This is a genomic window from Anabaena sp. FACHB-83 (assembly GCF_014697485.1).
In the GTDB taxonomy this organism is placed as follows: domain Bacteria; phylum Cyanobacteriota; class Cyanobacteriia; order Cyanobacteriales; family Nostocaceae; genus Nostoc_B.
Map to the genome: position 1 here is coordinate 229,806 of NZ_JACJRY010000005.1, position 57,671 is coordinate 287,476.

General features: G+C 39.9%; 54 protein-coding genes (2 of these 54 cut by a window edge). 24 read left to right on the plus strand and 30 right to left on the minus strand.

Annotation, left to right across the window (positions count from 1 at the left end; translation table 11 throughout):
• The 4 genes from H6G79_RS08890 to H6G79_RS08905 form a co-directional block, all read left to right on the plus strand.
• Positions 1-1,412, plus strand: the 3' portion of a protein-coding gene (locus H6G79_RS08890) for an APC family permease (RefSeq protein WP_190588400.1). It extends 46 nt beyond the left edge of the window; the window shows 1,412 of its 1,458 coding nt (coding positions 47-1,458); its start codon lies off the left edge, out of view; the stop codon is at positions 1,410-1,412.
• 48 nt (positions 1,413-1,460) lie between these two features.
• On the plus strand, positions 1,461-2,096 hold the full coding sequence (locus H6G79_RS08895) for a cadmium resistance transporter (RefSeq protein ID WP_190588399.1): 636 nt from the start codon (positions 1,461-1,463) through the stop codon (positions 2,094-2,096).
• A gap of 73 nt (positions 2,097-2,169) precedes the next feature.
• A complete protein-coding gene (locus H6G79_RS08900; protein WP_190588398.1) occupies positions 2,170-3,006 on the plus strand; it encodes a sulfite exporter TauE/SafE family protein in 837 nt (278 codons plus the stop codon).
• Between the two features lies 1 nt (position 3,007).
• Positions 3,008-3,541: a DUF1634 domain-containing protein gene (locus tag H6G79_RS08905; protein ID WP_190588397.1), complete on the plus strand. Its 534-nt coding sequence runs from the start codon at positions 3,008-3,010 to the stop codon at positions 3,539-3,541.
• A 378-nt stretch (positions 3,542-3,919) separates the two neighbouring features.
• Here H6G79_RS08905 and H6G79_RS08910 read toward each other — a convergent pair whose 3' ends face one another.
• From H6G79_RS08910 to H6G79_RS08930, 5 genes are all read right to left on the minus strand, one after another.
• Positions 3,920-4,189, minus strand: coding sequence for a hypothetical protein (locus tag H6G79_RS08910; RefSeq protein WP_190588396.1), 270 nt, complete (start codon positions 4,187-4,189; stop codon positions 3,920-3,922).
• A 93-nt stretch (positions 4,190-4,282) separates the two neighbouring features.
• Positions 4,283-8,047: a caspase family protein gene (locus tag H6G79_RS08915; protein ID WP_190588395.1), complete on the minus strand. Its 3,765-nt coding sequence runs from the start codon at positions 8,045-8,047 to the stop codon at positions 4,283-4,285.
• Between the two features lie 133 nt (positions 8,048-8,180).
• Positions 8,181-9,353, minus strand: coding sequence for a DUF1822 family protein (locus H6G79_RS08920; protein WP_190588394.1), 1,173 nt, complete (start codon positions 9,351-9,353; stop codon positions 8,181-8,183).
• A gap of 7 nt (positions 9,354-9,360) precedes the next feature.
• Positions 9,361-9,522, minus strand: a complete 162-nt coding sequence (locus H6G79_RS08925; protein ID WP_190588601.1) for a hypothetical protein — start codon at positions 9,520-9,522, stop codon at positions 9,361-9,363.
• Positions 9,523-9,604: 82 nt separating this feature from the next.
• On the minus strand, positions 9,605-10,792 hold the full coding sequence (locus H6G79_RS08930; protein WP_191049348.1) for a sigma-70 family RNA polymerase sigma factor: 1,188 nt from the start codon (positions 10,790-10,792) through the stop codon (positions 9,605-9,607).
• Between the two features lie 138 nt (positions 10,793-10,930).
• On the opposite strand from H6G79_RS08930, the gene H6G79_RS08935 reads away from it, so the two are divergent.
• On the plus strand, positions 10,931-12,319 hold the full coding sequence (locus tag H6G79_RS08935; RefSeq protein ID WP_190588392.1) for a hypothetical protein: 1,389 nt from the start codon (positions 10,931-10,933) through the stop codon (positions 12,317-12,319).
• A gap of 176 nt (positions 12,320-12,495) precedes the next feature.
• On the opposite strand, the gene H6G79_RS08940 is transcribed toward H6G79_RS08935, so the two are convergent.
• The gene (locus H6G79_RS08940) at positions 12,496-14,442 is read right to left on the minus strand and encodes a M48 family metallopeptidase (RefSeq protein WP_190588391.1); all 1,947 of its coding nucleotides are present in this window, start codon (positions 14,440-14,442) and stop codon (positions 12,496-12,498) included.
• Positions 14,443-15,083: 641 nt separating this feature from the next.
• On the opposite strand from H6G79_RS08940, the gene H6G79_RS08945 reads away from it, so the two are divergent.
• Positions 15,084-15,716 (plus strand): HupE/UreJ family protein, encoded by a 633-nt coding sequence (locus H6G79_RS08945; protein WP_190588390.1) that lies wholly within the window; start codon positions 15,084-15,086, stop codon positions 15,714-15,716.
• A gap of 6 nt (positions 15,717-15,722) precedes the next feature.
• Here the strand turns inward: H6G79_RS08945 and H6G79_RS08950 are convergent, their stop codons facing one another.
• A complete protein-coding gene (locus tag H6G79_RS08950) occupies positions 15,723-16,397 on the minus strand; it encodes a sugar transferase (protein WP_190588389.1) in 675 nt (224 codons plus the stop codon).
• A 454-nt stretch (positions 16,398-16,851) separates the two neighbouring features.
• On the opposite strand from H6G79_RS08950, the gene H6G79_RS08955 reads away from it, so the two are divergent.
• Positions 16,852-17,172: a hypothetical protein gene (locus tag H6G79_RS08955; protein WP_190588388.1), complete on the plus strand. Its 321-nt coding sequence runs from the start codon at positions 16,852-16,854 to the stop codon at positions 17,170-17,172.
• Positions 17,173-17,296: 124 nt separating this feature from the next.
• On the opposite strand, the gene surE is transcribed toward H6G79_RS08955, so the two are convergent.
• From surE to H6G79_RS08975, 4 genes are all read right to left on the minus strand, one after another.
• Positions 17,297-17,977 carry a 5'/3'-nucleotidase SurE gene (surE, locus tag H6G79_RS08960; RefSeq protein ID WP_190588387.1) on the minus strand — a complete coding sequence of 227 codons (681 nt, stop codon included), beginning with the start codon at positions 17,975-17,977 and terminating at the stop codon, positions 17,297-17,299.
• Positions 17,978-17,985: 8 nt separating this feature from the next.
• Positions 17,986-19,284 carry a response regulator gene (locus tag H6G79_RS08965; protein ID WP_190588386.1) on the minus strand — a complete coding sequence of 433 codons (1,299 nt, stop codon included), beginning with the start codon at positions 19,282-19,284 and terminating at the stop codon, positions 17,986-17,988.
• Between the two features lie 273 nt (positions 19,285-19,557).
• Positions 19,558-20,787: a response regulator gene (locus H6G79_RS08970; RefSeq protein WP_190588385.1), complete on the minus strand. Its 1,230-nt coding sequence runs from the start codon at positions 20,785-20,787 to the stop codon at positions 19,558-19,560.
• A 26-nt stretch (positions 20,788-20,813) separates the two neighbouring features.
• Complete coding sequence (locus H6G79_RS08975; protein ID WP_190588384.1) at positions 20,814-23,570, minus strand: hybrid sensor histidine kinase/response regulator; 2,757 nt, start codon at positions 23,568-23,570, stop codon at positions 20,814-20,816.
• A gap of 665 nt (positions 23,571-24,235) precedes the next feature.
• Here H6G79_RS08975 and H6G79_RS08980 point away from each other — a divergent pair.
• Positions 24,236-24,964, plus strand: coding sequence for a hypothetical protein (locus H6G79_RS08980; RefSeq protein WP_190588383.1), 729 nt, complete (start codon positions 24,236-24,238; stop codon positions 24,962-24,964).
• 52 nt (positions 24,965-25,016) lie between these two features.
• Here the strand turns inward: H6G79_RS08980 and H6G79_RS08985 are convergent, their stop codons facing one another.
• The 6 genes from H6G79_RS08985 to H6G79_RS09010 form a co-directional block, all read right to left on the minus strand.
• A complete protein-coding gene (locus tag H6G79_RS08985) occupies positions 25,017-26,480 on the minus strand; it encodes a YcjF family protein (RefSeq protein WP_190588382.1) in 1,464 nt (487 codons plus the stop codon).
• Between the two features lie 59 nt (positions 26,481-26,539).
• Entirely contained in the window at positions 26,540-27,001 is a 462-nt protein-coding gene (locus H6G79_RS08990) for a group I intron-associated PD-(D/E)XK endonuclease (protein WP_190588381.1), read from the minus strand.
• A 438-nt stretch (positions 27,002-27,439) separates the two neighbouring features.
• A complete protein-coding gene (locus H6G79_RS08995) occupies positions 27,440-28,393 on the minus strand; it encodes an asparaginase (protein ID WP_190588380.1) in 954 nt (317 codons plus the stop codon).
• A 152-nt stretch (positions 28,394-28,545) separates the two neighbouring features.
• Complete coding sequence (locus H6G79_RS09000; RefSeq protein ID WP_190588379.1) at positions 28,546-29,046, minus strand: CGLD27 family protein; 501 nt, start codon at positions 29,044-29,046, stop codon at positions 28,546-28,548.
• Entirely contained in the window at positions 29,043-29,504 is a 462-nt protein-coding gene (gene rsfS / locus H6G79_RS09005; RefSeq protein WP_190588378.1) for a ribosome silencing factor, read from the minus strand. The genes H6G79_RS09000 and rsfS overlap by 4 nt, the downstream gene beginning before the upstream one ends.
• 370 nt (positions 29,505-29,874) lie before the next feature.
• A complete protein-coding gene (locus H6G79_RS09010; protein WP_313933903.1) occupies positions 29,875-30,870 on the minus strand; it encodes an RNA-guided endonuclease TnpB family protein in 996 nt (331 codons plus the stop codon).
• Here H6G79_RS09010 and tnpA point away from each other — a divergent pair.
• Positions 30,869-31,222: an IS200/IS605 family transposase gene (tnpA, locus tag H6G79_RS09015; protein ID WP_190588589.1), complete on the plus strand. Its 354-nt coding sequence runs from the start codon at positions 30,869-30,871 to the stop codon at positions 31,220-31,222. The genes H6G79_RS09010 and tnpA overlap by 2 nt on opposite strands.
• Positions 31,223-31,398: 176 nt before the next feature.
• On the opposite strand, the gene H6G79_RS09020 is transcribed toward tnpA, so the two are convergent.
• From H6G79_RS09020 to H6G79_RS09060, 9 genes are all read right to left on the minus strand, one after another.
• Entirely contained in the window at positions 31,399-32,670 is a 1,272-nt protein-coding gene (locus tag H6G79_RS09020) for a glycosyltransferase family 4 protein (protein WP_190588377.1), read from the minus strand.
• Positions 32,671-33,231: 561 nt separating this feature from the next.
• On the minus strand, positions 33,232-34,044 hold the full coding sequence (locus H6G79_RS09025) for a carbonic anhydrase (protein ID WP_190588376.1): 813 nt from the start codon (positions 34,042-34,044) through the stop codon (positions 33,232-33,234).
• 758 nt (positions 34,045-34,802) lie between these two features.
• Positions 34,803-35,372, minus strand: coding sequence for a hypothetical protein (locus tag H6G79_RS09030; protein WP_190588375.1), 570 nt, complete (start codon positions 35,370-35,372; stop codon positions 34,803-34,805).
• Between the two features lie 588 nt (positions 35,373-35,960).
• Positions 35,961-37,355 (minus strand): transposase, encoded by a 1,395-nt coding sequence (locus tag H6G79_RS09035; protein WP_190586850.1) that lies wholly within the window; start codon positions 37,353-37,355, stop codon positions 35,961-35,963.
• A 303-nt stretch (positions 37,356-37,658) separates the two neighbouring features.
• Positions 37,659-38,069, minus strand: coding sequence for a hypothetical protein (locus H6G79_RS09040; RefSeq protein WP_190586852.1), 411 nt, complete (start codon positions 38,067-38,069; stop codon positions 37,659-37,661).
• Positions 38,066-38,320: a hypothetical protein gene (locus tag H6G79_RS09045; protein ID WP_190586854.1), complete on the minus strand. Its 255-nt coding sequence runs from the start codon at positions 38,318-38,320 to the stop codon at positions 38,066-38,068. The genes H6G79_RS09040 and H6G79_RS09045 overlap by 4 nt, the downstream gene beginning before the upstream one ends.
• Before the next feature lie 85 nt (positions 38,321-38,405).
• A complete protein-coding gene (locus H6G79_RS09050) occupies positions 38,406-38,645 on the minus strand; it encodes a hypothetical protein (protein ID WP_190586856.1) in 240 nt (79 codons plus the stop codon).
• 85 nt (positions 38,646-38,730) lie between these two features.
• Positions 38,731-38,913 carry a hypothetical protein gene (locus tag H6G79_RS09055; RefSeq protein WP_190586857.1) on the minus strand — a complete coding sequence of 61 codons (183 nt, stop codon included), beginning with the start codon at positions 38,911-38,913 and terminating at the stop codon, positions 38,731-38,733.
• Positions 38,914-39,182: 269 nt separating this feature from the next.
• On the minus strand, positions 39,183-39,440 hold the full coding sequence (locus H6G79_RS09060; RefSeq protein WP_190586859.1) for a hypothetical protein: 258 nt from the start codon (positions 39,438-39,440) through the stop codon (positions 39,183-39,185).
• Between the two features lie 551 nt (positions 39,441-39,991).
• On the opposite strand from H6G79_RS09060, the gene H6G79_RS09065 reads away from it, so the two are divergent.
• From H6G79_RS09065 to H6G79_RS09075, 3 genes are all read left to right on the plus strand, one after another.
• Entirely contained in the window at positions 39,992-40,258 is a 267-nt protein-coding gene (locus tag H6G79_RS09065; protein ID WP_190588374.1) for a helix-turn-helix transcriptional regulator, read from the plus strand.
• A gap of 231 nt (positions 40,259-40,489) precedes the next feature.
• The gene (locus tag H6G79_RS09070; RefSeq protein ID WP_190588373.1) at positions 40,490-40,828 is read left to right on the plus strand and encodes a hypothetical protein; all 339 of its coding nucleotides are present in this window, start codon (positions 40,490-40,492) and stop codon (positions 40,826-40,828) included.
• A 143-nt stretch (positions 40,829-40,971) separates the two neighbouring features.
• Positions 40,972-41,511, plus strand: coding sequence for a DUF4102 domain-containing protein (locus tag H6G79_RS09075; RefSeq protein WP_190588372.1), 540 nt, complete (start codon positions 40,972-40,974; stop codon positions 41,509-41,511).
• Positions 41,512-41,521: 10 nt separating this feature from the next.
• Here H6G79_RS09075 and H6G79_RS09080 read toward each other — a convergent pair whose 3' ends face one another.
• Together H6G79_RS09080 and H6G79_RS09085 are read right to left on the minus strand one after the other, a co-directional pair.
• Positions 41,522-41,668, minus strand: coding sequence for a hypothetical protein (locus H6G79_RS09080; RefSeq protein ID WP_191049349.1), 147 nt, complete (start codon positions 41,666-41,668; stop codon positions 41,522-41,524).
• A complete protein-coding gene (locus H6G79_RS09085) occupies positions 41,631-42,203 on the minus strand; it encodes a site-specific integrase (RefSeq protein ID WP_190588371.1) in 573 nt (190 codons plus the stop codon). The genes H6G79_RS09080 and H6G79_RS09085 overlap by 38 nt, the downstream gene beginning before the upstream one ends.
• Before the next feature lie 192 nt (positions 42,204-42,395).
• On the opposite strand from H6G79_RS09085, the gene H6G79_RS09090 reads away from it, so the two are divergent.
• From H6G79_RS09090 to H6G79_RS09135, 10 genes are all read left to right on the plus strand, one after another.
• Positions 42,396-42,725 carry a hypothetical protein gene (locus H6G79_RS09090; protein WP_190588370.1) on the plus strand — a complete coding sequence of 110 codons (330 nt, stop codon included), beginning with the start codon at positions 42,396-42,398 and terminating at the stop codon, positions 42,723-42,725.
• A complete protein-coding gene (locus H6G79_RS09095; protein WP_190588369.1) occupies positions 42,725-43,066 on the plus strand; it encodes a hypothetical protein in 342 nt (113 codons plus the stop codon). Before H6G79_RS09090 ends, H6G79_RS09095 begins: the two co-directional genes overlap by 1 nt.
• Complete coding sequence (locus tag H6G79_RS09100; protein WP_190588368.1) at positions 43,066-45,339, plus strand: collagen-like protein; 2,274 nt, start codon at positions 43,066-43,068, stop codon at positions 45,337-45,339. Before H6G79_RS09095 ends, H6G79_RS09100 begins: the two co-directional genes overlap by 1 nt.
• Positions 45,336-46,382 (plus strand): hypothetical protein, encoded by a 1,047-nt coding sequence (locus H6G79_RS09105; RefSeq protein WP_190586838.1) that lies wholly within the window; start codon positions 45,336-45,338, stop codon positions 46,380-46,382. Before H6G79_RS09100 ends, H6G79_RS09105 begins: the two co-directional genes overlap by 4 nt.
• A gap of 40 nt (positions 46,383-46,422) precedes the next feature.
• Complete coding sequence (locus H6G79_RS09110; RefSeq protein WP_190586840.1) at positions 46,423-46,836, plus strand: hypothetical protein; 414 nt, start codon at positions 46,423-46,425, stop codon at positions 46,834-46,836.
• A complete protein-coding gene (locus H6G79_RS09115; RefSeq protein ID WP_190586842.1) occupies positions 46,837-47,451 on the plus strand; it encodes a hypothetical protein in 615 nt (204 codons plus the stop codon).
• On the plus strand, positions 47,451-47,762 hold the full coding sequence (locus tag H6G79_RS09120; protein WP_190586844.1) for a hypothetical protein: 312 nt from the start codon (positions 47,451-47,453) through the stop codon (positions 47,760-47,762). Before H6G79_RS09115 ends, H6G79_RS09120 begins: the two co-directional genes overlap by 1 nt.
• Positions 47,762-48,253 (plus strand): hypothetical protein, encoded by a 492-nt coding sequence (locus tag H6G79_RS09125; protein WP_190586846.1) that lies wholly within the window; start codon positions 47,762-47,764, stop codon positions 48,251-48,253. Before H6G79_RS09120 ends, H6G79_RS09125 begins: the two co-directional genes overlap by 1 nt.
• Before the next feature lie 14 nt (positions 48,254-48,267).
• Complete coding sequence (locus tag H6G79_RS09130; protein ID WP_190586848.1) at positions 48,268-48,504, plus strand: hypothetical protein; 237 nt, start codon at positions 48,268-48,270, stop codon at positions 48,502-48,504.
• 65 nt (positions 48,505-48,569) lie between these two features.
• Positions 48,570-49,772: an anion transporter gene (locus H6G79_RS09135; RefSeq protein ID WP_190588366.1), complete on the plus strand. Its 1,203-nt coding sequence runs from the start codon at positions 48,570-48,572 to the stop codon at positions 49,770-49,772.
• Positions 49,773-49,967: 195 nt separating this feature from the next.
• Here the strand turns inward: H6G79_RS09135 and H6G79_RS09140 are convergent, their stop codons facing one another.
• Positions 49,968-50,636 (minus strand): pyridoxamine 5'-phosphate oxidase family protein, encoded by a 669-nt coding sequence (locus H6G79_RS09140; protein WP_190588365.1) that lies wholly within the window; start codon positions 50,634-50,636, stop codon positions 49,968-49,970.
• Positions 50,637-50,853: 217 nt separating this feature from the next.
• On the opposite strand from H6G79_RS09140, the gene H6G79_RS09145 reads away from it, so the two are divergent.
• Complete coding sequence (locus H6G79_RS09145; RefSeq protein ID WP_190588364.1) at positions 50,854-52,320, plus strand: PLP-dependent aminotransferase family protein; 1,467 nt, start codon at positions 50,854-50,856, stop codon at positions 52,318-52,320.
• 153 nt (positions 52,321-52,473) lie between these two features.
• Here the strand turns inward: H6G79_RS09145 and H6G79_RS09150 are convergent, their stop codons facing one another.
• Positions 52,474-53,115 (minus strand): DUF938 domain-containing protein, encoded by a 642-nt coding sequence (locus H6G79_RS09150; RefSeq protein ID WP_190588363.1) that lies wholly within the window; start codon positions 53,113-53,115, stop codon positions 52,474-52,476.
• 126 nt (positions 53,116-53,241) lie between these two features.
• On the opposite strand from H6G79_RS09150, the gene H6G79_RS09155 reads away from it, so the two are divergent.
• On the plus strand, positions 53,242-57,671 hold the 5' portion of the coding sequence (locus H6G79_RS09155; RefSeq protein ID WP_190588588.1) for an ATP-binding sensor histidine kinase. Its footprint extends 976 nt past the window's final position; only the first 4,430 of its 5,406 coding nucleotides appear in the window; it begins with the start codon at positions 53,242-53,244; its stop codon lies off the right edge, out of view.

Genomic DNA, 57,671 nt, shown 5'->3' on the forward strand with positions numbered 1-57,671 from the left:
CAGAATGTCTGTCTTTCACGGAAGTGTTAGCGCAATCTTTTGCGGTAATTGCACCAACAACAATACCCGCATCTAACATTGGTTTAATCGTTGCACTTTCGGGTAACGGTACTTGGCTAAGTTTTTTGATTGGCTTAGTGGGACTATTATTTGTCAGTATTAATATCAATCAATTTGCTAGTCGTTCGGCATCTCCAGGTTCACTTTATTCCTACATTACCAAAGGTTTAGGTGCAACAGCCGGAGTGATTTGTGGCTGGAGTTTAGTACTAGCTTATTTATTTACAGGGATGTCTGTGCTTTGCGGTTTTGCCAATTTTAGTGGTGTTTTAATTGGGCATTTAGGCATTCATCCTTCAAGTATTACATTACTGGCGATCGGTGCTGGAATTTCTTGGTATGCAGCTTACAAAGATATCCAACTTTCTGCTGTCGCTATGTTGTGGATGGAAGGAATATCAATTTTTTTAATTGCTATCTTGTGCTTGATTATCTGGGCGCACCAAGGTTTTGCCTTGGATATGTCTCAACTGACCTTGGCTGATACCACTCCGGGTAGTATAGCGACGGGATTGGTGTTAGTGATGTTTGCATTTTCTGGCTTTGAAAGTGCCACATCTTTGGGTGATGAAGCGAAAAATCCCTTGCGAACCATACCAAAATCAGTCATGGGTAGTGTAATTTTGGCTGGGTTGTTTTATGTTTGCACAACTTATATAGAAGTCTTGGGTTTTAGCCATGCTGGCGTATCTATTACCAACACAGAGGAACCGTTAGGATTGTTATCCCGACAGGCAGGAGTCGGCCTTTTGGGTGAATTAGTGGGTTTGGGTGCTTTGTTTAGCTTCTTTGCTTGCATTCTAGGTAGTATCAACCCCGCCTCTAGAGTTTTCTTTTTGATGGCGCGTCATGGTTTATTTCATTCATCGTTAGGTACAGCCCACGCAGCTAATAAAACACCTCATGTTGCAGTCACAATGTGTTCTTTGATTATGTTCCTTGTGCCGGCGGGGATGTCTTTTTTGAATATCAAGCTGTTTGATTGTATGGGCTATTTGGGGGCTATTTGTAGCTATGGATTTTTGACTGTCTATATTTTGATTTCCATTGCTGCACCTGTTTATCTGTATAAAATCAACAAGCTACGCCGCCGAGATATCGCGTTTTCTATCCTTGGGGTTGGTTTTATGATGATTCCGGTTTTGGGTAGTATTGGCATCCCTGGTAGTAGCCTATTTCCAGTTCCGGAAGCGCCTTATGATGCCTTTCCCTACTTATTCTTGATGTACATAGTTGCAACTAGCGGCTGGTTCATTGTCAAAAGAAGACGTTCTCCCCAGTTAGTTGCAGGAATGCGCCAAGGAATTGAAGAGATCCACGCCAGATTTAGCGATCGCAGCAAAATTCCTTAAATTTTTGCATCTTTTGATTACAAAAATTCTGATTTGAACTAAATTGATATGAACGGGTTAGTTACAGCAATTAGTACCGGGGCATTTGCCTTTAGCGCCACAAATATCGACGATTTAGTGATACTGACGCTATTTTTCTCCCAGATTAACGCCAAGTTTCGCCGTTGGCATATCATTGTCGGGCAGTATCTTGGTTTTACAGCACTGGTAATGGCAAGTCTGCCGGGTTTTTTTGGTGGCTTAATCCTACCACGTCCGTGGATTGGGCTGTTTGGTTTAGTTCCCATTGCTATTGGGATCAAGTGCTTATTGAGTCAAGAAGAAGATGAATCAGCCACAGTAGAACCACAAACAGAAGCATCACCAGACACTTTGTTAGCCAAATTATTCAATTTGCAGACTTACAGTGTAGCAGCCGTGACATTTGCCAATGGTACTGACAATATTAGTATTTATGTGCCTTTGTTCGCCAGCGCCACTTGGGAAAGTTTATTAGTAATTTTGGGTGTGTTTTTTACGTTGGTGGGATGTTTGTGTTACGTAGCTAATCAATTAACTAACCAAACTGCGATCGCTAACCTCTTAACTCGTTATGGGAATAATTTTATGCCTTTTGTACTCATGGGGCTAGGCGCTTTTATTGTTATTGACAGTGGCAGCTTAACTTTACTCAATTTATCTTGAAGACAGCAGGGTAGTTAGTAGATTCATCTGCAAAATCTCTGGGAATTTCCCTATATCAAAAGAGGTATGAGGTTTGAACATACTAGAATTTTCTTTACTAGTTTGGCTTGGTTCATTTAGTGCTGGCTTTGTCGGTGCGTTAACGGGTTTGGGTGGTGGAGTTGTCATTGTCCCCCTATTAACTTCCGTCTTTGGCGTAGATATTCGCTATGCTGTCGGTGCTTCCTTGGTCTCTGTGATTGCGACTTCCTTGGGTGCAGCCTCCACATATATCAAAAAAGGCTACACCAATTTACGCCTAGGCATGTTTTTAGAAGTTGCTACGACAATTGGGGCAATTATTGGGGCGATGATTGCGGTATTTGTCTCTGTTAAAATGTTGACGATTGTCTTAGCGATCGTTTTGATTTATTCAGCATATCTTTCGCAACGACCCAGAATAGAAATTGATCAAGATCAACCCGCAGATCCTTTAGCCAATTATTTCAACCTCAATGGTACTTATCCCACTCCCGATGGCTTGATGTCTTATCAAGTTAATGCTGTACCAGCAGGGTTTAGTGTGATGTTCGTTGCTGGAATTTTATCAGGATTACTTGGCATTGGTTCAGGTGCATTCAAGGTACTAGCAATGGATCAAGCCATGCGTATACCTTTTAAAGTTTCTACTACCACTAGCAATTTTATGATTGGTGTCACCGCCGCCGCATCCGCCGGGGTTTATTTAGCCAGAGGTTACATCGATCCGGGATTATCAATGCCGGTGATGTTAGGAGTATTACCTGGCGCTTTTTTAGGAGCCAAAGTGCTTATAGGTGCTAAAACACAAATTTTGCGAATTATTTTCAGTCTTGTGCTAGTAGTAATGGCTTTTAAAATGGTCTATAACAGTCTAATAGGGGGGCTGTAATATGTATGAGTTTAATTCTATTTTTCGTTGGCAATCATCAACATCAGCAGAGACTGAAGTCGCAACAATTACCTTGCCAGCAGAAGAACCAGACTCAGATATTCAACAATTAGAAGAACAACGCCATAACAGTGAGATTAATAGTAGTCAGATAGTCAGCAAAACAGCCAGCGAACAGCAATTAGAATACATACTCAGTAATCTTTTAAAGTATGGTGTGTTAATAGCTAGTGCTGTGGTGTTGTTGGGTGGCATATTATATTTAATTAACCACGGTTCTGAACCTGCTACATATCAAGTTTTTCACGGTGAACCCTCAGAGTTTCGTTCCCCTGCTGGTGTCTTCAATGCAGTTTTAGCAGGTAGCCGTCGAGGGATTATTCAATTAGGTTTATTACTATTAATTGCCACACCTGTTTTACGTGTAATTATTTCTTTATTGGCTTTTATCTTCAAGCGCGAATTAACTTATATTGTTGTAACTCTGTTGGTATTAGCTAGTTTAACTTATAGTTTAGTAGGAGCTTATTTTTAATCGTAATTATGGAATGGGTGTAAGTGTTTAAGGGTGTTGGGGTGTAAGGGTTTTGAATACCTACACCCTTACGAGCATTGCATAATTCCTATGAGTATTATGACAATTTAATACCAAGATGTTGTATGTAACGTCTCTACGGGTGCATCCCAGTTTTTATTTAGCAACTAAAGAATAAAAGTCATTGCGTTCGCGTAGCGTCTCGCAGAGAGGAGGCACGACGAAGCAATCGCATGGTTTTGTTCTTAGTGCGAGACTTTGCGATTGCTTCACTTCACTTCGTTGCGTACCCTTTGGGAAGGCTAACGCCTACGCAATGACATACAAAAAGTGGGATGCTCCCCGTCTCTACAGCATCTCATAAATTAATAAGTGATATTAAGAGTGTAAAATTTCGTTAAGCTGCGGGATATTTTGTTGAATAGCCTTTGCTAAATAGTTTCTAATTAAGTCAACAGTTTCTACTGAGAAATTACCGCCTAAAAATACAAAGGCTAAACTAGCAACTCCAAGAAATAAGGCTAACACTCTACCAAAACAGCCTGGATTAATTTCAATAAAACCTAACTTTGATTGTCCCAAGACAGAAATTACTAAGAAAATAATTCCTAGGGTTAAAAATATATTTGAGATAGTAAAATTTGCCATTTTAATTTAGTCAAATATGCTTGATACAACTATATTTAGTATAGCCATAATTAATGGAGATTGATGTTATAAATACTGACATAAGTTAGAATTTTACTGGCTGTATAATATACCCCAAGATTGACTATAGGTAGCGTCCTGCCTCCGGTTGGTGAGCGCAGCCGAACCACTGCCTCCTACTATCACTTGACACTCATCCCAGCGCCTTTTTAAAAGATAAGCACTGGGAGGAAATGATAACTTAATTGTGAGGTTTTGTCCTTGCAATTCTCTACAAGTAGATTCATCTGTCCAATTACACCGATTTTCTGTATATTTGCGCCACAATGCTTCAATATCTTTGAGAGTTTCACAAGGTAGAAGTTTTTCTTCTCCTTCGGTGAGATAACCATCATTATTTACATCAGCTTTGGCACCTTGTTCACGCATCAAAATTGCATAAGATGTTTTGAGTGCGCCTGTATATTGGTTTTCTAACTTGGCAAAATCAGTATCCACTAAATCGCCAAATTTACCTTGTTGGAGTTCAGCTTCTAAAGTAGACAGTCTAGTTTTTTTAATGATTTCTGCTAAGGATTTTTCAGCTTGTTGTGATGCTTGTTGCAATGTATTTTGGTGCTTGAGAATATCAGCAAATTTTTGTGGTTCTTGACTAATTTTGTCTTGTAAATTCAAAGTGATCCGCCAAATCTGCCGATAATCATCCAATGCTTGATTAATATCTCCAGCTTGTTGATGTTTATTAGCGTTAGTCAACAATGCAGATAGACTATTTAATGTTGTTTTAGCAATATCAGGTGTAATAATATTAAATGAACTATAGCGGATGAGTTGAGCTAACTGATTTTGCTGTTGTTGTTGCCAAGCAACTATCCCAGAAGCTGCAATTAATAATAAAGTAATGGTACTAGTACTACCTAGTAAAAAACGATTTTTTAGCCGCGCTTTTCTACTGGCTTGGATATATTCTTTTTCTGGGGGGGTGAGGTAATCTTTGTATTTTTGATAATATGCTTCTGCTTCTGTGAGTTGAGTTTTTTGCAAAAGAAAATCGGGGTGTTTTTGCTTTTGTTCCCATTCTTTGCGTTTCTTTTCTAAACGCTCTTGTTGATATAAGCGATCGCGGTTTTCATCCAACCACCAACGTAAACTCGACCAATGACGAATTAAGATTTCGTGAGCTACTTCTATAGTTACTTCGCTTTTGAGTATTTCTAATTCCTGAGAAATAGAATCAGCAGTGCGACTCTGCCCGATATTTGCGTCATTTTCTGGTAAATTAACAACAATTAATTTGGCATCAATAAACTTTTGTAGAATTTTCTCAACTGAATATGGTGAATATTTACCTTGCAATAGTTGGGATTTTTGGACTTGTTTTTTAGTATCTTCTGTACCCTGTCCCAGACGAGTTAAAGATAGAAAAATCCATTGGGCTATTTTCTGTTCTTCTGGTGACAAACTATCATAAATGGCTTGAGCTTTGAGTTCTAAAGCTACTTTAATTCCACCAATTTTATCGCGGTAAGCTGAAACTGTTAATTCACCTGTATTTTGGTCGCGGTGTTCCCATAACTGTTCTAAAACAAATTGCAGTAAAGGTAAATCTCCCGCCGATTGTTGTAAATCATTTAACAGTAACTCAACTAAACCTGGCTCAACTGTTAATTCTACTTGTTCGGCTGGTTTTTCGATAATCTGACGATAATTTTCTGCACTTAACCGGGGTGGAACTAAAACATGAGATGCTTGTAATTTTTGCGATAGTTTGGGTAATTCGAGACAAGGTGAAATAAAGTCAGCGCGGAGAGTAATGATTAATTTAAATCGGTCGGATGCGTAGTCTAAAGCTTCTAAAATAATATCAAGAAAAACTTGGCGATCGCCTGTAGCCGCCAGCGTAAAAATTTCTTCAAATTGGTCAATTACTAAAACTACCATTGGCTCGTTTCTGGTGCGTAACCAATGGACAAAACCCTCACCACCTAAATGTAATAACCCTTCAGTTTGTAAGGGATTTTCTTCACTATCTGCCATAATTTTGGCTAATTCTTGCAGGGGTTTTTCTCCAGGACGCAAATATTTAGTTAGCCAAGTTTCACTTCCCGGAAGTTGTTTTCCCAGCCTTAACTGTGCCATTAATCCCGCTTGGACTACGGAAGATTTACCACTCCCAGAAGCACCAACTACTGCTAAAAAAGATTGATGATTAACTTCATTAATGATTCTTTGGGTGAGAACTTCTTGACCGAAGAAATATTTTGCATCTTTCTCACTAAAAGCTCTTAATCCCATATAAGGACAAATCCCTAAATCTACCCGTTGGGATTTTTGTTGTGAAGTTGCAGGTAAAATTTCAATTACTCCCTGCATTCCCCCTAGCCAATAATTACGCCAAATTTGACTTTCTGCAAGTTCGCGCTGTACACCCATAATCCAGCCAGCCACAGATAAACCTGTTTGTAAGTTGGATGTTTGCAAAGTTGTCAGTAAAGCTGTAGCAAATTCTTCGGCATTTTCAATAGTAGCTGCACCAATAATTAAACACTGGCTAATTTCTGATTCTTGTTGCAAATCTTCTAGCCAATTCTGGAGAGATGCAGTATTTTGTGCATCTACAAGACAATCTAAAACTACAATTTGTTGAGCAATATTTGACTGACGTAGACTTTGGCGCAACCAATTACGACTAAGTTTAATTTCATCACTAATAACTAAAAAAGCTTCACCTGTAGTTGTTTCTTCAATTCTTCCCCGCAGATAAAGTAAAGATGTTGCATCTTCTAAACTGGCTGACGATGCTTGATTGAGTAAGCAATTTTGAATCGCTTGGCGGACATCCGGCAAATCTCGTGCTTGGGAATGCCAATATTTCAAGTCAAAACCACCCGCACCAGCCAACATTTTACTAATCTCAGGAGTGATTTCGCCATCTGATAGCCCATTTACTATTAAAGCTTGCCTGTGCGATCGCAGTTCGATTTCTGTGGCTTTATACCCAAGAACTAATTCCCCCACCGCTTCTACAATCAATTTGGGAGTTTGCTGTGGTTGTTCTTTTTTTAACCCATCAGTATCACCACGGCTACGTTTTTGTTGATTAATTAACCGCAGTCCTTGGTTAAGCTTATCAATATACTGGAGGGTATGATGATAAATATATTTGTAGAGCGATTTAACTTCAATTTCTCCCCGCACATCAGCCGCTTCACCTAATAAGCCGCGAATTAAAAAATAGGTAAACACACCATGACCTAAATCGGGAAACTCCCACGATAACTGTTCTTTATCGCAAGAAAGTAAGGCATAAAATCCTTGACTATATCCTGTTTGTTTTTTCTGAACAGCAACTTTTTGCAGTTGTTCTAACATCTGAGGTGTGGGTGAATTTCTCAGAGTAAAACTGCCACTATGACAAGCATCTAAAATTACTATTTGTTGAGCAGCTTGGCAATTACCCAACAATGTCAACAGTTCTTGCATCGTCAAACCAGTGTTGAGTAAATCATCTGTTTGAGTATGAGTTAAACACAACACAGCCTGTTGACTTTCTGACTCCAGCATTCCATGTCCACAAAAGTAGAATAAAACTGTATCTTGGGGATTAGCAGATTTAACTATATGCTGAAAACTAGCGCGAATTTCAGCTAATGAAGGTGCTGGTGATGATTGGGAATGATGCTCAATGATTTCTGTGTGGATAAATTTGTGATTGGCTTGTTTTACAGCCTGAGCAAAACCTTGACAATCTGCAACGGCGTAACGCAATGCACGCAGATTTTTATCTTGATATTCATTAATCCCAATCACTAAACACCAAAGTTTTTTGACATCGTTCTTGATAATGGCACGGGGCATATTTGTAAAATATTCTAAGTATAAGTAGAAGGACTAGCTTGTTGAGCATTGAGAGGAGTCGAAATGCGTCTTCTAAAAATTGTGTCTATCTATAATTTAATTTACTAATTTTCAACGCAGAGTTGATATAATATTAAAATCTCAATATCTCTCGCTCATAATTTTCGGGCGTTGGTTCAATCTCCCATACCAAACCTTCACCCGCTTCTAGTTGTAATTCAATTGCTAACTTTTCTGTCGCTGTATCCGCAACACATTCATTATCGGGAAATGGTTGTAAATCTTCAGTTAATAACCGCAATTTAAACCCACTAGGAATTAAACCTTGTAGTGATAAACTCTGCAATTCTATAACCCAAATTCCTGATGTAATCTCGCCTGGAGATTGCACTTGTAACTCGTAATTTTGACCAGCAATTATCAGATGACGAGTTAAAATCACTGGCTCATTTGTTTGGGCTATACCTCTACTACCAAGACTAGTTTCTAAATCTAAATAGTTCCAACCAAGTTGTTGGGCTAAATCAGAAATTCCTGTTTGTATCCATTGAATAATTGACCATTGTTGGGTAATTCCTGTGCGGAGTTCATATAATCTTTGTCTCCAACCGCCATGTTCTAGCAATGCTCCCCATAAGCTAAAGGGAATTGCAAGTCTAGGAAATTTTACAGCCGGATTTCCTAATCTTGCTAGTAAATTATTTGCTTGGGTTAATGATAAATTAGCTAGAGGTTCTACTTCAGTTTTTGTTGGCGCATCAGGACAAAGTTGACGTGTTACCCACAATATATCTAAGTCGTGGATGAGGTCTTCATAATCTAAAGTATAAGTGCGATCGCCTGCACTATAATTACTTGGTTGTTTGAGTTGCAAATGAGTTGTATATCCCCAAACTTTTACCCAACCATCTTCAGTATTAACTTGCACGGCTAAATAATAATCCCCAGCCCAACTGGGAATATCCACCCATTCTTGGGGAACACGGATTTCATTGATATCAATTGCTAAACTCGGAATTAATATTAGCCGAGTTTGATTAATAGTAATTGCTGTCCCATTTACTACTTCCCAAAAGCTATGCAAAACAGCAAGATTTGGTGCAGGCTTGGCGATAATTCCCCATATTTCTTCTAGCCAAGGTAAAACAGTTAACAAACAAAGTCGATTTAAATAAGCTTGTAGGCGAGTGCTGGGGGTGGAAAAATTTTGACTTTGCTGCCAAACTGCATCCTGTGTAGTTTCTGATATCTCCACGCAGGATTCGATGGCAATAGTTGATATCGTTATAGCATTAAGATAGTTCATGATTTAATTATCTGTTCAACTGTGTCAATTGATATTCTTTACCTCTGCTAATTTCATCTACTCCCTCATGAATAGCAGCGAGGAATTTAATTTCTTGAATTATGTGGTGAATTGAAACATCTGGTGGCAGACGTTTGATTAGTTCAATTACTTTTTGTTGGTCGCTCATAAAACAATATCTTGTGAAAGTGACAATCTACTCCCTACTCCCAATTCCCAGCCTTAACGGGTACTTGAGAAATCAAATAGAGCTATAATTCATTGTGTTTTTTGTAGTATTTCTCTAGCCATTCATCAATTAATCCATTCATGTTATTGATTACGTTGGGACTCAGAGAAATATTCTGGGTGGTTTGCGACCATTGCGCTAAAGTGATGAGTGATTCCGATTTGAATTTTTGGAGTCGGCGCACCACAGTTGGCTGAGATATTCCTAGCTTGAGTGATATTTCTTTTTGGGTGAGTCCTTCGCCGTAGTACATTTTCAGTAGCTCTTGTTTTTGTGCGTCAAGATTGGTGATGCTATTGCTTAACAGGGAATTTATCTCTGTCCAGAGAGATTTACGGATTTGTGCTTCTTCCTCATCTAGTAGTTTTGTCAAGGGAGTAGCATCGCCACTAGGTAAGATATCTCGCAATGTATTGTCTTCGTTAAATACCGACGCATCTAAAGAAGCAGTGGGTGGAGCGGTATAAGCTCGAATTGCTTGGACACAAGCTTCTAGCCATTTTTGGATAGTTTTCGCATCTGATGGTGGTAGTTGCTGAAGTCGTTCTTGATTGTAAAGCTGGGCGATCGCTTCCCATACAATCAAATCAGGGGCGGTAAGCTGGCGGTTTCCCTTGGGTTTTGTGGGCGCATAAATCACCTTGAAGCATTCCCACGCAAAAATATAAGGCGCAATTTCTGTGGCGGATAACCCACGCTGTACTAAAGCTTTATGAAGTAATTTTTGACTACTGTGTAGTAATAACGACCAATCACTTCTAATACTTGCTTCTTCTAGCCCTTCTTTGAGTAGCCCATCTTTGATGAGATTACAAAACACCCGATAAGCAAAAGCTTCTAAATTAGACTGTCGCTGGGGGTCAAATCCTGTGAATACCTTATCAATATATGCGATCGCTATTTGAAAATAGTCCGCTAAAGTATACTGTGGCAACGTAAATCGCGGTTTGACTTTTGTAGCCGCTTTGTAACCAACTTCTTGTAAGTAAGCATACAAATGACCCCTCGCCAGACTTTTTGGCTGATTTTGCCAAACCTCGTGCCAGTATAATGCCCAATCAGATGTGGAACGTTCGGCGGTGGAATACTGACTGAGGTAATTACTCATATTGCGATAGAGCTTGCTATCCGTGACCCATGTTGTGGAACCGCCTGATGAAAATTGCAGAAAGCTCGAAAAAATCTCAACAATTTCTTGACGAGGGCGCATGAATTGACTTGTTTAACTCTATTTTTATAATTTACAAATTATCTTTACATAATATTTAAGAATGAAGGGGAAATACCTACGAATATTTTCAGAATTTCCACAGTATATACCCATAGTTAAAGTTTTCTGGAGTTAGCGATGAATAACCGCAAGTTAAAACCACAACACAGAAGATTGATGTATGCGATCGCTACTTTCATGATTCCTCTGTATACTGTGGCAACAACAACAAATAGTTATGCCAATGTCCCAGAAAAAGCAGAATTATACCAAATTTTAGGCAATCATGAACTGTCAATTCGGCGCGGTTCTAACTATGGCCCTGCTGTTGTTGGTAGTTTTTTACAAAAAGTATATGATACTTTATTCCTTCCCGGTAATGGTAAATCCTTTGCTCAATTACGCTTTCAAAATGCGGCGGGAAAGGATATGGGACTACAACTCCAAGCCAGTACTAAAAATAAACAATTAACACTTTATTACTTACCTTGTACAGCTAAACAAGGAGATTCTTTACTCATAGAATGGGCGAATCAAGGTAGTGGTAAACGTGCCTGCGAATATGGAGTGCGTGTACAGCGTGGTGTCCGTAATCAAACTAAATTTATCGATAAAAATTCATCTAATATTGAGCCTGCTAAACAGTTATTGATAGCCCAAAGTTCTGGTACTAAATTGCAATATTGTAGTGTTGCTGCCGCCGATGGTCGCGGCTGGAGTGGTGTTTCTGCCAGTGAACCTTGTGACGAACCAATACAACAATGTCTGACAAGTGGTGGTAAGGAATGTGCAGCGATTACTAGAGATGAGTGGAGTCTCAGAAATGAAAACTTAATTGCCACTGTCAACTGTGCCAACAATCAATCTTTCAGTGAAAAAAGTAGTGGTTCTGGGATGAAAGATGCAGTAGCTAAACTTTGGGAACAATCTCAAAATCAAAAAGCCAAATTTTGTGCGCTGCATGTAATTAATTCTGAGCAAGATGAAGTGATTGTCGCTCCCAAAATTCCAGATAGAAATTTGTTTCAAACCCGCAATACACCGAATGGCATTCAAGTAGATGTCATAGCAGGAATCGCCAGTGTAATTTCAGCTAAAAATCCCCAAGGTGTTACCCTCAAACCAGGACAAAAATATAACTATAACGGAGAAAATCAAGAAGATCAAATAGAAACTTTTGATAATCAAGTTGAATCAATTGAATTACAAGTTTATCAAGCTGAAGCAAGAGGGTTAAAACTCTGCGACCAAGAACAAGTGAGTGGTGGTCAACAAGGTGATAGCCGAGAAATTCAACTCACCGCGAATGAAGGTCAAATTAATATCAGTTATGAAATGTATAACGTTCCTGATAGATTAAAAGTCAGCTATGAAGGACAAACTCTTATAGATACAGATTTTGTTTCAGGTAGTAATAAAGTATCTGCGAAGTTTAAAGGTAATTCTGGGCGAGTTAAAGTAGAAGTCATTGGTAATAAAGATATATCAACCACTCAGTGGAAATATACACTTTATTGTCCACAATAAAATAGGACTGATGCACCAAGATTGCCTTTGGAGATTGGGTGTAGGGGTGCAAGGGTATGGGGTATAAGGGTTTGGTATACATACACCCCTACGGGAAGTCAAAAGTTAAAAATTCAGAAAATTTTTAACTTTTGACTTGATTTTTCGTATCACTTCGTAAGTCATCTTTTACCCATCTAGAATGGAATGCGGAAAATGCGCCCACCACCAGTACTTTCTTTAATTACTAAAGTTAGGTTTTGTGAGCCTTGACTATTCCAAGTTTGTCCTAATACTTGCACTTCGCCTTTAATTGTTCCCTTGGCTGGAACTTGTGCTTGAGCAGATGAAAATCTGGTTTTCAATTTTTTGCCACTTTCTGTTACTACTTCAGCATATAAAGGCACAAATGCAAAGGGGCGATCGCTGCGATTTTCGACAATAAAATTAATTGTGAAGTTTCGATTGCTTTCCACCTTACCGCCATCGATGCGAATCTCTACATTATCTCTGGTTTGTCCAGATGCGATCGCTACTACGCCGCGTGTCGGTTTACTTCCAGGATTAAGATTAGCTTTAGGAGGTTTTTCATCTGGCTGAGATCCAGGATTTGTCGTCGCAATACTCGGAGTTACCCCTTGAATTAAATCCTGAATTTCTTTGTGTTTTTTCACCCCTTCAAAAGCGTAACGATTATAGTTATTGCTTTGAATTAAATTTTCTAAATATGTAACTCGTTCTGCGGGAGCCGGATGAGTAGATTGCCAAGAAGTTTCTGATTTTCCGCCAGATTTAGCATTTAAGGTTGCCATCAAATTCCGCAAGCCATCCGCAGCATAGCCAGCCTTGGTTAATACTCTCGTACCTAAAATATCCGCTTGTCGTTCATTTTCTCGGCTATGTTCTTTACCTACCATTTCCTGTAACATATCCGGCATAGGAATGACATTACTTAAACTACTAATAAACTTACCTTGGGCAACACGTTGAAAACCATGAGATAGCACAGCATGAGCAAGTTCATGACTTAATAAACCTGCCAATTCTGCTTCCGAATTAGCGGCTAAAATTGCCCCAGTATTTACAAAAACTTTTCCCCCAGGTAAGGCAAAAGCATTAATTGAACTGTCTTGAATAACGTAGTATTCATAATCAAACTTGCGCCCCATCAAAGGCTCTAGTCTGCCGCCAATTCCACGCACATAATTGAGAACTTGCGGGTCTTCTAATAACTTACCTTCTTGTTGATATTGTTTAACTAATTTATCAGCAACTTCTTTCCCAAAAGCCGATTCACCTTGCAAAAGCATAGATACTGTTTCAAAACCGGAAACCCCAGCTTGCCAATCTTTTGTACTAAATGCTTTTACACCACCTACAACTGCACTAAAAATACCTTGAAATCGTAAATCATCATTCAGCTTGCTGTGATGACGTTGGAGATTTTTCTCGGCAAGTTGTTCAAACTCTGGTGCTTCTGGATAATCAACATAAATTGTGGCAAATTGTCTGGCAGCAATGGAAGCTTCTAAAAACTTTTGTTCTTTTTCTAAAGCATTAATTTTCGCTTTGAGTAATTCTGGCTCATCAGGATATAATTCTACTGCTCTTTCGAGAACTTCTAGGGCATTTTTTGGCTGTCCATCTTTAGCACTATTTTTACAAGCTTCTGGTTTATTCTGGCAAGCTTCAGCTAACAGTAAATGACCTTTAATAAATTCTGGATAATTACTTAGTAATAGTTGCAGAGGTAAAAAAATCTTGCTGTCTAAATTTTGCTGTAAACCTTCATTGGCATTCCGCCAGTATACTTGACCATCACCCGGCAGTTTGTCAACTTCATAAATAGCAGTACGTCTTCTATCACTAGCTGCAAACTCAGATTTGACTTTGCGATAAAGATTTTCTGCTGCTTGCAGTTGTCCTTTTTGATAAAGTTCATCAGCTTCTGCAAAGGTTTGAAAGCGGCTGATGGCTGAGGAATTTTGCGCCAGCTTGACACTTGTAATTTGCGGTTGGCGATGTGCGCCGGTTCCTGACTCAGCATGAACCTTGAAGTTGCTTCCTAGTAAACAACTACCAGTGGTCACGCCTAAAATCAAGCTCAATTTTACAGCTTGAGCAACTGGAAATGCTCTAGTCATAGAATTTGCCTTTAATTCATCTGAATAACATTACTGCGTGATTTTACGGTTTATTCATTGACTGACTAGGACTGACTCAGAAAAATTTTCTTGTGAGACTGGGTGTAGGGGAATCAGGGTACAGGGGTGTTTACAATCTGGAAACTTGAGACACAACATTATCAAATCATTGTTGACCCCAAATTAGTGATTATGCTGGAAGATAACTGCGTTATTTTATGATTTTAATCTGCCCAAATCATTAAAAGTTTACAAATTAAGATAAATTTCAGTTTCAATTTAGCAAGTATTCCTTAAACAGCATTTGGTTATGCCACTCAAGTTTGCCAGAATTGATTTGATGAATTGCTATAGCAATTCTAGTTTGTAGCAAGTTCTATAATGGTCAAACAATTACTGGGATGGAACTTTGGGATATTACTGTCATAGATAGTAATAATTTTATGAAACAAGTTATTTGAGCATTAAAAAACTTGTTGAAAACAACTTTGGGATATTACTGTAACAAATAGTAATAATTTTATGAAAATGATAAGTGCTGTGAAGCCCCAAAAGTTCATCAAAAATTAGATAGCGATCGCGTTAGTTTGTTTTGAGAGTTGGGCAGTATAAAATACCGAAAAACTAATTTGGTATATCTTATGTTCAAAGATAAATTACTTCAACGTTATCTTGGTGCGATCGCCGCTTTGGCTATGATTAGTTTGCTGAGTTCATGGACTGGATTATCATATCCCCATGACATTTCTAATTCCTGGGACGGCTGGTTGTGGGGAATGGCAGATCCAGTATTAGTGTTGACTGAGTTTGTGAGTATCTTAGCCATCGGTTTACTCGCCGCCAGCACCCAACATTGTAGCTGGATAGCCACTGCGCTGATATCAGCCAATATTTTGGGAACAATAATTACTCTCTCGCAAATAAATTTACCAGTGTCAGAAGTTGCGATCGCAATAGTGAGTGTGGCTTTTGGTATGGTATTGGTCACAGCAAAACAGCCGAAGTTATTCACACTACTGCTACTAACAGCGATCGCAGGTTTGTTTCATGGCTATTTTAATAGTGAATCAATTATTGGGGCAGGCACAATGCCTTCAGTTATGTATGTTGTCGGTGCAGCTTTGACGCAATATGCAGTGGTAAAAAGTGTCAGCCAAATTGCTACTCAGGTGAGTCAAGCAGATTTATCCAGTATTTTGTCTAGAAGAATGAGTCTGTTAGGTTTTGCTATCTGCGCTCTTGGTTTTGTCTCGTTGACTATGGGGATCAACTAAATTAATTTAAAAAGCCCCAACTTTGCCAAAGATGACGTAGAAAGTCTTGGTAATCAACAACAAATCATACAATGGATGCCATTTTTCTTGGTAACGTAAGTCTAAATCAACTATTTGTTCAAAATCTTTGACGTGAGAACGACCATTAACTTGCCATTCACCAGTCAAACCCGGTTTGACATTCAAACGTTGCCAATGACGTTGATTATACTTAGCTACCTCATCAGCTGTAGGTGGGCGGGTTCCTACCAAACTCATCTCACCTACCAGCACATTCCAAAATTGTGGCAACTCATCTAAGCTGGTACGGCGTAAAAAACGCCCGACTTTCGTAACTCGAAAGTCATGCTGATTTTTAAAGATTAATCCGTCAGCTTCGTTGGTAACTAAAGATTTGAGTCTTTCGGCATCATCAACCATTGAACGGAATTTACGGAGTTTGAAAGGTCGTCCTTGCAGTCCGTAACGTTCCTGAGTAAAGAAAATTGGGCCTGGACTATCGAGTTTAATAGCGATCGCTATCGGTATAAACACAATACCCAAAATGATTAAACCCACTAAACTCCCTAAAATATCTAAACAACGTTTGAATTTAGAATCTACGGAAGAGTGGGGTGTGTCTAATTTCCAAACTCTGTCAGTAGGAACTTGACAAAGACTTTGCAATTGTGTTTGGTACATTGTCTAGCCAATTGTAATTAACCACGGGAAATTCACGGAAATTTAACCCAGAATATAAACTTTACCCTTTGCTACTCAGGAGTTTTTTAAGGTATATTTACTTAATCTTCATCAAGAATACTAAATTGATGAAATTTTGTAAAATCTGCATAAAATTTTTTAGATATCTTTTAAAGAGTACTTAAGTATAAATATTATGTATAAAAAAATGCTTGAATATCAAAATTAATTACTAATTGATTCATGTAACTTTCTGGCTAAACTGAAGTAGCTAAGAAAAATCACTAAGTAGTAAGGACAATACATCCCTACAAATGATTTGTTCAGACTAACTTCAGATGGCACTCTTGTATATTTGGGCAGATATCAGAGATTATCCCCAAGGGCATAAGTAAAAAAAGGCACAAAGGCTAGGGTTCAGGACTAATAATTTTTATGATGGGATGGTGGAAATATGATTTCAGGTGGAGTCGAAGTTAAAGTTAGTCGTTTAGAATCGATTGTTGAGCAGATTGGCGAAGCCGTTCTTACTACTACAGAAACAATTGAAAGCCTCGCTGAAAGATTAGATTATCTGAGTTTACAAGTCGAGGCTCAAGGCAGGCAGTTACAACAACAAGGCAATCAGATTTTTGCTTTGTGCGATACTATGCAAAACTTAGCGCAGTCTCAAGATTATACTGTGCAGAAACTCTCCCAACTTACCCAGACTTTAGATAAGTTAACATCTTTGATGCAAAGGTTAGATAGAGAAGGAGTTAACAGTAAATATTGAGTAATGAGTAATGACTTATTACTTAAAGAATGGGAAAATAACTTGAATTTTTCACCCCTGAAAAGGTACAAAATCAACAGCCTACCCCCAGCCTCCTGATTGATAGGCTTAATTTCTGATTTGCCTATACTCTTAACTGAGTAATGGCGATATTGCCAGAAAAGCAAACATCCACATCACTACCAGGAGTGCGATCGCGTTTCCCATATTCCCCTACATAATAAAATTCATTGCCATCCACACGATAATTAATCGGCAAAGCTTTATTACAGGGTTGACAAAATACCATTTTGGGGTCTGGTTCTCCTGGCTGTAAGTGGGGGAGATTTACATTCCAGAAGCATCCGGGTTCGAGAGGTCTTGGAATTAAATCAGCCAACACCTCAGCTGTTAATTTTGTGGCTAATTCCCAATCAAAATTTTGCTTGGCTTTGCGATAGTGAGAAATAGCAATTCCCGGAATCCCATTCATAGCGGCTTCGCGCACAGCAGCTACAGTCCCAGAAATATAAACATCGACACCCAGATTTCCACCCGCATTAATTCCAGATAAGACTAGTTTGGTATCTGGGCAAATTTGCGATATGGCTATTCTCACACAATCCGCCGGAGTCCCAGCGATCGCATATTCCTGCTCGGAACGCTGTTGAATATTAATAGAACGAGTTGTCGTCACTTGATGCCCACAACCTGATTGATGATCTTTCGGTGCAGCGACAATCACATTTTCACTGTTCACAGCCCGCAGCAACGCTTCAATTCCAGGCGCATCAATACCATCGTCGTTAGTCAAAATAATCGTCATTTATCAGCCTAATGAATTGGAATAGTAATTGTAAATTCTGAACCCTTCCCTAGTACAGAATATACATCCAATTTACCTTGATGCTTTTCGACAATAATTTGATGGGCAATTGATAATCCTAAACCTGTACCTTGACCAACAGCTTTAGTCGTAAATAAATGCTCAAAGATTTTTTGCTGAATCTCCGCCGACATTCCCACACCATTATCTTTAATCCGAATCAAAACACTCTGTTTATCTTCACTCACAGAAGTTGTAATCCAAATCCGATTCGGCTGCTGCTCAATTTCACTATAACTCCGCCCTATATTCGACTCTTCTAAAGCATCAATGGCATTGGTTAAAATATTCATAAATACCTGATTTAACTGACCGCTAAAGCAAGTCACAGAAGGTAAATTGCCATATTTTTTCATCACTTCGATTTCGGGGCGGATTTTGGAAGCTTTCAAGCGGTGCTTGAGAATCATAATTGTACTGTCTATACCATTATGAATATTGCAGAAAACTTTCCGGTCTTGATCAGAGCGCGAAAAATTCCGCAGACTAGTACTGATGTTGCGAATGCGCTGAACTCCCTCTTTCATCGAAGTAATTAAGTTAGGTAGGTCAGAGCGCATATAGTCTAAATCTGTTTCTGCAATTTCGGCTTGAATAGCAGCTACAGGTTCAGGATAGTTTTGCTGATAAAGGTCAATTATCTTCATCAAGTTATTAAAATAATTTGTAGTATGAGCCAGATTGCCATGAATACAACTCACAGGATTATTAATTTCGTGAGCAATACCAGTGACTAACTGCCCTAAAGCCGACATTTTCTCTTTCTGAATTAATTGCAGTTGATATGCTTGTAAATCTTTTAAGGCTTGGGATAGTTCGGCGGTTCTTTCGGCGACTCTTTGTTCTAAAGTTTTAGTTAAATAACGCAGTTGTAAGTGGGTTTTAATTCTTGCTAATACTTCTTCTTTTTGACAGGGTTTAGTAATATAATCAACAGCTCCTAAACTTAGTCCTTTGACCTTAGTTTCTGTATCCGAAATTCCCGTCATAAAAATTACTGGAATATCTTGTGTTAAGGGGTCTGTCTTTAATTTTCGACAAGTTTCCAAGCCATCGATTCCAGGCATCATGACATCTAGTAAAATTAAATCTGGTAATTTATCTTGAATTTGCTGAAGTGCCTTTTCCCCATTTCTCGCTGTAGTCACACTAAATCCCGCGTTGGTTAATGCGTCAGAGATAATTTCTAGATTTGTGATAGTATCATCTACAATTAAAATTAAACTATTTTCTTGTAAGTTCAGCATTGGGATGTTTTGGGTTGAAATATTAAAATCAGAATCAGTGAGTTGGTCGCAGTTACAAGTATAAAAACTCTGAACGATTAGCAAAATATTTGAGTAAATATACTGTGAAAAATTAAGATAGGGATAAAGCTTGTAACTGCTATCCACTGTTACTTATTTTTCCCAAAGCAGCAGCAGCTATTACTATTGCTGTGAAAATTTTCTTCACCCAATTTGCAACAGCACTAGCAGAGTTCGGATTTATGACTTATTTCTTCAAAATCTCAATAAACTTCAGAAACTTCCTTGGTAAATAGGAATGGCGATCGCAAACTTAGCGCCTTCTCCTGGTGAAGCATCAACTTCTAAAGAGCCTCCGTGTTTTTCCACAATAATTTCCCGCGCGATCGCTAACCCCAAACCAGTCCCTTTACCTAGAGGCTTGGTAGTAAAAAATTGCTCAAACATTCTCTGCTGCACATCTACAGACATCCCAACGCCATTATCAGCAATCTCAATCAACACAGATTTTTGATCACTACTAACTTTTGTGCTGATCCAAATCGTTGGAGTTGGCTCACTTGCATTTGATTCTTGCTTTTCGATCGCCTCATCAATTGCATCAATGGCATTTGCTAACAAATTCATCAAAACTTGGTTGATTTTGCCTGCATAGCATTCTACTAAAGGTAAATCACCGTATTCCTTCACCACCTCAATCGCTGGACGTGCGGTGGTAGCTTTAATCCGGCTGCTTAAAATGACTAAAGTGCTATCAATACCTTCGTGCAAGTCAAACAGCTGATATTCTGTGTCGTCTAGTCGAGAAAATAACCGGAGCGATCGCACAATTTGTTCCACACGTTCCGACCCCTTCTTCATCGAAGATAAAAGTTGCGGTAAGTCTTGCCTGAGAAAATCTATTTCTATTTTTTTCGAGAAAGTTTTAATTTCTGGAGTCGCACTATTGGGATTTTTTTCATACAATTCTAGTAATTTCAATAAATCATCAATATATCTTTCAGCGTGAATTAAATTACCACAAATAAAATTAACTGGATTATTAATCTCATGAGCAATCCCAGCTACTAATTGTCCCAAAGCCGACATTTTCTCTTCTTGCGCTAACCTTAATTGCGTTCGCCGCAGTTCTAAATGAACATTAATTCTTGCCAATACTTCTTCATGTTCAATTGGTTTAGTAATATAATCTACTGCACCCAACTGTAAGCCCTTGATTTTATTCACAGGTTCTGATAATGCCGTCATAAATATAATCGGGATATCTTTTGTTTTTGGGTTGGCTTTTAAAATCCGACAAGTTTCAAACCCATCCATACCCGGCATCATCACATCCAACAAAATTAAATTCGGTATTGCTTCTTCTACTTTTTCTAAAGCACTTTTCCCATTTTTCGCCACAGAAACTCTGTAGCCTGCTTGAGTTAATATTTCCAATAAAATTTTGATATTAATTGGAACATCATCAACAACGAGAATCGAATTATTAGGAATATTATTCATTGAAATATTTATTAAATTGATGTTTCTTAATTTAAGTATGGTTTTAGCATTTCCACAATAGCTTCATCCTCAAAATCTTCAATTAATTTTAAAATTTTATTAGTGAAAATTGCATATTTATGATCTAAGTTTTGAATCCGATTTATCTCTTCTTGAATCCCCATCACATAACCAGCTTTGGCGGCTTGATATAAATTCACTAATTCGCTTGCAGGCGGAAAAATTATTTCCTCCTTTACATTGTGAATAATCTCAACAGATGGCTGGCTATCTGCATAGATCCAATCTAAATTTAAATAAAACTTCAGTTGAGCGAATAGTTCCTCAGCTTGTACAGGCTTAGGCAAAAAATCATTACAGCCAGCTTCTGAACTTTGGATGCGATTTAAAGTAAATACACTCGCAGAAGATGCAATAATCACTATTTCTGCAAAGTTTGGTTGACTACGTAGATTTTGTGTCATTTGTACCCCATCCATTATGGGCATTTCTAAGTCAGTAATAATTAAATCTGGTTGATACTCTTGTGCTTGAGTAATACCTTCCTTACCATTCAGAGCTTCAATTACACAAAATCCCAGGGGTTTGAGTAAATTTACAATCACAGCCCGATTATCGGCAACATCATCTACCACCAAAATTGTTTTTTGATTTCCTTTGTATCTAATGATGTGATTGCTACCTTTGTCAAGATGGGGAACCGCAGATGATACACAATCTTTAACTTTTGGTAAATCTAGATCAAACCAAAATTTGCTACCTTGACCATAGTGGCTTGCTACTTGAATTTGGCTCCCCATCATTTCTACAATTTGACAGCTAATAGCTAAACCCAAGCCTGTTCCTTCCGACTTTTGATAACTATCTCCTACCTGTTCAAAAGGTAGGAAAATTTTCTGTAATTCTTCTAAGGATATGCCAACTCCCGTATCTTCAACTTGAAATCTGATTGTGCTACATGGATAATCTGTGGTCAGTACATCAGTTTCAATTACTTCTACACTAAACTTCACTGCACCATTATCTGTAAACTTGATGGCATTTCCTAATAAGTTTAGTAAGACTTGGCGTAAACGTTTTTCATCAGCATTAATCACACTGGGGATTAAATCACTAATGTGATAGCTAAAACGAAGATTTTTCTGCTCGGCTTTAATACGGCAGATATCGTATACACCCAAAATAAAATCATGAAACTTAAATGTATGAGGATATAACTCTAATTTTTTTGATTCAATTTTGGCAATATCTAAAATATCATTAATTAACATTAATAAATGAGAACCGCAGTGATAAATAGTTTGAATAGCATTTTGTTGTGTAGGGCTGGCTGTGCTATCTCGTTGAAGAATTTGTGCATAACCAAGAATGCCATTCAATGGTGTGCGAAGTTCATGACTGATGTTGGCAATAAATTCGCTTTTTGCTTGGTTGGCAGTGTCAGCAGCTTCTTTGGCAGTTTTTAATTCTTTGGTTCTTGATTCAACACGTTCTTCTAGTTCTTGATTAGTATTTTCTAAAGCCATAAAAAAATCATTTAATTGTCCTGCCATTTTATTAAATGATTGAGCCAAAATACTGATTTCTTTGACACCGGATATTTCAACTGTTTGGTCAAGATTCCCAGAGGCGATCGCACTACTCGCTTGTGTTAAATCTAAAATAGGTTGGGTAATCCAACGGGCTGTATATATCCCCAAAACTGTAGCGACAAGCAACGCACCTACACAAAGCAAAATAGTCGTCTTATTGTTAGCATCTATCTCTGCCATGAAGTCAGTTTCAGGTACAATCACAATTACTAGCCAATCTAATCCTAATTTATCTTGCCAAGGTGTGACCTTCACAAATTGTCGTTCACCGTGAAGTTTTAATGTAAATTGTTGTGGATTCTGAATTTGTTGAAAACTACCAAACTCTTGCTGTAAATAATCTGCTATACCTTTGATTAAAAGATTTTTACTATTAAATACTGATAGTCTATGTGCCTTACCATCAATTACATTATATGGTGCTTCATTTGTCGAAGAAGCCACCATTAGTCCAGACCTTTCTAAAAGAAATACTTTTCCTTGTTTACCAAATTTTAAATCTTTTAAAAAATCGCTAATTTGCCTTAGCAATAAATCTACACTCAATACACCCACAATCTTCTTAGAGTCATCATATAGCGGATAACTAGAAGATATAGAAAAAATTTCTGGTTTATCTTCCCATTGATAAATCTGACTCCACACTGGTCTACCCATTTTGATAGCATCAGCATACCAAGCTTCCACACGCGGATCATAATCTTTGATTGCTGTTAATTGATCACGATTGCCTTGATTATCTGTGGTATAAACGTAAAGTTTACCTAGACCATTTTTCTCAGAAACTTCATTAATTAACAGTCCACCATTATCTAAACGTTCAACCCCAATAAATTCACCTTTAGGATTAGCAAAGCTAATATAGCCAATTTTAAACACTCGCATTTGTTTCCAGAAATAGCGACTTGCTAACTGATAGTCTTGGAGGTTTAATATTCCTAAGTTGACGGCTGCTAAATTAATTTGATTCACCTGATGCGGAGTCGCTAGATATGTATTTAGATGCTGTTCTACCAGTCCATTCACTTTGGTAGTCAATTGATCTGCAAGGTTATTAACTGCTTTTTGACCGTTTCTAAATGATAAATAACCTACTAAACTAACTGCGGCAAAAATTTGCAGTACAAAGGGTACAACTAAAATCAGTCGTAAAGGCAACTTTGATGAATGCTGAATACCAAAATGCTTCATAATTTTCTGAATAGTGAGAATTCTCAACTACATACCTATAATTAGGTTGCCCATTCTCCCAGTCTCAGTATCATCAACTATCACTATCTACTGGCTAATACTCAATGAATTTTCTCAAGACACTGATGAATTTACTAATAAATAATCTTTCTATGTTTACTTATCTTAAAATACAAGTTTTGACAACCGTAATTATAATGAAACCAATTTTGTCTAAATCGGATCTATGCCTGGAGAATGATTTTAGTTTAATTGAGTCAAATAGTGTATTTTTTTTCTTTTAAAAAGTTTAGAATACCGATACCAACCAACTAAAGCAATCTCAATGTAATCGATATAGGAAGAATAAATATATATTTATTTTTCCTCGTCAACTCACTTCGGAAAACTAGTTGTTGAGTTCAAGCTTGTAGATGTTGATAAAAAGCTAATATCAACATCATAAAAGACCAAGCATTGCCAATGTTCCCAATCTTTCGAGTAATGAAAATAGCATAATAGTTCGTTTAACTTTAGCAAAGTAACTTTTGTTAGCCATGTATATGCTTATTTGTATGCAATATATATGTACAAAATTTCATGCTGGCTTGCCCTATTTTTTGACTCTATGTTCACTGGAATTCAGTTAAATTGCCGTTTCATCATCAGAACCAGTAACCAAAAGTATGCAACAAGTTTTGGCATTAATCGAAACCAAACAGCAAGAGTTTGCTCAATTGCCCTTATTCTCTTTTATGCAAAATCAAAGTATACACCCCAAAGATAGGCTTTGTTTTGCACCACTAATTGTGCCTTTGGCTATGGGTTTTGGCGAATTATGTAACTATGTTTTCCGCGAAGAGCCAACAACTGACAAGGTTCAAGCCTTACTAAATAGACACACCTACGAAGAGCATTTTCATTGGCAATGGTTGTTAGAAGATTTAGAAAAGCTTGATTTGCATCATTGTTCTAAATTAACTGATGCAATGTTATTTAGCTTTGGTGATGCTACTTTGAAATCACGCAATGTCTGTTATCAACTACATCATCATAGTTTCCAAGCAGATCCGGTTGTGAAATTTGCAGCTATGCAAGTTGCTGAAGCTACAGCAAATGTGTTTTTTAATGTCTCACAGCCAGTAGCTTTAGAACTAAAAGCAATCACAGGTAAGGAATATCGTTATTTTGGGATGTGTCATCTGCACGAAGAAGAACATCACCATATCAATACTCCCAATATTGTGAGTTTCTTTCAACAAATAGAACTGAATGATCAGCAAAGACAGCAAGCCATACTTGCAGTAGAGTCTATCTTTGCAGCTTATACAGAAGCTATGAACTCTTTTTTGGAGTTTGCTAAACAACAAATGTCAATACAGCAAACTAAAATTTTAGTAGACTCAGTTAACTAATAAAAAAGAGATAGTTATGATGTAACTATCTCTTTTTTGATTAATGTTCCAATTAACCAATAACTTGCTCAACACCATTGAGTACAAGCTTCTGTGTTTGTGGCAATAAACGCTTCACACCTTGGTGAACAAAACCTTGGAGAAAAGCCATCTGCTGATTTTGCTGAAATACCTTTTGTAAGGTTTGGCGCAATGTGTCGAGATTTAAAGCATTTCCTGAGTTTAATGCGATTTCTTGCTGCTCAAAATACTCTACGAGACTCAACCCTGCAACTCTGGTGAGATAAGCAGCACTGACACCTTGCACTAAACCACCAGCAACAAAGGTGATGGCGTTACTCTTCAAGACGGTACTCACGGCTTTTGTCGAAATTTCCACTAAACCCAACTTCAGCATCAAACTTCCCATCGTTCCAGCTACAGTTTGTGCCTGTTCTAGAGATAATTTCTGCTGATAGATATTACCTAAATCAACAACCATTTGGGCATTTATGGCCGCAGTTGCCAGTATATCTAAGGCGGGTACTGGGTTAGCAAAGGCTGTAGCCGCAGCTATCCATTGATATTGTTCAATAATGGGAGTAGCGCGATCGCACCTAATTTGATTCAAGCAATTTTTCGCCACAGCTTTCAGCGCCACAGCTTTTCTCATCGTCGTTGTCCAGACTAACTTTTGGCCTTGCTGTGCCACAACTGCGTTTAATTGCTGTGTGAGTTGGCTAATATCCGGTGCTGGCTGTTCCAGCCATTCTTGTACAGAACCATCAGTTTCATGTTTCCGCACCTTGATAGGAACTGGAGATACCGCAGTGGCTACCACATTACCGGGAATTCTTTGTTGTAATGACAGCAACAAACTAGCACGTTCATCAGCTAAATACTGGTCTTGTTTGTTAAACACCAGAATTGTAGACTGATTTGCTGCTTTTAATTTTTGTAAGGCTTGGTGTTCTGTTTCAGTTAAGTCACCGTTGATGATAAACAACACAACGTCAGATTTGGCGACTTCTGCGAAAACTGCTGCGTCTGACTTGTCAGTTGTTTCCTGAAACAAAGGTGCTGTTTCTTGCAAGTTGAATTTTGGCTGTTTTTCTTGCCAAGCACTAGAATTGAGCAGTTGAATTAAACTGCTTTTACCTACGGCTTTACCGCCAGTTACAGCCACTTGAATTTCTTGTCTGTCTAACTCCAACGACAGGTAAGTTAATTGTTCTCGTAGTGTATTTAGAGAGGTGTGGTTTTCTGCTTCTTGTGCGAGTTGGTTAATGACTGCTTCCGCTTTGGCGATCGCACTTTCGGCTGTTGCCCGATCTACAGGTGTACAATCTAGTGGTTCTAAACTTGCTTTTGGGCGATTTTGCTGCCATAACCACAAGCCACCACCAACTGCCAGGGTACTCAATAAACCAAATTCACCTAGCTGTACGATGGAATCATCCCAGCTTTGTAGTATCCACAGGGAAAAGGAAAGTCCTAATCCTCCCACTAAAATAGGTCGTTCTAACTTCACAACCATGATTCTCCGAGCTTTTTGGAAGGTTTTCTTCAGAATAGATCAAAACCTTGCTTTGCGAATCAGACAAGCGAAGGTACACAATTTTCTTTACTTACGGTTGCTGGTAAAATTAAATCCCAAGCATTACGATATGGTGCAGAACGGGGCTTACGTTGTCTTTTTTCAGCTTCCACAAGGTGGATTTCGCTACCATATCCTATGAATACATCTACCGGGAAGACATAAAATAAATCAAGCTGTTCTATATATACTAGAGCAAAATCAAAGTCAGTTGGCTTGTATGTTTCTCGAATCATTAGCCGCCGATTTGTTTTTGTACGACGATTATCGACGACATAATTACCAGAAGACTCGGCTAACCAAGCGTATTTAACTTGGATTTTTATGAAGTTTCCCCCTACATCAAATACTAAATCGTAAGGTAAGCGATCGCCAACTGGTCTTAACACTCCCCAACCACGCTTGAGAGCATGAATCACAGCTGCTTGCTCTGCTATATCACCTTTGAGCTTTGTATCCATCAACAAACACCTGAAATAAAATAAAACTCTGTAGCTTTTACACCACAGAGTTTTATTTTATTTTTAATTTGGTGGCGGGAAGTGGATTTGAACCACTGACCTTCGGGTTATGCTTACCATCTACAGTTTTCACTGCCTGGATTAACCAGTTTGTGGTCTGGACTGTCCCTTCACCCTCGACTTTTTTACGTTAGGGTGCCTGCCTTCCAGTCTCTACACCTTCTCCATTTCTGGAGCTTGGTTCGGGATTACCGCGCTATTGGCTTCCCCGAATTTGACAGGTAATCGCACATGAGTTTCTTCATGTACCGCCCACTGTAAGAACAACTGATAAGCGTTTAGTTACTCTTACTCGTTGAGCCCGACGAGCTACCAGGCTGCTCTATCCCGCGTCGCTCTTGACTTTTCCAGTATAACGCAAAGTCCAGAGTTTGACAACTATAACAGCGATAATTCTCCCACAACTTCTAATCGCCTGTATTTGCCAAAGGTCATAAACCTTTCTGCGAGGGTTTCTGCGGCGCTGGGGCTAATCCAACCCATTTGTTGCAATAAGTGAATAGCGACAGCATGTTTGGCGCGTTTTGCCCCATCCATCACTTTAATTGCGAGTCCCATACCTTCGCCAAGTCTGCCAATACACTGTACGCCTTCTGCACCAGCTTTACTGACTACTTCTCCTGGTGCTAAACGCATCAGTTCTGTATCAAATTCGCCATCGCCAGCAACTAAGCTAGGGTGATGAATCATTGCCCGGACAATGCGCTCCATATCTAAATTACTACTTGCGGCTAGTAGGGCATATAAAGATGCCATTTGTCCTAGTTGCATAAGATATGTTGGTACACCGCAGTCATCATGGGCGCTGATAAATTCCTCCGCAGGCATTCGCAGTAACTCGGCGATCTTAGTCAAAATTAATTGCTGTATGGGGTGCTTGCGGTCTAAATAGTTATTTGCAGGCCAATGGCGTTGCTGGCAAACAGCTAACATCCCAGCGTGCTTACCAGAGCAATTGTATTCCAGGGGACTGCGTTTACCTTCTGGAATTGGGCATTGAAGAGCAGTTGGATCAACATCAGCACGCCAAAGGATGTTAAATACTTGTCTGACTTGCTCTATTGTGCCTTTATGGGAACTGGCAATAATTGCTAAATCGCGATCGCTCAGATCGTAGCGTTCTAGGGTACCGGTTGTGGTGACAGCTAGTGCTTGAAAGGGTTTGAGTGCCGAACGGACAAATGTTGCCGTTTCTGCATTACCCGCAACGGATAAAACCCGGCCTCTGTCATCACATACAGCAGCTTGGACTACATGGCGTGATTCTATGATGCCTTCTCTGAGTAACCGGACTTCCAGTACTGTGGCTTGAGTTCGTTTTCCCATTGTCATGGGTTAAAATTTATCTCTTTTTATATTTGTCAATGGTCAATCATCAATAGTCAAAAGGCTAATTTGAGACTTTATGACTATGGACTTTTGAACGCCAGTGAGCAAGTGGGCATCGCCACCCAACGCACTAGCTCCTCTTGACTGTGGACTATTTAAAACAAATGCCAAACTATAGTACCAATTAGGTACATTCCCGCCAAGCCAGCAAAGGTAAATTGTAACCGTTGCAGAATTGGCTTAATTTCGTAGGTGACAATTAAGCGATCGCGAGCCAAAACCTCTTGAGGTTTGATCCAGGTTTGACCATCATACCAGCCCGACTCTTCATAAAAGACAGTCGTGCTGTAGAGGCGATCGCGCACATAACGCCATCCTAAATACATACGTAACAAGACAAAAATTACTCCCAGACTTGCGCCTGCGGCTCCACACAAGACAAAATGGGCAGCATATTTTTGTGGTGGAAAGCTGGCTGCGGCCACTGGCCCAGAAACCAGCCAAGAAAAACCCCAAATCCAAGCAATGTTTGTGAGATATTCGCGCCAATTTAAAGTGCAATCACGAAACAGCCAGGAAGTTCTTAATTCTTCGTACTCATTCAGTGGTTGTTGGTCTATAGGAACCGGACAATTGGAAACCGAAGACCTCATCATATTGGCTTACCCCCACCCTCATCGGCGTTTGGAACGGCAATACGTTCTGCATTGACCCAGAACGCTTCTAAATTATAAAACTCTCGTTCCTTGGGCATCATGATATGAACAATTACATCACCGTAATCTTGCAACACCCAACTGCCTTCCGCTTTGCCTTCTGTGCGTAAAGGGCGACGTTGCCATTCAGTTTCAACTTTATCTTCTATTGCTTGTGCGATCGCCCTGACTTGCACCCTAGAGTAACCAGTCAACATCACAAAATAATCTGCTAGGTAAGATACATCGGCTACTCTCAGTACCAAAATATCCCCTGCTTTGCGATCTGACGCTGCGTCAGCAACAGTTATAGCTAATTGCCCACTCAAATCTTTTATCCCTCCATCTAGGCTTTTGAGTGGACTGTTTTTCTCCGACACAGACTGTAATGGGAGATTTCCTTGGATATAATCAGACATTAAACCTCAGGTGCTTGATCCCTTTTATTTTATAATTACTCACCAACAACAATTGAACAACAACTGTTTTTTTGAATACTAACAAAAAAACACCTGTTAATGCAGTTAGTTCCAAATTAGCTGTTTGGGTTGCAACTAAAAATCAGACTAAATAGCTCAAAGCTCAAGTCTGATCACTAAATCAAGCCGTAAATTTTTACCAATAATTGTAGCGAATTATTGCTCCATTAAAATCTTATGATATTCAATATTCTATTTCAAGGATGAGTCGGTCATGATTCTGTCACATTTTTGATCGGCGACAGCCTCATCTAGATTTGGTGCTTTTTGACATACTAACCGCCCTAAAGGGTCGGTGATTCTTGACGGTTCACAGCAACGAGCTACTCTTGGTAGTCTGACAGTCGCTCCCCGTCCGTTTAAGGTCGTGCTGATGCCCCATGCCGACCATTTTTATGTTTTGGGATGCGTTCTCATCTCTGTCGTGCTGAGTGTTGCAGTTCAAGCACAACACTGAGCGAACAGATAAATCAATCTTGCCCCAACGATACCCACAGCAAGAACAAGTTTGGCTAGTAGGTTCCCATCTACTAATTACTCTAAAAACCCGATTAAGCTTTTCAGATTTACTCTCACAAAATACCCGAAATTCTCTCCAGCCTTGCAAACTAATAACTCTTGCTAGATTACGGTTCTTGACCATTCCCGACACATTCAAATCTTCCAAAACAATAGTTTGGTTTTCACTAACTATTTTGGTTGATAGTTTGTGCAGGAAGTCTTTACGGGTATCTACAATTTGGTTGTGTTGTTTCGCAATCCTTAGTCTGGTGATTTCACGACGTTTAGAACCTTTGTGTTGCCTTGATAGCTTGCGTTGTAGTTTGCGAATTTTGCAATCTTTCTTTGAGTAATTAGGACTTACTGCTTTCTCACCATTACTCATAACTGCAAAAGTTTTAATTCCCAAGTCGATACCAATGCTTTGGTTTTTAGCATCAATATGAATAGGCTCAACTTCTACAACAAAACTAAGAAAATAGCGATGAGCAGCGTCTTTAATAACAGTTACACTACTTGGTGCAGATGGTAAATGCCTTGACCAAACGGGCTTAACATTACCAATTTTGGCTAGATATACTTCATCTCCTTTAATTGAAAACCCACCTATTCTAAATCGCGCTGACTGTCTCCCCATTTTCTTTTTGAACTTAGGTTTACCTACTTTTTTGAGGCAGCGCGTTGCGGGGGTTCCCCCCGTTGTAGCGACTGCCGTACCTTTTCGTTTACCTTTGAGTGAATCAAAAAAGTTATTGTAGGCAAGCCAGTTTCGCAGAGAAAGACATAGTGTTACAGACTTAAAAATTCACTTGGTATGCGTTACCAAATATCGTAAATCTGTATTCACAAAGCAGAGCATTGAATTGATTGATAAAACGTTTAAAGAAGTAGCAAAAAAGATGGATTTTGAAGTGATTGAGTTTAACGGTGAGGATAATCATGTTCATGCACTTATTGAATATCCACCTAAGTTGTCTATCTCTCAAATAGTTAATGCCCTAAAAGGTGTTTCTAGTCGTCGTTACGGACAAGCTGGATACAAAAAACCCCACAAAGAGTCTTTATGGAGTCCTAGTTATTTTGCTGTATCCGTTGGAGGTGTCCCATTAGAAGTTTTGAACGAGTACATTAGGAATCAAGAAAAGCCGTCCTTCTAGGACGGGGCTTGTATCCTATTCTTTTGGTCATTGGTCATTTGTCAGTAGAAGAACTAAAAAGGACAAGGGACAAATGACTAATGACAGTCTCAATCAGACAATGTGCAGATTGAAGGTGTAGTAACATTAATTCCACACCAATTTTTTTGGGTCAGTCAATAGTCAGCCTGTATGAGTTACACCTCTTGTTTGGAAACTACTTTAGCTTCAATTACCTGACTATCAGAAGTTACTGATTCAAACAAAGCCTCATAGTGACTTAAGGCTTGGTCAAAAGCATACTGCTCCATCGCATACTGACGACTGTTATAGCCCAAGGTTTTTACCTTTTCAGGGTGTTTGTAAAGTTCTAAAATGGATGCTGCCAAAGCTTGGGCATCTTCTGGTGGAACAATAACCCCACCACCACTTTGCCTGATGGCTCTGGCTGCGGTGCCATTTTCGGGAACTGAGGCTACTATCGCACGACCACTGGCCAGCAAAACTTGGATTTTGGAAGGCATATTGAAAGAAATCACATTCTTCTTCTGCACAACTAAACCAACATCAGCCGCCGCCAACATTTGTGGTAGTTCTGCACGCGGTTGAAATGGCAGTAACAACACATTATCTGCACCGCATTCTAAACAATACTGTTGTAATCTTTGTAAACCTTTAGCCTCACCCACAATCACAAAAGCAATATCTGTGATATCTCGTAATTTTGCTGCCGCTTGAATTACTGTTTCTAAACCTTGAGTGAGCGCAATGTTACCAGAATATTGAACGACAAACTTACCGTTGAGATTGTGTGTATTACGGAAGGGATTATTTTCTTTAGGTAAAGGACGAATGAAGTTGACATCCACCCAGTTAGGAATCTGCTCGATTTTATCTGCTTCTACACCCTTAGATAGTAAATTTTCGACAAACCCATCAGCAATGACGCTAATTTTTGTAGCTGAATGGTAAGCAAATTTTTCTAACGCAGCAAATACTTTGATCAGCAATTTATTTTTCAGTAGCCCAACATGAACTGCTGCTTCTGGGAGGATATCTTGAAGATTCAGCACCACTGGGCAAGCGCGTAACCATCCGAGTAAAGCCGCAGGTACACAGACAGGTAGAGATGGTGACGTTGATAAAATCACATCTGGTCGCCATCCGAATAAAGCAGGTAAAAAACTTGTAACAACAAAACTAGCATCAAGCATTATCCGATCCAACAGATTCGGTTGTGGCCGAATCCAAACATAACTGCGTTGGATTTGAACGCCATTTTTGTACTCATTTAGGTAGAATTTGCCCCGATAACCCTCGTAAATTTGGCGTTCAGGATAATTTGGCATAGCGGTGACGACGCGCACTTCATGCCCTCGCTTGGCCAGTCCTTCTGCTAATTCCGTCATCAACGGGGCAATACCAATTGGTTCTGGATAGTAGTTGTAGGAGTAAATTAATATCCGCATAAGAAATCAGTCAGAGTCCCTGGCTTTTTGGATAACAATGATGTTGTGCTGCATTTTGTTGCACCTGACTTCAATTGTCTCCTTAGTCTCTTTTAATGTCAGTGGTTTGTCGTTGAAGATTGAGTAAAATTTATTGGGAATTGCGGAGAGAATACTTAATAAATTTATGACGGGACTATTTACAGTAACAAGTAAGTATGCACTGATAAAATTCTGACTGTTTTTGCAATTAGCAGATAGTTAAAATATCAAAAATTAATGAATTTAGTAGCCCTACTTCATGTCTGAAATCTATTTAAGTTGGGCAGTTTGATTCCAACTCTCAGTGACCTCATAATATAGTCGTAAACACTCAAATTAGCAGTATATAATTTTTAGTACAAGTTAAATATAATTCCTAGTATGGGTAATTTATTGAGATACGTGTAATTACTTTATGGGGAAAACAGTAATTTAATTACTCAGGAGATGTTTTAAAAGTGGCAGGGTATCGTCAGCAAGCTCACAAGGCTGATGCTGAGATTTGTAGAAGACAGCACCTTGTGAGCGAATGAGTAAAGATTAATTTGAGTGATTGGAACCTCGATAAATTCGCTCTCTTTGCTCTGGAGAAAGATGTGGTATTGGGAAACGTTCAGATGCTCCTATTGTAAAGTCCTGAGTTTGTGTCACTTCATCTGCTTGAGAACGAATTCCGACATCACAATTGAGAAATGGATTGAGGATGGTATCTTCTGTTTCTGACTCCGCAAGTTGAGTTTGAGGTAATACATAGGCGTGTTTATGCGGGTCGTACGCTAAAACTTCTCCTGACTCAATGTGATAAATCCACGCATAAATTTTCAGTTGACCTTGGTACAGTTTGGAGTGAATGACGGGATATGTCCGTAAATTCTCAATTTGCGTGAGAACGTTTTCCGCAATCATTATTTCTAACAATTCTTCAAACTGGTAATGACCGTAGTGGTCTAAAACTAGCCTACGAGTCGCTTCTGCATATTTCAGCCAATCATAAACCAGTGGTAAATCCTCTCGCAGACTCTGTAATTTCAGGAGTCCTTTCATCGCACCGCAATGAGAGTGACCACAGATAATAATTTGCTGAATTCCTAAAGCTTGAACTGCATATTCAATAGTTGCACCTTCACCACCATTAGTTGCGCCGTAAGGAGGAATAATATTACCTGCATTGCGGATAACGAATAATTCACCAACCTGTGCTTGTGTAATGAGATTTGGGTCAAGACGTGAATCGGAACAAGTGATAAACAGTACTCTGGGTTTTTGACCATGCGAGAGTTGCTCAAACAATTCTTGGTGCGTTGAAAAATAGCTAGATTTAAATTCACGCAGACCTTTAATTAATTTCTTCATTACCAAGTTCCAGAAATATTTGTAGGTAAGTTACTGAATCAAAACAATATTCATTGAGGGTGAGATAATCTCAAATGCAGACTGATGAGCGTGATAATTAGTAGGTTTTTGCCAACATTAGGAGCTTCAGCCTTGTTGTTGAGTTAGTGTTACTTTTGTAAAACAGTAGCAGCTTGTGAGCAGACATGATTTTTGAGCTTTGAGAAGTCAGAATCAGTGACAAAGGACTTCTATATCATAGGGTAATTTGGTGCTGTAATTATAAGTAGAGAATTGTAATTAAGATAAGTTGCAGACCAGAGCTTTGAGATATCTGACAGTAATATCTCAAGTGTGCTTGGAAATTGAGCCTTATTCACAGAGGTTATACCATTCCACTTTAAACATGATACATATATGGAAGCAGCGCCTCGACTTCTCCTGACGGAGACGCTGGGCGAACGCTCGGCGACCGGAAGTAGAGTTGCAGAGGAAGTAATTTGTATCAGTAATTTCGTGAATTGGGATTAAGGCTGGATGATAGCTAAGAGTGGTCAATATTAACTGATCAATGTGTGTGGCGATCGCTATGAATGCAACTATAGCAATCCTAAATGAATCGTGAAAAACATAGATATGGAAACGAACCGCCAAGAACGCCAAGGACGCAAAGGTAAGAAAGAAGAAAAAGATATAGAAATTTTACAAATGATTTAGGACTGCTATATCTAAAAAACTAACTTTCAGAGAGTAATTATGAATGGTTATTGATGCGATAGTTATTTTTGAATGATTTCTCCAGTATTCAGATTGATCACTAGAGATGATTTTACTTTATCTAAATTTGCTTCTAAAGGAATGACTACTGTATTAGCAATATGCTCTGGTTCGCCAAATAAACAGCGACATTGAAACTTGGTGGTCATAATTGGCAGAAAACCAATTTTTGTATTTACCTTACCATGATAATCACCACATTCTGTTACAGTATCAGGGGGAAAACAAGTCTGTTCATAAAGATAAAAGGTTTTAGAGTAGCCTGGGTATTGAATGATTTGCTTGAACTTAAAATCTACAATGTCCGAAACTGCCCAAATATATAGTATTAGTAAAAGTATTCCAATTGATAATAATAAGTAAAGTGTTAGAAAAATCTTGGTTTTAAATATAGGTAAAGGCTGAGGCTGGGTTAAAAATAAAATGCCTAATCCTACAGCGAGTAACCAAATTCCCATAAAAATTAAACCTTGGGCAGATTGCCAACTGGGAATAAAAGGTAAGTTGACGAGAGCGATCGCTAAAAATGGAGCTATCAATATAAATATTAGCAGTGGATTTCGGCGCGTCATAGCTGGATTTTTCCGCCATCATAACCCATTCAAGCAAGCAGTAACTTGCTAGAGACGTGAAGATTGACAACATACCCTGTGTTCAGGCTTAATCAAGCAAGTAGCTGGTAATGACAACAAAGCCAAAATTTTTGGCTGTCTTCCCGGAAAGCCGAGAACTGAAGATGTATCTCATTACATAGCAAATTTACTATATGTAAGCTAAAAACTATTCCTTCCTTAAATCTATCTTTCCTTCTCTCATTGCTGCTCTGGTGATCCTCCAGGGCAGTTTTAATTTGATTGGTAGACAGTTAATACAAATGTATCTGTTGAGGTGAGCAGGGGGGCGGAGGAGCTTCAGGTGCAGGGGAGAGCGTACCTTCGTTCCCCCTTTCACCCCTGCACCCTTGCTTGCCTACACAAGTAAGTTTCTTATCCGAACCGTATTGGGTAGACAGTTAAATCTCTAATGAGATCATCTGGCTTTTGTAAGTATGACTGCGATCGCCTCTTCTGGTTTAGCTTTATCCTGGTTCTGGATGCTAGAACTTCACTTTAGATTGAGAACTGATAAATTTTAAACTCCCCTAACGGGGAGTAGTAGGTTTATGATACAGTCTGTACTGCTTTCTTCAACTCCTTGAACATCAGCCGGAGACCGTAGGCAGCAGTTTGTGAGATGACTAAATTACCAAAACCTTTTTTAACCTCACGCTGTTTAACACCGGGGGCAATGTCACCAACAGCCATTGAAGTAGTTAAACTCATCTGCATGGTTTGAAGTGTGAGGTTAAGTGTAGCTTCCATCTGTGGCTGCAACTCCTTTGACACCATAGGAAGTAAGTTTAACTTCAGCGATCGCTGAAATTCTTTGAGTGCCTGTTGCTGAAGTCGAGCCACAGCTTTTGTTTTCCACAGTTCGGGATTGTCCTGGAATTGGGCTTTACGCTGATCGTAAAATTCCCCCAATTTCTGACCAAACTCATTTTTTGGCCTAGCCTGTTCAGGGGCAATAATATCAAGTACCCACAAATACAGCTGCGACCTGCAAAGTTTAGAACCGGCTCCAGTATTCATAGTTTCTTTGTCACCACTGCTATTTTCATCTTTGGCCATACCCAGCCGACGCTTGAACCTGCCAAGAGAATCAAACTTTGTAATTGGGTAAATTTGGCTGATGAGTAAAGCTTGTGGTCTAACACCAATACCAAACATCGTCATAACTTGACGGTAGGGGATAAATTCACTACTGTTGAGAATTTCTAAAATCTCGTGTTGAATTTCTACTTCCCAGTCTCGTAGGTCACACACCATACCAGCTAATTTTCTGGTAAAAGTAGTAATTCCCACGCCATATTTTTTAGCAATAGATTTTTCATAAAGCTTATCGTAGTAACTACTTCCTCGCTTGAGGTTACGCTCCCGCCCCGCAAGCCAAGCCCAAAGGGGAAGCGCACCATCTGAGGCAGGTTGACTTTTACTAAGTGCAGCTTCAGGAAATTCCCTGGCTAACTGTTGTCTAGCACGGTTGATGACTGGCGATTGAATCTTATTTAAAGATTGCAACTGCAACCACAAATGGCGCATTTGTGCCACCTTACCCGCTTCAAATTGCAGGAAAAAATCATCATCATCCCAGTGAAGTAATGCGTAAGCTGCAAGTGCTAGAGCATCGGCTTGGTCATTTTTATCTGGGAGTTTATTTTGTTTACGGTAGTGTGTTGCTTCCGCGTGACCGACCCATAAAACCTTAATTCCTTCAGCCTCACAAATGTGTGACCAAATCCAAGAGTAATGTACTCCAGTAGGTTCCATGACAACAGCATCGGGCTTTAGAGCTAATAATTTATTGACCCCATCAGCGTTAGCTTTAAATGTTAAAGGGTCATCATCTTTCGGACGTTTATTATCTCGAAAGTAGCTTCTAAAGTTTTTAGGAATTGATGTTAATTCCCAAGCAACTACGCTGTTTTTACACACATCCAAACCAACTATTTTCATTTGTCAAGGTTCTGCAAGATTGGGTATTTATTTGCAGCAAAAACTGTGCTAAAATGAGTCACGAATCACCCAAATTAGTGTTAACAATTCACTTTTAAACTCAACACAGTCGGAAATTCTAGCAGCAGTGGATTCATGAAGTTTTGAAACCTAATGGGTCATTTCAATCTAAAAATCCGTGCTGCTGCTGTTATTTCCCTCTGGTGTAAACCAGAGGCGGATGAGTTTGCGCGACTCGTCCGCGACTCCCCAAGATTGGGGAGTTTCGGCTGTTAGTCAGACAGCCATCATCAGGCGGAATAATTACATATCATCATCGTCATCATCGTCATAAATATCGCTATCTTCGTAATCTTGTTCCGTCACAACTTCAGATTCGACTGTGACAGCAGTAAGTAAATTTCTGAATTGAGGCATAGAAGGTGCTTGAGGATTTAAACCTTGCGCTTTTAAAAACTCGGCGGTAGCATCCCATTCTCGACGTAGTAGGGTTAATTTGCTCTCTAACTCAGCGCATTCTCGATAAATTTTGTTTCTTTCATCGTAAAGTTCATCAGCTTTTCTACCAACAATCTTTTTAGCTCTTTCTCTCAAATTGCTAACAATTTCGTCGATAGATTCTTCGTTTTCTAGCTCAACAGAAAAACCTATTCTTTCATTGCTATAACTTCCTATTGAAATTAGAAAGTGTGCATGAAGTGTTTTAATTTTCATTGTGTCCTCCGGTTTTTAGCGCGGTAATTACAACGTTGTTCTAATAGTCCTGTGGCATCTTCCCAGCTTTGAATCAAGGTGACTGCATCCTCACCGTGAAATGTTTGATGATCACCGTTCTGCCATGTCACAGCTGCAACACGGGTAGGCATATCCTCAAACTGAATTTGGCGGATTTGGGCAAGGTTAATCCAGCCAGCAGCAGGCAATTTACAGCTAAACACTGATGGGGTATTGACTATGGTGTGCATTTTGGTAATCTGACAATGGTACAAATCTTGCGATCGCACCTCCCCTCGCTTATGGGCAATACTGCGATCGCATCAAAAATCAAAGTTAGAAATTGTCAGTCTCAGAATCGGGGGCAGTTGCCCCAGCATCAAAAGGGATATCGTCTGGGTCAGGCTCTGATTCTGTTTGTGGTGGGTAAAGTTGGTTATTTACAAATTGCCTGAGTATTTTAGCTGCTGTTTCTGGGTTGTCTGTCTCTGTAACTGTTGCAGTTGCCTGGAAAGTCTCATTTTCATAGTTACCCAGGTTTTTGACCCGTTTATAAGTAATGGTTTCGATTTTCATAATTGTGCTATTTTTTACAACGTACAGCTAAACTGATAAACTATGTCGAGCGATCGCAATTCCAAAAAACGCGATCGCTTTCGAGTTATTGAACCTCAGCCGGCTCCTTATCAAAAACAACTTCATAGACTGCTCCCGGATTATTCATCCGTAAGATGCTCAAGTAAGCGTAGGCATCGCCACGGGTACGATGACGGGTAACGCAGACATTACCGGATACACGGCAGCGATAAACGTGCCAAGGTCGAAGCTTGTCTTTGTAAGCCATGATTAAAATCCTCAGTTAATTAAGAAGCCAGCACAAACTGACACAATTGCTTGTGCTGGTATGGGAATGGGAATTTGTTAACAGAAGCTCATCAGAGGAAGTCGCTGGTGATGCCTCACCAGCGAAAAACCCTTTTAAGTGCATTGTCTTGTAAGTGAGCGTTAAATTTGCGTCTAAATTGATACCTCCAACTAAACAGCATGACTGTATCGGCGCAAGTGTGAAGTGCAGCGCCGGGTGACAAGGGTGACAGGGTGTAGGGTGCAGGGTTACAAATCAGCGCGGGGTGCAATTGAGGGATTGGGTAATCTGCGCCGGGGTTTAACTTTGACAACGGGTGTTGTTTGCCCGTGAACACGGTTAAATTCCCGCGCCAAACTCCGCGCCAAACGTGGACGTGTGGCGTAAAGCATCTGGTGTACAGAGTCGAGTAAGTTGGTTAACGTCTGGACTTGCTGTTGCAGTTGGCTGACTTGTTTTTCTAGCTGTCGAATGCGTTTTTTTCGAGTTACATATTTTTCCTTCATAAAAAAGTGCGACCGATCGCCCTGGTTTGCGCGTTGTGTATAAAAAACTGTTATCCATAACCAACTACACGGTAGTTAGCAATTTCATGTCGTGCATCTGCGCGTAAGCCACTACCCCACGCCAAGCCTCTGCGGGATTTTCACCCAGGACTTAATTCCACACCACCTCATGTCTCCATGTCGCCACTTTTAGCCTTGGTGTGTATGGAATGCCCTACTAAGGTCGGTTACAGACTGCGGCCGCAGTACAGCTGCACGTCACCAGATTTTTTACAATCCGCGACTATATTGGGACAAATCTCAAGTGTTCACTTATCACTCAGCACTCAGCACTAGGGACTACTGGTAGCCTGAATCACCTTTCATCGGTTTTCAACGGCTATGACATCAAGTGTTACTTTTCCTAATTCGGCTGTGTCTGTCTTGGTGAGACACTTGTGAAACCAGCCAAAATAACTGTTTCTCCACCGAAGCAAATATCGGCTGGTCTTTTTTTGTCGTTCAACATGAATGATACGTCCTGCCATGTCCACTGTCAAGACGTTTCATTCATGAACTTTACGTCTATGATAGAAGATAACCAACAAGAACAGGAAAAGTCTCCCTTGAGGCTATTAAGAGAAGAAGCAGGACTAACACGTCCCCAAGTTAAGCAAATAATAGGCGTTTCAGAGAGGCGACAAGCTGACTGGGAATCTGGAAAAGCTATGCCAAGTGCTGAAAACATCGCGTCACTCTGCCGATTGTACAAAGTTTCTTTAAAGACTATGTTCAAATCGCTAGGGATTGATGTGTCTGGTATACCTAATGACGAATAGCTGACGAGAAACACGCCACAGTACCAACTGTGGCGGACATAAATACCTACCCCAATTATGACGAAATTGGATGAATAAGGAGCATCCTATTAGATGAACGTAAATAGCAAAGTATAACTAACTACTGGGTAATCTAAATTTGTACTTATCGTTTTCACTAAGAAAATGAAAAATCTTATCAGGCTATCAGTTGTTGTTGGATTTGCACTATTACAGAGCTGCACGCCTTCAGTGAAATCAAGTCCGATTACATCAGAACCAGTTGTAAATTCTCCCAGTGGTTCAGACAAGTATGAAATTCAGTGGAGTGGAGCTAGTGGAAAGGAATTATTTGCTGGTTATTCGATTCTTTCGTTAGACCCACCAGGTACACCAATGAAAGTAGAAAGCATCAAAGGAAAACTACCCCATAAGGTCAACTTTTCAGCTTCTAAAAATACCATAGTCTCAGCATCTGGTAACACATTTCCCCACACAGCAGTAGAAATCAAAATTTATAAAAATGGCTCAGAGTGTGGAAAGGTGGTGGCTGTTGGGAGTGGGGTAGGAGCAAACAAAGTTTGTGAATAATCCAAGCCCCACAAGTTAACCCAACTTAGTTATAGCTTGCGACCTGTGACAATGCGATCGCACTTTCTCTAATGAGGAGCGATCGCAAAGTGACAAAAGACTAAAAGCCGCACCAGATGGGCGGCCGCTCTACTAATCGAATTATGCCAGTAAACACAAAATCCGAAAACTCCCGGTGCAACACTGGTCAGTTAACACTTTTTGACTTAGAAAAATACACCAACTACGACGAAACTCAAGAACCACCAGACCCAGACCATTACCAAAAACAGGAAGCATACGAATATGCGTGGCAGCAGTGGGAAAAACAATATCCTGATTTGGTGAAATATGTCGTTGCCATGTCTCCGTATCAAAGTGTTGGGGGGCAAGAAACAGCCGACACATCATTACCCCCTAACACCACCAATAACCAAGTAGCAATAACTACTAAAAAAATTGCCCCCCAACACGAGACAACACAATGGGTAGAAAAATACTGGGTAGAGCGTAGCAGCCGTAAATACTGGTATTGGCGCTATTGCTGGATGACAGGACGAAAAATTCACCGCCGTTACATTGGCTCTGTCACTTCGCCCAAAGCACGCGATCGCAAATCGGCCATCGAGGAGGCAATTAATTTTGAGCGATCGCCAAAGGAGATTGAGAAGTTAATACACTCCTGGCGTGAATTAAAAAAATGAAGTGTGAATTTTAATCCGCCCATGAAAAATGCGATCGCGCGGCGTACCAGGAGAGCGATCGCAAAAAAATGAATATTTCAGCTTGATTGTAGAGGATGAAAAATGCGATCACAAAATAGTCAATAATTGGCGATCGCCAATTCCAAATCAGCCTCATCAACATCAATGTATTTTTCCAAACTAGATATCGTTCTATGGCCAGAAAATTTCTGAATCATACTCAAAGCCCAACCACGGCGAGCCATCTGAGTTAATATAGTCCTTCGTGGCGAATGGGTAGAATAGCCACACTCAGTTAGTTTTGCCTTCTTCAGAGCGCGGCGAAACGCATCATCAAAGCTTTGTAGCTGCAAATGCTGTCCCTCACTACCCAAAAATAAGTAACCTGAGATATCCGGCTGGTTAATTTTCCAATAATTAATCAGCAACTCGCGTAAGTTTTTGTGAATTGGCACTTGTCGAGTTTGGTGAGTTTTAGTCTGTGAAGCTCGGTAAGTCAGTCGCCTTAACGGTTTTCCGTCAGGCGAATAAACATCACTAGTCATCAAGCTGCACACTTCCCCAGCACGGCCAGCCGTCCAGTATGCAACTCGTAGAATCATCTTATGATTTTCTCCCGGCATAGCCGCCAGAATAGATTCAAAATCCTTATCAGAAAAAATAGCAGCTTGTCCGTGCCGATTGACCTTCATCTACAAGTTTATATTTCCATTGATTGAAAATAGGTATATTCAAATATTTACCAACAGTAAATATTTCATCAATTGTATATATAGCAATACTTACAGGTAATCAGTAAATCTACATCTTTTAGGTAAAAGAAGTAGATTTACGATTTTTTATATTCTGGTTAGAACGGATTTATTTACTAATCAAAAATCCGTATGGCAGAACCAACACTACAAGAAGTATTCGGTGCAAACGCAATACAAGACGCTAATACAATTACTATTTACAAATCTGACTTACCAGGATTGACACCACAAGAAAACAACACGGCGGAAAGTTTGCTATCAGGAATAAATGTAAAAGCAAAGCAAGCACTAACACAAAGTAACTTTGATGAAAACTTAGACCAATCAGTTTTCATCGAAAGAGGATTCTCAAATTTTACATTTCGAGGCCCTAACCAGGATTCTTACCGAGTTGACGTTTTAACAATTAACCTTGCTAAACCTGACGACAGCGACGAAATTGACCCAAATAACTATTAATGGCAGGTTGGGAAATCAGAGTAGACATACCCTACTCATATAACGGTAGTGCCGCCATACCTTATAGCTATTACCCGGTTGGTTGTTTTCGTGGTGGCTACAATTACTACCTCAATGGCGGCGATTTTATTCTTACCCATGCTGACGGTGAGACAAGACTAGGCGGCGGTTGGCTTGGTGGCTATGCAATACAAAGCTTTAACGTTGTTAATCTTGCCCCGTGTTGTCCTGATGGTTGGATGCGGTGCAAAAACGCCAATGGTACTTACTGCTGTCTTCCCTGTGATGAAATTCAAAATTCAATTGCAAGCATCACAGCAAATTTAAGGAACGTTAAATAATGAGTGATTGCTGTTCTGAGATTAAGAGCGAATTGGCCGCTTTACGTGCGGAAGTTGCCAGAATAGCCAATTTAAAATCTAACCCTGTTGATGAATACGCTCGTAGATTAGCAAAAGAAGCACTAAAAACCGCTTACCTAGCTGATGCAAATGCCTATAAAGCATTAGCAGGAGTAGAGAATGTACGCGCCGAACTCAAAGAACTCAAAGCGATTTTGGTAGCGGCGGCCGCGGCGGCGGCATTAGCGGCGGCAGCAATGGCGGCGGCGGGTGCTGCTGCTAGTGCGGCGGCGGGTGCAGTAGCTAAAGCCAGCGACGCTCTCGGTAAGATAGCTGGTTTACTTGATAAAATCAGTACCATTCTTGAGTTGATAGATTCGTTGCTGTTTTTGAAGCATTTAGTCCAGCAAATTCAGCAGGGGCAATTATCACTCGAAGATACTGTTAATGCCTTGCAACTTGGCGTGAATGCCCTACGTGGTCAAGTTGGTCGGGGTGGCCCGCCGGGACGTGACGGGCGTAACGGTAATGACGGACGACCGGGACGTGATGGACGTAACGGCGTTGACGGACGACTAGGACGTGACGGACTGCGCGGACTTCCCGGTAATGACGGTAGACGCGGACTACCCGGACGTGACGGACTGCGCGGACTTCCTGGTAGAGACGGTAGACCAGGACTGCCCGGACGTGATGGACTGCGCGGACTTCCGGGTAGTGACGGTAGACCAGGACTGCCCGGACGTGATGGGCGGAATGGCGTTGATGGTCGTAACGGTCAAGATGCTCAACCAGGAAGAAACGGCGTTGACGGTCGTAATGGCAGTGACGGCCAGCCAGGAAGAAACGGCGTTGACGGTCGTAATGGTCGTGACGGTCAACCAGGAAGAAACGGCGTTGACGGTCGTAATGGTCAAGATGGACAAGTGACAACCATCACACTAGAACGAGTCAAGGTCGAAAACAAATTTGAATATATTTACCGTCCCGCACCAGCACCAATCGTTATTCATGGTCGAAATGGTCAAAATGGTTTAGCTGGTCGTCCTGGGCGGGACGGGCGAGACGGGCGAGACGGTCGTAACGGCGTTGATGCAGTCTTAAAACCTTACCCTATACCGCGAAACGGTGTTGATGGTCGTCCTGGGCGAGACGGGCGTAACGGTTTAGATGGTCGTCCCGGTTTACGAGGTTTACCAGGAACTAACGGACGTAACGGCGTTGACGGTAGAACCGGGTTAAACGGTCGCAACGGTACAGATGGTAGAAATGGCGTTGATGGTAGAACCGGGTTAAACGGTCGCAACGGTACAGATGGCAGAAATGGGTTAAATGGTCGCAACGGCACAGATGGTAGAAACGGCGTTGACGGTAGAACCGGGTTAAATGGTCGCAACGGCATTGACGGCAGAAATGGGCTAAATGGTCGTAACGGTACAGATGGCAGAAATGGCGTTGACGGTCGTCCTGGACTCAACGGTCAAAACGGTGTTGATGGTAGAAACGGCGTTGACGGTAAAAACGGCTACGGGGTGAATGGGCGTGACGGTGTAGACGGTCGCAATGGTTTAAATGGACGCAATGGTGTAGACGGGAAAGATGGCTTGCCAGGAGAGGATGCAGATGTGAAGTTTGTAAGTATTCAGGTTCCTACTTGTGTATGTGAACAGCAGCCTGATGGTAGTTGGAAACCAAAACGAGTTAATACCACTGTGACAGCGATCGCAAATAAATCTGGAACTGCCAATAATTCAAAAACCATAATTTCGGAATATGAAGAGTTATACAAAGCGAATGAAGAACTTTGTTTAGCGAAAAATAAAGAATTTGAAGCTTTTCTCTCAGTGCCAGATCACTGGCCGACTCGTAGCGGACAAAAACCACAATTAGCAATTCAATATGCTGAGAATAAAGGTAACGGCAAAATTGGTAGAACAAGGTGGACATTATTACTACCACACTACCGCTACGGGCAGAATCATGAGCCAAAATTCCCTAATTATGAAAAAGGTTCTTTTTTAGGCGTGCAAGAGCTAAATGACAACTCAAAAATTATTGTTTGGTGTAAATCAAAACCAGAATGCTTAAGAGTTATTAATGCTTTAAAAGCATACGTTGAACCAAAATATTTAGAAGGTATTAACCCCCCAACAGTTACAGACTCAAACGCTAAAAGAAAAGAGGTTTCTGTAACTCCTACACTAATGCAATTCTTCCCCAATGGGCAAAAAGATGATGCTCCAGCATGGTCTAAAAAGTTGAGGAAGAAATGAATAAAGCTTTAGAATTTGACGCTGTTTTCATGGTTAATGGTAGGATGGCAATAAAATTACAAACTTTTGCTAAACTACTGCATTACTCCGATGTTTATTTACTTCAATTAGTTAAGAAAATAGCCAAAAAAGGGGTAAAAGTAGGGTTCAAATGGAGAAGAAACTGGTACATATTCTTACCAAGAACTCCTATCAACAAACTTATTAATAATAAAAACAACTCTAACAATAATAACAGCAATAGTAGTGATGGAAGCAACGGTGCGACCATGCCATCAGGTAATACTATTAATGATGATTGGGAAGATGCTATTAATGAATTTCCTAGCGGAATTACGGATAGTTTAGCTAGGACAAGTTTTACAATTAGCACGATTAATAACCAGCTTGTCATTGCTACCGGATTTATTGACCTACTTTCTTCGGCTGTAGACCCGAAGAAAGTAACTCTACAGTTTCCCTTGTCTCAGCAAGATTTCAAAGCTACGACTGATTACAAGTACGGCTATTACATTTATTACCGTGAGGATAGAATGTCTACTTTTGATCCAGGCGATGCAGGAACTTTAAAATCTACCCAATTACCAGCAGCTTTATTTGAAATCTGTAGAGCGTTGGATGCTGCTGAGAATACTCGTAATGGTGCTAACCCAGGTCTGACACCACGCCGAAACATCTCTACAACTGTGAGCTTTGACACAGGAACAATTGCTGTAGCTGCAACCATTCCAGTTACACCTAGCATTGGTGCTGGTGGATTAATCCAATTGACAGCTAGTGATTACCTTGGCGCTCCCTACTCTAACTTTACTAACGGCGGTGGTGATTTAGCTTCTGATACTTTGCCGGAAGCATTGTTAGAAATGGCTAATTTACTTGCAGCAGCCGAGAAAGCTGTTACACCAGCAGAAAACCAGCCAAATAATGTACAGGTTCAGTTTGATTTAGAAACTGGCTCTGCTACTATCAGCGCCAATATGCCTTTTACCACTGCGGCTGCAACTAATGGTGATGTTACTGTTCATGCCATTGATTATCTCTAATTCGTGAATATCCACAATTTATTCATAGGTAGGTAATTAAATGGCTGGTAAATTAGGCCCTAGAGCTACAGTTTTATTCAAATCTGGCAGTGGTCAAGGTAAAGGCGCAAAATCTCAATATGTTTATATGTTGAGGTCTGTTGCTGAAAAATTGGGGTTGAAAATCGTACCTGATGCTACCGTGACTCGTAAAGCACCAGCAAGCAGTAAAGGGAAAAAAGAAATTAAAGTTTCTGTCAGGGGTAGTTTTGGTGCAAAGCGGGTTAAAGTACCTTTACCTGGCACTCAAAGTAATACTGCTACGAGAAAGGGTGTGAAAGTCAAGTATCTTTCTGTTCCCGTTCCGGCTGATGCCACAATTGCGGACATTAAAAAGTTTCTGCAAGGTGCTAGTAAGAAACCCCAAAGTTTTGTTAGTCCCAATGGACGCACTTATTCACTCTCTACTAAGTAGATGATTGAAACTCGGCTAGTTTTTAGGAATGAGTACAGACTGGATTTAAAACCAGTTGAATCAATACTCATTCCTTATCTCTTCAATAATGAATCAAATTTAATTATTTCTGTAGATGCCAACCCAAGCAGAAATTATAAGAGTAGCGGTAAAATCGACCAAATTTTAATTGACTACTCACAAACTGTTATTGGCAGTTCTCAGATATTAAGATTTGGCAGGCAGTTATTACAGTTTCCCCAACTAGGAAGATTTAAGCTGAAACTTTACCCAAATTATTATTTAGGTAAAACCACAATTTCCATTAGTACTCAAGAAGTGATTGCACCAACATCTTTTGATAATTGTACTTCTGATGAAGTAGCTCTCACTGCCAATAATACAAGCGTAATTCTAGCAGCAAATGAATTACGCACTTATGCACTACTAACGAATAATTCTTTAATTGACATCACAATTATTCTTGGTGAAATTGAAATCGCAACACCAGGATTAGGAATTGTGATTAAACCAGGGGGTAATTATGAAATCAATCTAGACAATCTTTACAAAGGTGTCATTACTGCTGTTTCTGCTAATGATTCTCAGCTTTTCTGTGTGGAGTGTAGTGAATAATGGCTTTATTTAATCCATCACAAGTTACTGTAACTATTCCATCAAGTTCTAGTGCAGTACCTACAACTGTCAACGCTAGTGCTAGTAGTCAATCTTTGCTTGCAGCTAATTCAAATCGCAGAGGTGCAACGATTTGGAATAATAGCACTGCTAATTTATATATTGAACTTGGTTCCACAGCTTCTTTAACTGCGTTTACTGCCAAATTGCTTCCAGGGGGTTATTATGAAACACCATTTAACTATATTGGCGCAATTTCTGGCATTTGGGATGCTGTTAATGGAAACGCACAGATTAGAGAATTAACTTAATGCCTCTGAGTAATCCAAATGTTATTACTCCATCTGCTTGTTATCGGCGGACAGCAAATTTAGTTTTAACGTCTAATTCTTTAACTAAATTGTCTTACAACAGTAAAGAAGAAGACACACATAACGCCTATAACAGCACTACAGGTAATACAACATCAGGAAGATTTACTGTTGTTTCTGGTTTTCCCGGTAAGTATAGGTTAAATGCTGGAGTTTCGATTAATTTTAACGCCAATGGTAATCCGGCAGGAACCACAATTATTGCATTGTATGTTTATAAAAATAATTCTCTTTACTGCTTACTGGGTAGAAGTGTTTGTACTGGTATATCCGGCGCTTCTGATGGCGCAAATGGTTATGTTGATATTCCTAATTTGATTGTTGGTGATTTTTTGGACGTGAGAGTTAACGCTATTTTTACTACTTCTAATGGCATTATCAGTCTGAATGGTAGTGATAATTGTCCACTTTCTATTAGTTATGTTCAGTGACACAAGATGAACAGATGAACGAAAAACCTAATTTAACTAATGAACGTATAGCCATGTTGGGAGTGTTCATCACACTTTTAACTATTTCTTCCAATGTTGTAGTTTACTTGATTAGTGGTGGGTTTTCCGCCGGAACTAAGCTCTCGGAAATTAAATCCGATATCAAAATTATGCGGAATGACATCAAAAGCTCTAACCAGATGCAAGATTACAGAATCAAGCAGTTAGAAGAAAAAATCAACCCCCAATGATGAGTACTAGTCACTCTCTGGGGATTCAATCTACATCCCTGTTAACTAGGGTGGGAAAGTAGGCAATGATAGTTCTCAGATACTTAGTAATTTTACTGACTTATATTGGTCTAGGACTGGGCTATTTACCTGGGCTGCGGATGAATCGTGCCACGATCGCCCTTGTGGGTGCGGCTTTTTTAATGGCATTGGGATTACTGGATTTATCTGCGGCGTGGAGTGCTATTGACTACAAAACCCTTGTCTTTTTGTTTGGGATGATGATTATTAGTGCTAATCTGGCGGCTTCTGGTTTTTTTCAGTTGGCTGTTGATTACACTATCCGTTATGTCCACAGTCCATTAGGGTTATTAATAGTCTTAACTTTTGGCAGTGGCTTTCTCTCAGCACTATTCCTCAATGATACGATCGCTCTTATCCTCACGCCTTTGGTAGTTGGCATCACTCAGTTACTCAGTCTCAACCCTGTTCCTTATTTGTTGGCGTTGGCTGGTGCAACTAATCTGGGTTCTGTTGCTACCCTGAGTGGTAATCCACAGAATATTTTAATTGGTTCGTTTTCGGGGATTAGTTATCTAGACTTTGCCAAGGCTTTGACACCACTAGCTTTAATCGGTTTGGTAATTCAGGTAGGTTGGTTATGGTGGTTATATCCAGAGGTGCGATCGCTACATCCTTATCTAAAAGTTGAACTACCACGCTACCGCACCTTCAAACCATTGTTAGTCAAGAGTTTATTAATTACTACTGGATTGTTGATAGCTTTTTTGCTGGGAATTCCCACGGCGGAAGCTACCCTGATAGCGGCTGGATTATTACTCGTTACACGCCGGATCAAACCAGCGCGAATTTTGCCAAAAGTTGACTGGGACTTGCTATTGATGTTTTGTGGGTTGTTTATCCTAACTGAAGGTGTCCAAAAATTGGGGGCGCTGGAATGGTTTTCTCCTTTCGTTCATACTCCCTGGAGTATTTTGGGAGTCACGGTGTTGTTATCGAATCTTGTTTCTAATGTCCCGGCGGTACTGCTACTACATCACCTCATTCCCCATCCTGACAAGCAAACTTGGCTACTACTAGCGGCGGCTTCCACACTGGCAGGAAATTTAACGCTGTTGGGTTCTGTTGCCAATTTGATTGTAGCGGAGGCAGTTGCTAAGAAAGGATATCGGCTGACATTTGGCGAACATTTGCGATTTGGGCTACCGCTAACTGTTGTAACTCTGGCGCTTACCTATGTTTGGATTTTTAAACTCAGAGTTTGGTGAATTTATATGTATACCAAACCCTTACACCCAGTTTCCACAGAAAATCTTTGTGCTTAAGTCTTATATTAGGAATACGGTTTGATTCCTGAATCTAATTGTGTAGGCAGGGAGTAGGGAATGGGGAGTAGGGAGTAGGAAAGAAGTCTGCTCTGGGTGTACTGATTTTTTTCAGAAATCAAATATTAGTCCTATACATTAGTTCAGTTTCTGTGGTCTGGTATAGTTTTTGAAATTAGGCGGTACTGCAATATTGGGGGCTAATTTAGCATCGTTTATAGGTACAGCCGCCGTCAATTTTAAGGGAATTTCCCCAGCCCAGACGGGTATTTGATAATCAACTTCATCATCAATTGGCCCTCCAGTCCGAATCTTGGCGCTGGCTTCTGTCAGGGGCAACGATAACACTATGGTTCTAGATAATTCTTGATGATTGGGCGATCGCACTTCCTGCCATCTTCCTAAAATGACATGTTCTGTAAATGCTTGCAAGGCTGCTAATTTCTGGGCTGCATCCTCGATTAAAGTTGCTTTACCAAAAATAACCACTGAGCGATAATTCATGGAGTGGTGAAATGCCGATCGCGCTAATACCAACCCATCAATTAAAGTTACAGTGACGCAAACATCAATACCTTGTTGCAGCGATCGTAACATTCGACTAGCGGGTGAACCATGAATATACAATGTATCTTCAATCCGCCCATAGGCTGTAGGAATGACAACAGGTTGTCCATCATTAATAAAACCAACATGACAGACTAATCCTTCATCTAATATTTGATAAATTGTCTCGCTTTCGTAGTTGGCTCTTTGGGGTATACGTTTAACTGTGGTTCTTGGGCTGGGGGCTTTTGGTTGAGGCATAACTAAAAGTTCCTACTCTATATCGTTAGAGTAATCAGGTAAGTGGAGTGATACAAGAGCCACTTTTCAATTAAATTACCAGTCCACTTACCGCAGATTCGATATTTATGAGGTACAGCAACTGATTGGAAAAAGTAATGAGTAAATTTCTGACTCATTACTTATTACTCATGGTGTACCTCACTTACTTCAAAAGTGCTGTATTTGTAATACTCCTATGGATTTTGTGATTAGTATTGATTCCCAAGCAGCTTTACCTTTACATCGCCAAGTTTATACAGAAATTCGTCAGGCAATTCTTACAGGGAGATTAACTCCAGGAGAAAAACTACCTTCAACTCGTGTGCTGGCTCAATTACTTGGTGTTTCTCGCGCCACCGTTACCCAAAGTTATGAAATGCTTCTGAGTGAAGGTTATCTAGAAACCAGTGTTGGTTCGGGAACTTTTGTCTGTCGTCAACTCCCTGATGATTTACTCAACACCACACCTATTCCACTAAAATTACCAGCAAATCCGCGTCCCATATCCTTATCAACCTATGGCGAAAGGTTGAGTCAGGGTAAATTTTTACACATTCCTGAAGCAGATGTCGAGATTAGCTTTAGTTATGGACGACCAGCTTTTGATGAGTTTCCGATTAAGTTGTGGCGTAAGCTCTTATCTCGCCATTGTCAGTCTAGTAAGTCAGTGCTTGATTATACTTACAATTCACAGGGTTATCAACTTTTGCGGGAGGCGATCGCAGCTTATCTATCTCGCTCCAGAGCCGTGAAATGTAACTCTGAGCAAATCATAATTGTCGGTGGTTCACAACAGGGGATTGATTTAATTACTCGTATATTAATTAACCCTGGTGATTGCATAGCAGTGGAAGATCCAGGATATTTAAGTGCTAGACGAGCTTTTTTAGGGCAAGGAGCTAATTTATTTCCTGTAGCTGTAGATCAGTCAGGATTAATTGTCCATCATTTAACAACAGGTATAATTCCTAACATTAAGCTTGTTTATGTCACCCCATCACATCAATTTCCCACAGGTGCGACACTATCGCTGACTCGCAGGTTAGAGTTACTAGCTTGGGCAAAAAAATCAGGGGTAATGATTATTGAAGATGACTATGATAGCGAGTATCGTTATGGTAAACGACCGATTCCCGCATTGCAAGGATTAGACCAAGGTAACTCAGTCATTTATGTGGGGACATTTTCTAAAGTTTTATTTCCGGCCTTACGTCTGGGTTACTTAGTTTTACCTCCAGATTTAGTACCAATATTTGCCCGTGGGAAATGGTTAGCAGATCGGCAATGCAGTTTATTAGAACAATATGCCTTGACAGATTTTATTACCGAAGGACATTTAGAACGACATATTAGACGGATGCGATCGCTTTACGACGGACGCAGGCAAAGTTTGGTACAGTCTTTATTTGACCATTTTGGCGACAAAATCAAAATCCTAGGAGAAAATGCCGGAATGCACTTAATGGTCAAGTTCAACACTAAACTCAGTGATGATGAAATAGTTCAGCGTGCTGCTCTGGCTGGAGTGAATATAGGGGCAGCATCTCCCCAATATTTAAAAGATAGCCCTGGTAGTGAATTTATCTTTGGATATGCTGAACTCAGTCATCAGAAAATACAAGAGGGGGTACGTCGATTAGCTCAAGTGATTTTAATTGATTAAGCGGATATGATGTCATACCAATTCACGAAATTACTGATACAAATCACGTCCTCTGCTCCTCTGCTTCCGGTCGCCGAGCGACTTGTACCGAGCGTTCGCGCAGCGTCTCCGTCAGAAGAAGTCGAGGTAAGTCGAGATGCTACTTTATATGTATTACTTCCGTTCAAAAACTACGGAGAGATTATTAGCTGGCATTTCGTAAATCTGTTTCAGGACAAGATGCTCGGTTTGAGCGACGGCTATAACATCATCCAAGTTACGCACACCCCATTCTGGGTTTTGGGAACGTAAATATTCATCAAAAGCAGCATTACTTGGGGCTGTATGTTCTCCACCTTGTTTAAAAGGGCCGTATAAATATAAAATACCACCCACAGGTAAAATACGATTCGCCCCTGCCATCAGTCCTAAACAAGCTGACCAAGGTGAAATGTGAATCATATTAATATTGACGATGGCGACAATGGGCGAATTATTTAGCAATTGGGTTGTTGTTTCTTGCTCTAGCACCCACACAGCTTCTTTAGCATCCAGTTCCAATGGTGGATAAACATTTTGACATCCATAGTGTTCAGTCCAAGCAACTATACTTGCTCTGGCTTGGGGACTGACATCTGTTGGTAGCCACATCACATTTCTGAGTTGCGATGCAAAATAAATTGCGTGTTCACCTGTACCACTGGCAATTTCCAAGACTGTTCCACTTTTAGGTAATACTTTTAACAGTACTTCGAGAATTGGTTGGCGATTGCGCTCGGTAGCTGGGGCTGATTGTCTTGCATCTTGTGTTGTCATGCTTATGGTTTTAGTGGTTGATTTTACGGTTATTGTGGCAATTTCAAGGTAAATTTTGCTCCTAGTATCAATTAACTTCTATACATGGGAATACTACGTTTAGAAGTTTTCTCGACTAAAAGTAGTATGGCTGCAACTCAATTTAGTATTCCCGGATATGTAGTTAGTGAGCAAATCTATGATGGGTTCAGAACTTTAGTTTACCGAGCGTTCAGAAAAACTGACAATTTACCTGTAGTCCTGAAACTCCTGAGAAATCCTTACCCCAGTTTTAGTGAAATTGTCCAATTTCGCAACCAGTATACAATAGCTAAAAATCTCAATCATCCTGGAATTATTCAAACTTATAGTCTGGAACAGTTTCAAAATAGCTATGTTTTGGTGATGGAAGATTTTGGGGGAATTTCCTTAACCGAATGGCGAAAGGGAATAAGCGGTGAATTTTTTGAGGAATTTTTGCAAATAGCGATCGCCCTCTGTAATATCTTAGATACACTTTACAAAAATCGGATTATTCATAAAGATATTAAACCCAGAAATATCTTAATTAACTCCACAACTAAACAAGTTAAGTTAATTGACTTTAGTATTGCATCTTTATTACCACGAGAAACTCAAACCCTAGTTAATCCCAACGTATTAGAAGGAACACTTGCTTACATTTCTCCAGAACAAACTGGGAGAATGAATCGCGGGGTTGATTATCGCACAGATTTTTATGCCTTGGGTGTAACTTTTTATGAATTACTCACAGGTGAATTGCCATTTGTATCTGATGATGCAATGGAATTATTACATTGTCATATTGCCAAAACACCGACGGGATTAGGAAACAGAAAAGATATTCCCCAAGTTATTTCCAAGATTGTGATGAAATTGATGGCGAAAAACGCCGAAGATAGATATCAAAGCGCATTGGGGCTGAAATTTGATTTAGAAAAATGTTTACAGCAGCTAAAAGAAACTGGTGAGATTCAAAGCTTTGAAATTGCTAGTCGGGATGTGTGCGATCGCTTCATCATTCCTGATCAACTTTATGGCAGAGAAACAGAAGTAAAAACTCTACTCCAAGCATTTGATAGAGTAAGCCAAGGTGTAACCGAAATGATGCTTGTCGCTGGTTTCTCTGGAATTGGTAAAACAGCAGTAATCAACGAAGTACATAAACCAATTGTCCGCCAACGTGGCTATTTTATCAAAGGTAAATATGACCAATTTCAACGGAATATTCCCTTCAGTGCCTTTGTGCAAGCATTCCGTGATTTAATGGGGCAATTACTCTCAGAATCAAATGCACAATTGCAAACTTGGAAAATCAAAATTTTAGAAGTTGTCGGCGAAAACGGACAAGTTTTAATTGATGTCATTCCCGAATTAGAACGCATTATTGGCGCACAAGAACCTGCTACAGAACTATCAGGAACTGCTGCGGAAAATAGATTTAATTTGCTATTGCAAAAGTTTGTGAAAGTTTTCACTCATCCAGAACATCCCTTAGTGATATTTTTAGATGATTTGCAATGGGCAGACTCCGCATCACTGAAATCGCTACAATTGTTGATGCAAGATACAAAACATTTATTGCTCTTGGGAGCATATCGAGATAATGAAGTATCACCAACTCACCCATTTATCTTGACTGTAGATGAGCTAAAAAAAACAGGCGCAGTTATCAATAAAATTATCCTCCAAGCCTTAAGCGAAACTAATCTCAATCATTTAGTTGCAGATACACTAAATTGTGAATCATCACTTGCCCAACCTTTGACAACATTAATCTATCAAAAAACTAAAGGTAATCCTTTTTTTGCTACCCAGTTTCTCAAAGCCTTAAATAACGAAAACTTGATTACATTTGACTTGGAATATCGTCATTGGCAGTGTGATATTGCTCAAGTGAAAGCTTTAGCAATTACTGATGATGTAGTAGAATTTATGTCACTGCAATTGCAGAAGTTTCCCCAGCAAACTCAAAATATTCTCAAGTTAGCAGCTTGTATTGGGGCGCAGTTTGATTTGCAGACATTGGCAATTATTTCGGAACAAACACCAGAAACAACGGCGGCAGATTTATGGAAAGCTTTGCAAGCAGGATTAATCGTTCCCAATACAGAGATTTATAAATTCTTTGTTCAATATGAATATATTTCTGGTATTTATGCAGCAGCTAATCCAGTTTATCGCTTTTTACATGACCGAGTTCAACAAGCAGCTTATTCCCTGATTCCTGATGACAACAAGCAAGTCACACATCTCAAGATTGGACAGTTACTGCTGCAAAATTCTGCCGCCATAGAACGAGAAGAAAAACTGTTTGATATTGTGGGACATTTAAACCAAGGACAAGCATTAATTAATCAACCACAGGAACGAGAAGCTTTAGCAGAACTTAACTTGCAAGCTGGGAATAAAGCCCGACATTCAACCGCTTACACCGCCGCTAGAGAATACTTTCAGACTGGTATTGACTTATTAGAGGTTAATTGTTGGCAAAGTCAGTATGAATTAGCTTTGAATTTATATATAGCTGCAACGGAAGCCAGTTATTTGAATGGTGATTTTAATGGTATGGAACAACTTGCAGCCGTAGTATTGCAGCAGGCACAGAGCATTGTTGACAAAGTTAAAATCTACGAAATTCAAATTGCCGCATTAACAGCAAGTAGTCAAATATTAGCAGCGATCGCAGTCGGCAGAGAAGCTCTAGCCCAATTGGGAGTTGAATTACCCAGCCAAGTAGACGAAACTTACATTGGCAAAGCTTTAGCAGCAGTTAACCAGCAACTCCAAGGACGAGAAATTGCTGCCCTGATTGACTTACCTCTGATGAGTGAACCTCAAGCTCAAGCTGCAATCCAGATATTAAGTATGTTGTTTCCACCAGTGTTACTGGGAATGCCTGGTTTAATGCCCATTCTCGGCGCAACAATGGTACGCTTATCCCTAGAGTTTGGCAATACTCCCGCCTCCATCCCTGGCTATGCAATTCATGGGATGGTGATGTGTGCCTTTTTTAGCGAAGTCGAAATCGGTTATGAATTTGGTAAATTATCCCTCTCCTTACTAGAAAAGTTGAATGCTCAAGGTATGAAGTGCATCACTCTTAATCTGTTTGGGGCTTTCATCCACCATCGCCGACAAGCACTGTTGAAAACGCTAATCATCCAGAAAGAAAGCTATCGGGCGGGGATGGAAACGGGCGATTTCCTGTACGCTGGCTATAGCATACAAGGGTATGCCTTTGGAGGGTTGTTCACAGGTTCTGAACTGAACGCTTTGGCGGCTGAATTAACTGCTTACAGTGCTGCTCTAGCTCAATTTAAGCAAGATTCGGCGCGAGTTTATCTGGATATGATACAGCAAACAGTGGCCCAATTTAGAGAAAAAGTGAGCCAACCCGATTGCTTAATTGGCACTTTCTATGATGAAACGGTAATGTTCCCGAAGCATGAACAGGATAGGGATCTCACGGCGTTCGCTTTTACGTACAACTACAAACTGCTACTTGCCTACTCTTTTGGCAATTATCACGCTGCCCTCGAATATATCACCCAATTTAAGTTCTATTTAATGGCAGTATCAGGAATGTTTTTAGTTCCCCTGTTCCATTTCTATGCAGCCCTCACCCACCTCGCAGTTATTACCGCAGCACCAGAAGAAATGCTCACCGAGGTAGAAACCCATCAAAATATTCTGCACCAGTGGGCGCAAGATGCTCCCATGAATCATTTACATAAATGGCATTTAGTAGAGGCGGAAAAATTACGAGTTACTGGTGATAAATTAGCGGCGATAGAACATTACGAACAAGCCATTACCCTGGCGAAAACTCACAAATTTCTCAACGAAGAAGCCTTAGCCAACGAATTAGCTGCCAAATTTTATCTTGATTGGGGCAAAGAAAAAATCGCCCAAACCTACATGATGGAGTCTTATTACTGTTATGCGCGGTGGGGTGCAAAAGCCAAAGTTATCGATTTAGAAACCCGTTATCCCCAACTACTTCTAGCAATTCTGCACAAACAACAACCGACTTTCAAACCAACAGAAACAATCATTTCTATCTCCTCTCACACCATCCAAAGTTCCTCTCTGAGCAATACTAGCCTTTCACAAGCCCTCGATTTAGCAACTATTCTCAAAGCATTTCAATCTTTATCGAGTGAAATTGAGTTAGATAAATTACTCTCAACTTTACTTCAAGTAATCCTCGAAAATGCCGGAGCCGATAAATGTGCATTACTGATGCCAAAAGATGATTCTTGGGTAATTGAAGCATTATCTCAATTTCAAAAACCTGCCATTGTTTTACGCTCTTTACCCTTTGAGAAAATAGTCCCAGTTACTTTAATTAATCGGGTGAAAAATACGCTGGCTGTCACTGTAATTGCCAATGCCATAGTCGAGCCAACTTTGCTTGCCGATCCTTATATTCTGCACCATGCACCCAAGAGTATTTTCTGTGCGCCAATCCTCAAACAAGGCAAATTGATTGGCATTTTATACTTAGAAAATAACTTAACAATGGGCGCATTTACCAGCGAACGCATTGAAAT

Bases quoted from the DNA above. Each gene is read 5' to 3' on its own strand.
- H6G79_RS08895 (WP_190588399.1), top strand. From the start codon at position 1,461: ATGAACGGGTTAGTTACAGCAATTAGTACCGGGGCATTTGCCTTTAGC.
- H6G79_RS08905 (WP_190588397.1), top strand. From the start codon at position 3,008: ATGTATGAGTTTAATTCTATTTTTCGTTGGCAATCATCAACATCAGCA.
- H6G79_RS08910 (WP_190588396.1), bottom strand. From the start codon at position 4,189: ATGGCAAATTTTACTATCTCAAATATATTTTTAACCCTAGGAATTATT.
- H6G79_RS08915 (WP_190588395.1), bottom strand. From the start codon at position 8,047: ATGCCCCGTGCCATTATCAAGAACGATGTCAAAAAACTTTGGTGTTTA.
- H6G79_RS08920 (WP_190588394.1), bottom strand. From the start codon at position 9,353: ATGAACTATCTTAATGCTATAACGATATCAACTATTGCCATCGAATCC.
- H6G79_RS08925 (WP_190588601.1), bottom strand. From the start codon at position 9,522: ATGAGCGACCAACAAAAAGTAATTGAACTAATCAAACGTCTGCCACCA.
- H6G79_RS08930 (WP_191049348.1), bottom strand. From the start codon at position 10,792: ATGCGCCCTCGTCAAGAAATTGTTGAGATTTTTTCGAGCTTTCTGCAA.
- H6G79_RS08935 (WP_190588392.1), top strand. From the start codon at position 10,931: ATGAATAACCGCAAGTTAAAACCACAACACAGAAGATTGATGTATGCG.
- H6G79_RS08940 (WP_190588391.1), bottom strand. From the start codon at position 14,442: ATGACTAGAGCATTTCCAGTTGCTCAAGCTGTAAAATTGAGCTTGATT.
- H6G79_RS08945 (WP_190588390.1), top strand. From the start codon at position 15,084: ATGTTCAAAGATAAATTACTTCAACGTTATCTTGGTGCGATCGCCGCT.
- H6G79_RS08950 (WP_190588389.1), bottom strand. From the start codon at position 16,397: ATGTACCAAACACAATTGCAAAGTCTTTGTCAAGTTCCTACTGACAGA.
- H6G79_RS08955 (WP_190588388.1), top strand. From the start codon at position 16,852: ATGATTTCAGGTGGAGTCGAAGTTAAAGTTAGTCGTTTAGAATCGATT.
- surE (WP_190588387.1), bottom strand. From the start codon at position 17,977: ATGACGATTATTTTGACTAACGACGATGGTATTGATGCGCCTGGAATT.
- H6G79_RS08965 (WP_190588386.1), bottom strand. From the start codon at position 19,284: ATGCTGAACTTACAAGAAAATAGTTTAATTTTAATTGTAGATGATACT.
- H6G79_RS08970 (WP_190588385.1), bottom strand. From the start codon at position 20,787: ATGAATAATATTCCTAATAATTCGATTCTCGTTGTTGATGATGTTCCA.
- H6G79_RS08975 (WP_190588384.1), bottom strand. From the start codon at position 23,570: ATGAAGCATTTTGGTATTCAGCATTCATCAAAGTTGCCTTTACGACTG.
- H6G79_RS08980 (WP_190588383.1), top strand. From the start codon at position 24,236: ATGCAACAAGTTTTGGCATTAATCGAAACCAAACAGCAAGAGTTTGCT.
- H6G79_RS08985 (WP_190588382.1), bottom strand. From the start codon at position 26,480: ATGGTTGTGAAGTTAGAACGACCTATTTTAGTGGGAGGATTAGGACTT.
- H6G79_RS08990 (WP_190588381.1), bottom strand. From the start codon at position 27,001: ATGGATACAAAGCTCAAAGGTGATATAGCAGAGCAAGCAGCTGTGATT.
- H6G79_RS08995 (WP_190588380.1), bottom strand. From the start codon at position 28,393: ATGACAATGGGAAAACGAACTCAAGCCACAGTACTGGAAGTCCGGTTA.
- H6G79_RS09000 (WP_190588379.1), bottom strand. From the start codon at position 29,046: ATGATGAGGTCTTCGGTTTCCAATTGTCCGGTTCCTATAGACCAACAA.
- rsfS (WP_190588378.1), bottom strand. From the start codon at position 29,504: ATGTCTGATTATATCCAAGGAAATCTCCCATTACAGTCTGTGTCGGAG.
- H6G79_RS09020 (WP_190588377.1), bottom strand. From the start codon at position 32,670: ATGCGGATATTAATTTACTCCTACAACTACTATCCAGAACCAATTGGT.
- H6G79_RS09025 (WP_190588376.1), bottom strand. From the start codon at position 34,044: ATGAAGAAATTAATTAAAGGTCTGCGTGAATTTAAATCTAGCTATTTT.
- H6G79_RS09030 (WP_190588375.1), bottom strand. From the start codon at position 35,372: ATGACGCGCCGAAATCCACTGCTAATATTTATATTGATAGCTCCATTT.
- H6G79_RS09035 (WP_190586850.1), bottom strand. From the start codon at position 37,355: ATGAAAATAGTTGGTTTGGATGTGTGTAAAAACAGCGTAGTTGCTTGG.
- H6G79_RS09040 (WP_190586852.1), bottom strand. From the start codon at position 38,069: ATGAAAATTAAAACACTTCATGCACACTTTCTAATTTCAATAGGAAGT.
- H6G79_RS09045 (WP_190586854.1), bottom strand. From the start codon at position 38,320: ATGCACACCATAGTCAATACCCCATCAGTGTTTAGCTGTAAATTGCCT.
- H6G79_RS09050 (WP_190586856.1), bottom strand. From the start codon at position 38,645: ATGAAAATCGAAACCATTACTTATAAACGGGTCAAAAACCTGGGTAAC.
- H6G79_RS09055 (WP_190586857.1), bottom strand. From the start codon at position 38,913: ATGGCTTACAAAGACAAGCTTCGACCTTGGCACGTTTATCGCTGCCGT.
- H6G79_RS09060 (WP_190586859.1), bottom strand. From the start codon at position 39,440: ATGAAGGAAAAATATGTAACTCGAAAAAAACGCATTCGACAGCTAGAA.
- H6G79_RS09065 (WP_190588374.1), top strand. From the start codon at position 39,992: ATGAACTTTACGTCTATGATAGAAGATAACCAACAAGAACAGGAAAAG.
- H6G79_RS09075 (WP_190588372.1), top strand. From the start codon at position 40,972: ATGCCAGTAAACACAAAATCCGAAAACTCCCGGTGCAACACTGGTCAG.
- H6G79_RS09080 (WP_191049349.1), bottom strand. From the start codon at position 41,668: ATGAGGCTGATTTGGAATTGGCGATCGCCAATTATTGACTATTTTGTG.
- H6G79_RS09085 (WP_190588371.1), bottom strand. From the start codon at position 42,203: ATGAAGGTCAATCGGCACGGACAAGCTGCTATTTTTTCTGATAAGGAT.
- H6G79_RS09090 (WP_190588370.1), top strand. From the start codon at position 42,396: ATGGCAGAACCAACACTACAAGAAGTATTCGGTGCAAACGCAATACAA.
- H6G79_RS09095 (WP_190588369.1), top strand. From the start codon at position 42,725: ATGGCAGGTTGGGAAATCAGAGTAGACATACCCTACTCATATAACGGT.
- H6G79_RS09100 (WP_190588368.1), top strand. From the start codon at position 43,066: ATGAGTGATTGCTGTTCTGAGATTAAGAGCGAATTGGCCGCTTTACGT.
- H6G79_RS09105 (WP_190586838.1), top strand. From the start codon at position 45,336: ATGAATAAAGCTTTAGAATTTGACGCTGTTTTCATGGTTAATGGTAGG.
- H6G79_RS09110 (WP_190586840.1), top strand. From the start codon at position 46,423: ATGGCTGGTAAATTAGGCCCTAGAGCTACAGTTTTATTCAAATCTGGC.
- H6G79_RS09115 (WP_190586842.1), top strand. From the start codon at position 46,837: ATGATTGAAACTCGGCTAGTTTTTAGGAATGAGTACAGACTGGATTTA.
- H6G79_RS09120 (WP_190586844.1), top strand. From the start codon at position 47,451: ATGGCTTTATTTAATCCATCACAAGTTACTGTAACTATTCCATCAAGT.
- H6G79_RS09125 (WP_190586846.1), top strand. From the start codon at position 47,762: ATGCCTCTGAGTAATCCAAATGTTATTACTCCATCTGCTTGTTATCGG.
- H6G79_RS09130 (WP_190586848.1), top strand. From the start codon at position 48,268: ATGAACGAAAAACCTAATTTAACTAATGAACGTATAGCCATGTTGGGA.
- H6G79_RS09135 (WP_190588366.1), top strand. From the start codon at position 48,570: ATGATAGTTCTCAGATACTTAGTAATTTTACTGACTTATATTGGTCTA.
- H6G79_RS09140 (WP_190588365.1), bottom strand. From the start codon at position 50,636: ATGCCTCAACCAAAAGCCCCCAGCCCAAGAACCACAGTTAAACGTATA.
- H6G79_RS09145 (WP_190588364.1), top strand. From the start codon at position 50,854: ATGGATTTTGTGATTAGTATTGATTCCCAAGCAGCTTTACCTTTACAT.
- H6G79_RS09150 (WP_190588363.1), bottom strand. From the start codon at position 53,115: ATGACAACACAAGATGCAAGACAATCAGCCCCAGCTACCGAGCGCAAT.